Here is a 55,682-nt window from a genome sequence, read left to right on the forward strand (position 1 = left end):
CGTTCAATCTGAGCCATGATCAAACTCTTCAATTTAAGTTTGGTTGCTTCGAAAAGCGGCTCAATGAATTGCTGAATTAACTGCTGCAACTAAAAGTTGCTTTGGTCACTTCATCAGACATTGAAAATCAAAAATTGTTTTTTGATGCTCGATGCTGTGAGTGCCCACACAGATTGCTTGATTCAAATTGTTAAAGAGCGTCACGCTTATCGCGTTGAGGAGGCGCATCTTACGCTCCTCACTTCGAAAGTCAAGCGGTTGTTTTCGCTTTTCTTTCGGCGCCCACTTCCTAAGGAAGCTGGCTCATCAGGTTGGCGTGGTCCGCCGTGCTGGTAGGGGCGCATTATAGGGAGCCGCGCCGGGATGACAAGGGCTATTTTGCGAAAAATAGTCCTTTTTACCGATTTGTGGCTCGAACGCCTACTTATCAAACAAAAAGCCCTGCTTACGCAGGGCTCTGGCCGCTCTGAATGACGTCACTGTTACTTTTTTGACCAAAATTCACGGGCAAAGCCGCGCACCTTGTCCCAGTCGGTGAATTCCAGATCCTTGCTGGTATCCGTGCTGCCCCCGGTGATCTTCATGATCAACTGGATGATGCGGGTCTGCCACCAGTTGTAACGGGAGTACTGCAATGCCCCGGCAAACACCCCCAGAGTTTTGGGCTTCCAGGGAGAGAGGCGCAGAAACTTCTTCATGTAGGCGTTGGTCTGCGGCGTCTGCTTCTCGGGCTTGCGTGCCGTCAGGTTCACGCAGAAGAACGCCGCATTGGCTACTTCCAACTGTTCATGATGTGCGTGTATGAAGCTAAGCAGGCTGGGGTGGAAGTTACCATAGCGAATGGAAGCGCCAATCAACACCTTGGCATACTTGCTGAGGTTGCACATGGGCAGGGTGTGCAGGTCGTGCATCACCACTTCGCATCCTGATATTTCCTCCAGCATGACATCCACGATTTTCCGTGTTTGCCCGTCCCGGGAAGAATAAAGCACCAAAATCTTGTCCATACCAACCTCAACTACGCCAGAATGCAGGAGTAAACAGTACCAGAAGTGTGAAGATTTCCAATCGACCAAACAACATGGCCACGATTAATATCCACTGTGCAGTGGCCGAGATATTGCCGAAGTTGGCCGACACCTCCCCCAGACCCGGCCCCACGTTGGTGAATGCCGCAGCCACGGCGGAGAAGGCCGTCACTTCGTTCAGCCCCGTCATCAGCAGCAACAACATGAAGATGAAGAACAGGATGATGTAGGTGGCAAAGTAGCCCCAGACCGCTTCCACGATCCGTTCCGGTACGGCACGCCGCCCCAGCTTCAAGGTGTAGATGGCCCGCGGATGCACCAGCCGTTTGAGTTCACGCATCCCCTGCAGGAACAGGATCATGAAGCGCATCACCTTGATGCCTCCCCCGGTACTGCCGGCACAACAGCCGATGAAGGCGGAGAACATCAACAGCATGGGCAGAAAGGAGGGCCACTCCGCATAGCTGGTCGTGCTGTAGCCGGTGGTCGTGCCCAGCGACACCGCCTGGAACAGGCCATGGTTGAGCGCCTCCTGCCAGGTGGCGTAATGACCGTGGAACAGCAGAGAGACGAAACAGATCAGCACCAGCACGCACTGGATGCTCAGAAACACTTTGAGCTCGGAGTCCCGCAGATAGCTGCTCACGCGCACCGGCTTATGGGCAAACACCATGAAGTGAAGCGCGAAGTTGACGCTCGCCAGCAACAGGAACACCACTGTGATCAGGTTGATGGCCGGGCTGTCGAAGAAACCGATGCTGGCGTCGTGGGTCGAGAACCCCCCAACCGACAAGGTGGAGAAGGAGTGGCAGATGGCATCGAACAACGTCATCCCCGCCATCCAGTACGCGAGAGCGCAGAGGGAGGTCAGCAACAGATAGATGAACCAGAGCGCCTTGGCCGTCTCGGCGATGCGCGGGGTCACCTTGTTGTCCTTGACGGGCCCCGGGATCTCGGCGCGATAGAGCTGCATGCCCCCGATGCCGAGCAACGGCAGCACGGCCACCGCCAGCACGATGATCCCCATGCCACCGAGCCATTGCAGCAGCTGGCGGTAGAAGAGAAACGCCTTGGGCAGATTGTCCAGCCCGGTCAGCACCGTTGCGCCCGTGGTAGTCAGGCCGGAAAACGACTCGAAAAATGCCTCCGAGACCGACATGTTCGGCACGTCGCTGATGATGAAGGGGACGGCACCCACGCTCCCCAGCACCACCCAGAACAGCACCACGATGAGGAAGCCTTCCTTGGACCTGAGTTCCTTTTTCTGGTGGCGGTTGGGGAACCAGAGCAGGAGGCCGAGCAGGAGGGCTATGACGAAGGAGTTGACGAACTCAGTACCACCGCCATCACGATACCCAAAAGCGACCATCGCGGGCAGCAGCATGGTCGAGCTGAACAGGGCAACCAGCAGACCGACGATACGAATGATGCTCAGAATCTGCATTCCGGCTCCCTCTTCAAACTAAAAGAGCGATGGATTCTAGCCATCTAAGGGACGAAGGGATACCCGACCCTGGGTCCGGTCGGTCAATTCCTGTGCGATACGGGCCCAGAACGCAGACTCCCACGCTACCTGAAGGGTGACGCTGGCACCATAATCGGCCACCAGCAACTGCCCTTGATGGGCAGAGATGAGGGACTCCACGGCCCCCATGTCGGTGTAGTCACACTGGATCACGGAAGAGGTCAGCTGACGCTTGATACAGGTTTCAAGTTGCTTGAGTGCTGCCCCCACACCACCGCCATAGGCCTTAACCAGGCCACCGGTCCCCAGCAGCACTCCACCGTAATAGCGCACCACCACGGCGGCGACTTCACCCAGACCGGCCCCCATCAACTGGGCCAGCATGGGTTTTCCCGCTGTGCCCGAGGGTTCGCCATCATCACTGAAACCATAAACCTGGCTGTCTTGGGGGGCGCCGGCGACAAAAGCCCAGCAGTGATGCCGGGCTCCCGGGTGTTGCTGTTTGATCTCGTCGATCCAGGCCTTGGCAGCCTCGACGGTCGGAGTGTGGGCGATGTAGGTAATGAAGCGGCTCTTCTTGATCTCTTCGCTCACCTCCAACGGGGCTGCCGGTATGGGGTAATCCGTCGCCATCAGAGCCCTGCTTGTCTGGTCAGGTTCTCCACCCCGTTGGCATGCAGCACCACGTTGTCCTCGATGCGAATGCCACCATAGGGACGCAGCGCCTCCACCTTGTTCCAGTTGACCCGTTTGCCCTGCTCACCCTGGCGCAGCGGCTCCAGCAGGCTGTCGATGAAGTAGAGACCCGGCTCTATGGTGAACACCTGGCCCACTTCCATCACCCGGGTGCAGCGCAGATAAGGGAACTGCTCGGGGGCCGCCAGGTGGGTGCCGCGCTCATCCTGCATGAAGCCGCCGACATCGTGTACCTGCAGGCCGAGGAAGTGGCCGAGACCGTGGGGGAAGAAGACATTGGTCACCCCGGTGTGGATCATCTCGTCCACCGACATGTCTACCAGTTCGGTGGCTTGCAGCAGGCGCGCCAGCCTGTGGTGCATCTGCAGGTGCAGCTCGCTGTAGCGGCGGCCCGGCTTGATCTCGTCGACGATCTCCTGTTGCTGTGCATCCAGCGCTGCGATCAGATCGGCGAACTCACCGCGGCGCCAGGCCCAGGTCCGGGTAATGTCGGAGGCATAACCGTGCACGTCCACACCGGCATCGATGAGGAAGGAGTAACGCTCCGCATCCGGCACCCGCTGGGTGGAGAGATGGGTGTAGTGCAGGATGGCCGCATTGCGGTTGATGGCAACAATGTTGCCGTAGGGCGCCTCATTGGCCCCCTGTCCGACCGCCTTCATGTAGGCCAGGTTGATCTCGAACTCGCTCGCCCCCGCCATGAAGGAGTCCTTGGCCGCGATGTGGCCGCGCACGCCGATGCGGTTGGCATCGCGAAGACATTCCAGCTCATAGGGCGTCTTGTAGGCACGGTGGTAGTGCAGGTAGTTGAGGACCGCCTCCGGATTGGGCTGACCCAGTCCCAGCAGCTCGGCCACTTCCAGATGGCCGCCCAGATAGGCCCACTCCTGCTTGTTGGCCGGCAGGTGATCGGCAACCTGCTCCGGGCGAGTCAGGAAGCGAATGTCGAAGAAGTCGACCCAGAAGGCGTTGGGCAACTCCGCCACCTTGTGCCAGAAGTCCACCGGCCGGTAGAACAGCAGCACCGGCTTGCTCACGCCATCCACCAGCAACCAGCAGTGAGGGTTGTCCAGCACCGGCAGCCAGGCCTTGAACTGGGGATTCACCTTGAAGGGATAATCCTGGTCATCGAGGAAGATACGATGAGTCTGGCCGGAGTGGATAGCGAGACCGCCAAGACCCTGTTGTTGCAGGATGTCGCGGGTACGCTGCTGAAGGGTGTCGAGATGCTGGGCAAAAAGTTGGCTGTAACTGCTCATGGCGTCCTGCTCCGGGCGAATGTGACTTCAGCATAACATCAAGCGAATCAAGGCTCGAGCCACCCGGCTTTCGCTTCGTGAGGTAACGCATAGGTTACAGGCTTTTTGTTATGAGGATAAAACAGACAATTAACAAACAAAGAACAATTCAATACACTGCCCACAGACAGTAGATATCAGCCGTCAGGAACGACTCATGCAAAACCTTTGTCTGTGGACACCGGATCAGGACAGGATGCAGCACTCCAACCTCCACCAGTTCATGGCCGAGGTCAATCACTTCCATGGTCTGCAACTGCGCAGCTATGCCGACCTGTATCAATGGTCGGTGGAGAAGACCACCCGCTTCTGGCCCCTGGTGTGGCAGCACTGCGGCGTCAAGGGCGAACTTGGCAACATTGTGGCGGAGAACCGCCAGGAGATGCAGCGCGCCCGCTGGTTCCCCGACAGCCAGCTCAACTTCGCCGAGAACCTGCTGCGCCGTCAGGATGAGAGCCCGGCCATTATCTCCCGCATTGAAGGGGCCCCAAGCCGGACCCTGAGCTGGCATCAGCTGGCAGATCAGGTCGCCCGCCTGGCCCAGTGGCTTCGCAGCCAGGGCATAGGCCGGGGTGATGTGGTCGCAGCCTACCTGCCCAATATCCCGGAAACCGTGGTGGCCATGCTGGCAACCACCAGCCTCGGCGCGATCTGGACCTCCACCAGCCCCGATTTTGGCGAGGCCAGCGTGGTGGAGCGCTTCGGCCAGACCCGTCCCAGGGTGCTGTTCGCGGTGGATGGCTACCGCTACGGCGGCAAGGCCATCGACATTCAGGACAAGGTGGCCAGCGTCGTCGGTCAGCTCGACAGCATAGAGCAGACGGTGCTGATCCCTCTGCTCGGCAACCCGCTGCAGCTTGGTCACGACTGGCAGCAACTGCTGGCAAGCCAGCATGATGCCCAGCTCGCCTTCGAGCCCATGGCCTTCAACGACCCGCTCTATATCCTCTACTCCTCCGGTACCACCGGCAAACCCAAGTGCATCGTGCACGGCATTGGCGGCACCCTGCTGCAACACCTGAAAGAGCACCAGTTGCACTGCGACATCAAGCCGGGGGAGCGCATCTTCTACTTCACCACCTGTGGCTGGATGATGTGGAACTGGCTGGTGAGCGCCCTCGCCTCCGGCGCCACTCTGGTGCTCTACGATGGTTCCCCCTTCTACCCGGATGGCAACGTGTTATGGGATCTCGCACGGGACGAAGAGGTCGCCCTGTTCGGCACCTCGGCCAAGTATCTCGATGCGCTGCACAAGCAGGGTTATGCCCCCATCAAGACCCACGACCTGCCTGCCTTGCGGCTGATCTGCAGCACCGGATCCGTGCTGTCGCCGGAGGGGTTTGACTACGTTTACCAGCAGATAAAGCAGGATGTGCAGCTCAGCTCCATCTCTGGCGGCACCGACATCTGCTCCTGCTTCGTCATCGGCAACCCCTTGAGCCCCGTCTATCGCGGCGAGAGCCAGGGGCGCGGCCTTGGTCTCGCGGTGCAGGTATTCAACGAGGCGGGCCAGCCGGTGCTGGGGGAAAAGGGCGAACTGGTCTGCACCAAGCCTTTCCCGGCCCAGCCCATCTACTTCTGGGGTGACGAGAACGGCGACAAATACCACGCCGCCTACTTCGAGCGGTTCGACAACATCTGGTGCCACGGGGACTGGATCGAGCTGACCCCGACCGGCGGCATTCTGTTCTACGGCCGCTCCGACGCGACCCTCAACCCGGGCGGCGTGCGCATCGGCACCAGCGAGATCTACCGCTATGTAGAGCAGCTGGACGAGGTGGAGGAGAGCATCGTCATCGGCCAGCAATGGAAACAGGACGAGCGAGTGGTGCTGTTCGTCAAGCTCAAGGCGGGCTGCAAGCTGGATGAGCCGCTACGCGAGCGGATCCGCCAGCAAATAAAGCAGCACTGCACCGCCCGTCATGTGCCTGCCCGCATCCTGCAGGTGGATGCCATCCCCCGCACCAAGTCCGGCAAGATAGTAGAGCTGGCGGTGCGGGAAGTGGTGCACAACCGCCCCGTCAACAATACCCACGCCCTCGCCGATCCCGAGGTCTTGAACCAGTATCGCAATCGGCCGGAACTGGCCAGTTGATACCACGCTCATCTCCATCGGAGGCGCCGCAAGGCGCCTCTTTTTGCCCGTTTTGTGATGAAGAGCTTTTACTCGACAACTGTTAAACAAATGTTTTAAATAGGTGTTGAAAATGTCTCCTTTTGGATCAATAGTGAGCCTCGCCCCCTGCTGGGGATAAAGGAGCACCATTCCCCACAGAGTGGGAACAAGGAGACACTCTCATGATCTACCAAGGCGAAACCCTGACGGTCAGCTACCTCGAAGACGGCATTGCCGAACTGAGGTTTGATGCCCCGGGTTCAGTCAACAAGCTGGATCGCGCTACCCTGCTCTCCCTGAGCGAAGCGATCGCCGCATTACAGCAACAAGCCGATTTGAAGGGTCTGATCCTCACCTCCGGCAAAGACGCTTTCATCGTCGGCGCCGACATCACCGAATTCCTGGAACTGTTCGATCTGCCGCAGGAAGATCTGCTCGGCTGGCTGAAGAAGGCCAACGACATCTTCAGCGCCATCGAAGATCTGCCCGTGCCCACCCTCTCCGCCATCAAGGGCCATGCTCTGGGCGGCGGCTGCGAGACCATCCTCTCCACTGACTTCCGTCTGGCCGACACCAGCGCCAAAATCGGCTTACCCGAGACCAAGCTCGGCATCATGCCGGGCTTTGGCGGCACTGTCCGTCTGCCGCGGGTGATCGGTGCCGACAACGCGCTGGAGTGGATCACCACCGGCAAGGATTACCGTGCCGATGACGCCCTCAAGGTGGGCGCCATCGACGCCGTGGTCGCCCCGGACGCGCTGCACTGCGCCGCCGTGCAGATGATCAAGGACGCGGTCAACGGCAAGCTGGACTGGCAGGGCCGCCGCGCCGCCAAGAAGGCCCCGCTGCGCCTCTCCAAACTGGAAGCCATGATGAGCTTCACCACCGCCGCCGGCATGGTTGCCGCCGTGGCGGGCAAACACTATCCGGCCCCCATGGCCGCCGTGAAGACGGTGGAAGCCGCCGCCGGCATGGGCCGTGACGAGGCGCTGGCCGCCGAGGCCGCCACCTTCATCAAACTGGCGAAAACCGACGTGGCCAAGGCGCTGGTCGGTATCTTCCTCAACGATCAGCACATCAAGGCGCTGGCCAAGAAGGCCGCCAAGCAGGCAAACAAGGCCACCGGCCATGCCGCCGTGCTGGGTGCCGGCATCATGGGGGGCGGCATCGCCTACCAGTCTGCCAGCAAGGGCATCCCGGCGGTGATGAAGGACATCAACGAGAAGGCGCTGGCACTTGGCATGAATGAGGCCACCAAGCTGCTCAACGGCCAGCTCGAGCGCGGCCGCATCGACGGCATCAAGATGGGCCAGGTGCTCTCCGCCATCACGCCGACCCTCAGCTATGACAACGTCAAGCATGTGGACGTGGTGGTCGAAGCTGTGGTCGAGAACCCGAAAGTGAAGGCCGCCGTGCTGGGCGAAGTGGAAGGGATCATCGGCGAAGACGCCGTGCTCGCCAGCAACACCTCCACCATCCCCATCTCCCTGCTGGCCAAGGGACTGAAGCGCCCCGAGAATTTCTGCGGCATGCACTTCTTCAACCCGGTGCACCGCATGCCGCTGGTGGAGATCATCCGCGGCGAGCAAACTTCCGATGAAACCATCAACCGCGTGGTGGCCTACGCCGCCGCCATGGGCAAGTCCCCGGTCGTGGTCAACGACTGCCCCGGCTTCTTCGTGAACCGCGTGCTGTTCCCCTACTTCTTCGGCTTCAACAAGCTGGTCGCCGATGGCGCCGACTTCGCCGCCGTCGACAAGGTGATGGAGAAGGAGTTTGGCTGGCCCATGGGCCCCGCCTACCTGCTGGACGTGGTCGGCATCGACACCGGCCACCACGCCGGTGACGTGATGGCGCAGGGTTTCCCGGCACGCATGAGCAAGGAAGGCCGCACCGCCATCGACGTAATGTATGACGCCAGCCGCTTCGGCCAGAAGAACGGCAAGGGTTTCTACGCCTACGAGCAGGACAAGAAGGGCAAGCCGAAGAAGGTGGCCGACGCCGCCAGCTACGAGCTGCTGGCCCCCATCGCCAAGCCGAAGCAGGACTTTGACAAGGAAGCCATCATCGCCCGCATGATGATCCCGATGATCAACGAGGTGGTGCTCTGCCTGGAAGAGGGCATTGTCGCCACACCAGCCGAAGCCGACATCGCGCTGGTCTACGGCCTGGGCTTCCCTCCCTTCCGCGGCGGCGTGTTCCGCTATCTGGACACTATCGGTCTGGATCGCTACGTGGCCATGGCCGACCAGTATGCCGACTTGGGCCCGCTCTACCGCGTCAGCGACCGCTTGCGTGAGATGGCCGCCCAGGGCAACACCTTCTACTGATTGCGGAAAGGAGATCCATTCATGAAAGACGTAGTCATTGTCGACTGTATCCGGACCCCCATGGGCCGGTCCAAGGGCGGCGCCTTCCGCAACGTGCGTGCAGAAGACTTGTCCGCGCACCTGATGAAATCCATCCTGCTGCGCAACCCCAACCTCGACCCGAACGAGATCGAGGATATCTACTGGGGCTGCGTGCAGCAGACCCTGGAACAGGGCTTCAACATTGCCCGCAACGCCGCCTTGCTGGCCGGCATTCCCAAGCAGGTGGGGGCGGTCACCGTCAACCGCCTGTGCGGCTCCTCCATGCAGGCGCTGCACGATGCCTCTCGCGCCATTCAGGTAGGTGATGGGGATATCTTCATCATCGGCGGCGTCGAGCACATGGGCCACGTGCCCATGAGCCACGGGGTGGACTTCCACCCCGGCATGGCCAAGTCGGTGGCGAAAGCCTCCGGCATGATGGGGCTGACCGCCGAGATGCTCGGCAAGCTGCACGGCATCAGCCGATCGCAGCAGGACGAGTTTGCCGCCCGCTCCCACCGCCGTGCCCACGCCGCCACCGTGGAAGGGCGTTTTGCCAAGGAGATCGTCGGGCTGGAAGGGCACGACGCCAGCGGCGCCCGCTTCTTCTACGACTATGACGAGGTGATCCGCCCCGAGACCACGGTCGATACGCTGAGCCAGCTGCGCCCGGTGTTCGACCCGGTCAACGGTACCGTCACCGCCGGCACCTCCTCGGCCCTGTCCGATGGCGCCGCCGCCATGCTGGTGATGAGTGCGGATCGCGCCAAGGCCCTCGGCCTCACGCCCCGCGCCAGGGTGCGCGCCATGGCCATCGCCGGCTGTGACGCCGCCATCATGGGTTACGGCCCGGTGCCGGCCACCCAGAAAGCGCTCAAGCGGGCCGGTCTGACCGTCGGCGACATCGACCTGTTCGAGCTGAACGAGGCGTTTGCCGCCCAGTCCCTCCCCTGCGTGAAGGATCTGGGTCTGCAAGACCTGGTGGACGAGAAGGTGAACCTCAACGGTGGCGCCATCGCCCTGGGTCACCCGCTCGGCTGCTCCGGTGCCCGCATCTCCACCACCCTGATCAACCTGATGGAAGAGAAGGACGCCACCCTAGGAGTCGCCACCATGTGCATCGGCCTGGGTCAGGGCATCGCCACCGTGTTCGAACGGGTGTAAGTGAATCGCCCCTGACTGCTCACCGGTCAGGGACGCCGCCTCGGGGCGGCAACAACAGACAGAAGGCGGCCCTGCTTCCCGGCACAGCGGCCCCATCACGAATACCGGGTCGGCTGTCGAGTCTGTGGAACGCGCCACACGGGGTGCGCTCCTGCCGTCGGAATCTGCGTGTTGGCCGGCCCGTTTGGGTCGGCCTTTTTTATTCTTTTCCCGCGATCGGGGCCAATCCTGAGGCTATATTGCCCATAACTTCACATTAGAGGGGGGGCTTGCTTGCTTTTTACTCCCCCGACAGGTTCAATCTGCACAAAAAAATGGGTGGATGCACATACATATGTCAACGAGCAAACAACTGCTTATCGTCGACGACGATCGGGAGATCCGCGAGCTGCTCAACGAGTACCTGACCCGGGCCGGTTTCGAGGTACTGACCGCGGCTGAAGGGAACGAGATGCGCCAACAACTGGCCCAGCACAGCCCGGACCTCATCATTCTGGACATCATGATGCCCGGCGACGACGGCTTTACCCTCTGCCAGCAGATCCGCCGCGACTCCCAGGTACCCATCATCATGCTCACCGCCGCCTCCGACGAGGCTGACCGGGTGATCGGTCTGGAACTTGGCGCCGACGACTACATCGCCAAGCCGTTCAGCCCGCGCGAACTGCAGGCCCGCATCAAGGCGCTGCTGCGCCGCGCCGAATTCCGCCAGCCGGAGAAAGAGAAGGAACCGAGCCGTCGGCTGCGCTTCGCCGAGTGGACCCTGGACACCCTGAGCCACCAGCTGACCCACGAAGATGGCAGCCTGCTGGATCTCTCCGGCAGTGATGCCCTGCTGCTCGGCATGTTCCTGCAGCAGCCCGGCGTGGTGCTGGACCGGGATACCATCTCGGACGCCACCCGCGGTCGCGAGAGCCTGCCCATGGAGCGCGGCATCGATGTGCAGATCAGCCGCCTGCGCCAGAAGCTGGGTGACAACGGCAAGAGCCCGCGCATCATCAAGACCATTCGCGGCAGCGGCTACATGCTGATCGCCGAAGTCCACGAGATCCCGTAACAGACAGACGCTGCGGCGAGGCCTTGAACGGGCAGAAGAGAGACCCATCACGGGGCAACGGCAAGGCACAGAGGTAAGCACCCCATGCTGATCGACAAGAGACACACGCTGCCATGACGGGGCAGAAGTTCTGGCGGGCCCTGGTGCCCCGCTCCCTGCTGTCGCGGATGCTGCTGCTGTTGCTGCTCGCCATCCTGCTCTCCCAGACCATCCTCACCGGCATCTGGATGCAGCAGATCCAGAAGCGGGAGCTGGAGGGCATGCTCAGCACCACCCGCAACCTGGCGCTGTCGGCGGCTTCCACCGTCAACTTCTTCAAGTCCCTGCCCCTGCAATACCGCCACATTGCCCTGGATCAGCTGCGCAACATGGGGGGCAGCCGCTTCTTCGTCTCCTTGAACGAGGAAGAGATCCACATCAGCGCCATCCCCGACAGCGAGCGCAAGACGCTGGTGCTCAAAGAGGTGCAGGAGGTGCTCAGCCGCAAGCTCTCCGACGCCATGGCGATCAAGGTGGACTTCTCCCGCCCCGAGGAGCTGCACGTCTTCAACAACGACACCCTGCTGGCGGATCTTCCCTCCTCCTGGGCCCGCTACACCCTGTCCCTGGAGCCCATCAATCCGCCGGTGCTGGTGACCCAGATCGAGATAGAACCGGGGGAGTGGCTCTATCTGGCGGCCCTGCTGCCCGCCCCCTACATGACGCTGGATGACACCGTGATGCCAAGCAACCAGGTGCGTTTCATCGCCCTGATGACGGTCTTCCTCTGCTTCTTCACCTTCATGCTGGTGCGCTGGCAGACCCGCCCCCTGCGTCGCCTCGCCAAGGCAGCGGTCAACCTCGGCAAGGACATCGACCAGCCGTCCCTCAAGGAGGAGGGTGCCTCCGAAATCGTGGCGGCGACCCGCGCCTTCAACATCATGCAGCAGCGCATTCGCCGCTTCATCGACGATCGGGAGCGCCTCTTCAGCTCCATCTCCCACGACCTCAAGACCCCCATCACCCGGCTGCGACTGCGGGTCGAACTGCTGGACGACGAGGTGCAGATCGCCAAGTTCAACAAGGACCTGGACGAGCTGGAGCTGATGGTCAAAGGGGCGCTGCAGACGGTCAAAGAGACGGACATTCACGAGAACCTCGAGCAGATCGACGTCAACGCCCTGCTGGAGCAGATGGCGGAGGCCATGAACCTGCACGAGGATCTGCTCACCATCGAGGGCCACTGCAAGTGGCCCTATCGCGGCAAGCTGCTGGCCCTCAAGCGCTGCATCGGCAACCTGGTGGACAACGGCATCAAGTACGGCCAGAAGGTGCGCATCATCATCATGGATGACGAGGAGATGCTGATCCTCTTCATCATGGACGAGGGGCCCGGTCTGCCGGACGATCAGTTCGAGCGCATCTTCGAGCCCTACTACCGCCTCAGCACCGATGCCGCCGGCACCGGGCTGGGCCTTGGCATCGCCCGCAACATAGCCCACGCCCACGGCGGCGACCTGGTGCTGGAAAATCGCCCCCAGGGCGGCCTGCAGGCCACCCTCTCCCTACCAAGGCAGTAATGTATGAAGTGGTTGTCTTTTTCTGTCATCGCCCTGCTCTCCCTGCCCGTCTGCGCCTCCCAGGTGGAGGTATTGCACTGGTGGACCTCCGGCGGCGAGGCCAGGGCCGTGGAAGTGCTCAAGTCCGAGTGGGCCGAACAGGGCAACCAGTGGAACGACTTCGCAGTACAGGGGGGGGGCGGCAAGAGCGCCATGACGGTGCTCAAGAGCCGGGCCCTGGCGGCAAACCCGCCGGAGGCGGCCCACCTCAAGGGGTTCGAGCTGCACGAGTGGGGCAGCCTGGGCTTTCTGCGCGATCTCACCCCCATGGCCGAGCACCTCGGCTGGTACCCTCAGCTGCCCCCCATGGTGCGCGACACACTCAGCCAGAACGGCGCCCTGATGGCGGTCCCCACCGGCATCCACCGGGTCAACTGGCTGTGGCTCAACCGCAAGGTATTCGAGCGACAGGGGCTCAAGCCCCCCACCGACTGGGCTCAGTTCGTGGCGGTGGCGGACAAGCTCAAGGAGCAGGGCATCACCCCCCTCGCCATCGGTAACGAACCCTGGCAGATCGCGGTGCTGTTCGAAACGGTGGCCCTCGGCGAAGGGGGCAAGACCTTCTATCGCAAGGCCTTCCTCGAACAGGACAGCGCCACCCTGACCGGCCCCGACATGGTGCGGGTGCTGACTCGCTTTCAGCAATTGCGCGCCTATGTGCCCGAGAAATACGCCGGCCTGAAATGGCACCAGGCCACCAACCTGCTGGAGAGCGGCGGCGCCGCCATGCAGGTGATGGGGGACTGGGTGAAGGGAGAGTTGAGCGCTGGCAACTACCGCCCCGGCGAGGATATCGAGTGCCTGCCAAGCCCGGGCAGCCAGGGGCTGTTCAGCTACAACCTCGACTCTATCGCCATGTTCAAGCAGCGGGATCCCGCCCAGTTGCAGGCCCAGGGCGAGCTGGCCAGGCTGTTGATGACACCGCGCTTTCAGGAGGAGTTCAACCGGGTGAAGGGCTCCATCCCGGCACTCATCAAGCCGGACATGAGCAAGTTCGATCGCTGCGCCATCCGCTCCTATCAGGACTTCCTCCACGCCGAGCAACAGGATAACCTGCTGCCCAGCATGGCGGAGGGGATGGCGGTGCCCACCAACATGCGCCAGGGGATCATGGATGTGCTGAGCAGCTTCTTCAACGACGCCAGGGCCAACCCCGAGCAGACGGCACAGCAGCTGGAGCGCGCCATGCGCTCGACCCGTTCAGGCGCGGAGCAGAAATGACAAAGGCGGACATCGTCCGCCTTTGAGTGCCGAGAGCCAGGCTCTCAGGAGGGATCGTTCTCGTCCTCATCCTCGTCGTAGTAGTCACTGAGCTCGATCCAGAGCCCCAGCCCTATCATCACCATGGAGCCGAACCAGGTACCGGTATTACCGATCGGGCTGCCCAGCACTATCATGGCGAACGACAAGAACCCCATGCCTGCGTAGGCTTGCAATCTGCCGTAGGAGACCTGCATATTCACACCTCCTTGTTGAATATGGTTCAATTTTTATATTACTCATCGAGCGAAGCCTGGGTAGAGCCGGTTCACATTTTGGTAGCATATGCTGCATAACCGCCCCGTGGTTTGATTATTTTTTCGCCGTGAGTATCATTGCTGGCCGAATTGGTTGAAGGTTGATTATTGATGAGTGCTTTATTCTGCGACGCAACGCACGAGTTGGACGCAATCGGGCTTCGTTGCCCCGAACCCGTGACGATGGCGCGCAAGAAGGTGCGGCTGAAGGTTGATTATTGATGAGTGCTTTATTCTGCGACGCAACACACGAGTTGGACGCAATCGGGCTTCGTTGCCCCGAACCCGTGACGATAGCGCGCAAGAAGGTGCGGCTGAAGGTTGATTATTCATGAGTACTGAATTCTGCAATGCGACCCACGAGCTGGACGCAATCGGGCTTCGTTGCCCCGAACCCGTGATGACGATGGCGCGCAAGATGGTGCGGCTGAAGGTTGATTATTCATGAGTACTGAATTTTGCAATGCGACCCACGAGCTGGACGCAATCGGGCTTCGTTGCCCCGAACCCGTGATGATGGTTCGCAAGAAAGTGCGGCTGATGGCGGATGGGGAGACCCTGCTGGTCAGCGCCGACGACCCCTCCACCACCCGCGACATTCCCAGCTTCTGCCGCTTCATGGACCACACCCTGGTCGCCAGCGAGACAGAGCAGGCCCCCTATCGCTATCTGATCCGCAAGGGTCAATAACCCCGTACCGGAGCAAACATGACAACCATTACCCGTATCGGGACCACCCAGCGCTGGTCTGATGTGGTCATCCACAACGGCACCCTCTACGTGGTGGAAGTGCCCGCCACCGACACCGCCGACATCCACCAGCAGACCCGTGAAGTGCTGGAAAGCCTGCAGCGTCTGCTGGAAGCCAACGGTTCCGGCGTCGACAGGATCCTGATGGCCAACATCTATCTCAAGGACATTGAAGACATCGCCGCCTTCAACGCGCTGTGGGATGCCTGGATCCCGGCAGGCACAGCCCCGGTCCGCGCCTGCGTACAGGCCCGTCTGGCCCACGAAGGCTACAGGGTGGAAGTACAGCTCACTGCCGCTGTCTAAACGAAGCGGGATGCCTGGCTCCCCTGATGCAGACACCGCCCCCGTGCGCGCCTGTGTACAGGCCCGTCTGGCCCACGAAGGCTACAGGGTAGAAGTGCAGCTGACTGCGGCGGTCTAAACAAAGCGGGATGCCTGGCTCCCCTGATGCAGACACCGCCCCCGTTCGTGCCTGCGTGCAGGCCCGTCTCGCCCACGAAGGCTACAAGGTGGAAGTGCAGCTGACTGCGGCTGTCTAAACAAAGCTGGATGCCTGGCTCCCCTGATGCAGACACCGCCCCCGTGCGCGCCTGTGTACAGGCCCGTCTCGCCCACGAAGGCTACAAGGTGGAAGTGCAGCTGACTGCGGCTGTCTAAGAGGCGGTTATCCCCTCATCCCCGACCCTTCTCCCGCAAGGGGAGAAGGGAGCAAAGAACAAGGCGCCACTGCCCACAACGCCGAATAACAAAAGGCCCCGCCATCGCTGGCGGGGCCTTTTTCATGGCATCGAACCGGACCGCTTAGGCGGTCGGGGTCAGGGTGATGGTCACCCGACGGTTCTGGGCCTTGCCTTCGGCGGTGCTGTTGCTGGCCACCGGCTGATCCGGGCCCACACCACTGATGGCGATGCGGCTGCCGGACACGCCCTGGCCGATCAGCTGGGCGGCAACGGCATCGGCGCGATCCCGGGAGAGCTTCATGTTCAGCTCGCGGGAGCCGGTGCTGTCGGTGTGACCGACCACGTTCAGACGGGTCTTGTCGAACTCGGCAACCACCAGGGCCACGCCGGACAGGGTGTTGGCACCGGCGGCTTTCAGCTGGGCGCTGGAGCTGTCGAAGGTGACGTTGTTCGGCATGTTGAGGATCAGCTGATCACCGTTGCGGGTCACGCTGACGCCGGTGCCTTGCAGCTTCTCGCGCAGCTTGGCTTCCTGCACATCCATGTAGTAACCGATACCACCACCCAGGGCCGCACCGGCGGCGACGCCAGTCAGGATGCCCTTTTTGCGGTCGCCCTTGCTGGAGGAGAGCGCCCCCACGGCTGCGCCGGTCGCCGCACCCGCCAACGCGCCCCAGGCGCCCTTGGAGGTCTGGGATTCACCGGTATAGGGGTTGGTGGTACAGCCAGTGATGGCGACGGTCAGGGCAAGTGCAGGAACCAGTTTCTTGAAATGCATGAAAAAACCTCTGAAAAAGAACGACTCTAGCCGATAGCCGCGCATTCTAACCCAGAGAGGCGCCAGAGTGTGACGCGCGCATTGCGAAGATGGGCAGGGGGCAAAACGCCCCCTGCCCCTTGCGACTTACCCGGTGCAGGCCATCTTCGGACGGGCCCGCATCAATATTTGATATCCCGGGCCTTGTCTCGCCCCTCCTGCTTGTTGTCACGATGCTCCTGGCGGCAGTCGGCATTGCCCACCACCCCCTCACGACACGCCTGTTTCGCGTCACGGGACTCCTGACGGGTATCCTGACGCACATCGCGGGCGTCACGGCGCTCCTGGGCCTGCTTGGTGGCCTGTGCAGGCAGGGCGGCCAGCAAGGCGGTGGCGGCAAGCAGCGCCAATACGGACTTCTTCATGATGGCTCCTTCGCCAGACAACCTGAACCGGTCCGGCGTCTTTCAATGATAGGGGAGGGGCAGGATCCCGGTAGCGCCAACTCGGCCCTCGGGGGCGTCGTCTGTGCAGCCTCGGACCTTCTTGCACAGGGCCGGCTTCCCCTCGTGTTTACCCTGACGAGCGACGTCATCCCCAGGGTGCAGCCGATCAGGCCGGGGAAGAGAGGGCAAACGGCGCTCAGTGACACGGGACTCCCTCGTGATGGCGCTCCCGATGGTGAACCCGTGTGACTGTATCCCGGCTGTACCAAGGGGCGAAAAGGCTCCCGGCCCGGCGCAACGGAACATGCTCCCGGGGTCTGGAGTGGTTGCCCCCCAGATGCGGGTTGTCTCATTAGAGCCCATGGCCCCAGAGTGGGTGACATTTCTCACGGAGCCATGACCATGTCGTCCCTTTCCCGCCCCGCGCTGCTCATCATCGACATCCAGGTGGGCCTCCTTCACGGCCCGGAAGCCCCCCATGCCGGGGCCGAGACCCTGGCCAACATCAATCGCTTGGGCCAAGCGGCCCGCAGTGCCGCTCTCCCCGTGCTGGCGGTGCGCCACACGGGCTCAGCCGGCAGCCCCATCGCCGCTGGCAGTCCGTTCTGGCAGCTTGCGCCTGAGCTGGTCGTCGGCGAGGCCGATCGGGTGTTCGACAAGCAGCGCCCCAGCGCTTTCCATGGCACCGGCCTCGATGGCTGGCTGAAAGAGGACGGCGTGCAGACCCTGATCATCACCGGCATGAAGACCCAGTACTGCATCGACACCACCTGCCGGGCGGCGGCAGATCTCGGCTACACCGTGGTGTTGGTGAGCGATGCCCATACCTGCATGGACACGCCGCAACTGACCGCCCCCCAGATCATCGCCCATCACAACGCCACCCTGGCCGGCCCCTTCGTGCGGCTGATGAGCAGCGACGAGGTGTGCGAGGTGCTCGGCCGCCCCCTTGAGCCCTGCTGATTCAGAGCAAAAAAGAAGGGAGGCTTGAGCCTCCCTTCTTCGTGCATTTCCCCTTCACGTCGCCGCTGCTTGCTGGCACTCGGCGTGGCAAGGGCAGGTCACCAGATGATCGTTCACCATGCCCACCGCCTGCATGAAGGCGTAGCAGATGGTGCTGCCGACGAAGGTGAAGCCGCGCTTCTTGAGGGCCTTGGACATGGCATCCGACTCTGGTGAGGTCGCCGGAATGTCGCCGTTGCCCTGACGCTGGTTGACGATGGGGGCGCCGCCCACGAAGCCCCACAGATAATCGACGAAGTCGATGCCTTCCGCCTCCAGCGCCAGATAGGCGCGGGCATTTTTGATGATCGATTGCACCTTGAGCCGGTTGCGGATGATGCCGGTATCCTGCATCAGCCGTTCCACATCCTGCTCGTCGAACTGCACGATGCGCACCGGATCAAAATCCGCATAGGCGCGATGGTAGCTCTCGGTGCGCTTGAGGATGGTGATCCACGACAGCCCCGCCTGTTGACCATCGAGGCAGAGCTTGGCAAACAACTCGCGGGCGTCATACACCGGCCTGCCCCACTGCTTGTCATGGTATTCGATGTATTCCGGGTCTCTGGTCACCCAGGCGCAGCGCAGTTCCATTTCCTCTCCCCTGTTTTTCATCGGCCATCGGCAGGCCGCTTGCGTCGGCGACATCATAGGGCAAGCGGCAACATAGCCCCACTAATCCCCTGTAATTTCGCCTATTATCCGACCATGCCAGACGGTATACTCCCTCGGTTCACATTCAGCAAATCTTGCTCTGATTTCATTTCGCGCGAAAAACACTATGCAAAAATTCGATGTCAAAACCTTTCAGGGCCTGATCCTGCAGTTGCAGGACTATTGGTCCCGCCAGGGCTGTACCATCATTCAGCCGCTGGATATGGAAGTGGGTGCCGGTACCTCCCACCCCATGACCTGCCTGCGCGCCCTGGGCCCGGAGCCCATCGCCTGCGCCTACGTACAACCGTCCCGCCGTCCGACTGACGGCCGCTACGGTGAGAACCCGAACCGCCTGCAGCACTACTACCAGTTCCAGGTGATCATCAAGCCCTCCCCAGACAACATTCAGGAACTCTATCTGGGCTCCCTGAAAGAGTTAGGTCTGGATCCCGAGATCCACGACATCCGCTTCGTGGAAGACAACTGGGAAAACCCGACGCTGGGTGCCTGGGGCCTGGGTTGGGAAGTGTGGCTGAACGGCATGGAAGTGACCCAGTTCACCTACTTCCAGCAGGTTGGCGGCCTCGAGTGCAAGCCGGTCACCGGCGAGATCACCTACGGTCTCGAGCGTCTGGCCATGTACATCCAGGGTGTGGACAGCGTCTACGACCTGGTCTGGTCTGACGGCCCGCTGGGCAAGACCACCTACGGCGACGTGTTCCACCAGAACGAAGTGGAGCAATCCACCTACAACTTCGAACACGCCGACGTGGAGTTCCTGTTCCACTGCTTCGAGCAGTACGAGAAGGAAGCCCAGAATCTGCTGGCACTGGAAAAACCGCTGCCGCTGCCTGCCTACGAGCGCATCCTCAAGGCCGCTCACTCCTTCAACCTGCTGGATGCCCGCAAGGCCATCTCGGTCACCGAGCGTCAGCGCTACATCCTGCGCATTCGCACCCTGACCAAGGCCGTGGCAGAGGCATACTACGCCTCCCGCGAAGCGCTGGGTTTCCCCATGTGTCAGCGCACAGAGAACAAGCAAGGTTAAGGAACGGACATGGCACAACATACATTTCTGGTAGAGATCGGTACTGCTGAGCTGCCGCCCAAAGCCCTGCGCTCCCTGGCCGAAGCCTTTGCCGACAACTTCAAAGCCGAACTGACCAAGGCCGATCTGGCCTTCGGCGACGTCGAGTGGTTTGCTTCACCGCGCCGTCTGGCGCTGAAGGTAAGCGAGCTGGCTGGCGAACAGCCGAGCAAGAGCGTCGAGAAGCGCGGCCCGGCCGTCTCCCAGGCGTTCGATGCCGAAGGCAAGCCGACCAAGGCTGCCGAAGGCTGGGCCCGTGGCAACGGCATCACCGTTGAGCAGGCCGAGCGTCTGGTCACCGACAAGGGCGAGTGGCTGGTTCACACCGCCAAGGTCGAAGGCCGTCCGGCCGTCGATCTGCTGGGCGAACTGGTTAGCCAGGCACTGGCCAAACTGCCGATCCCGAAGATGATGCGCTGGGGCGACAAGACCATCCAGTTCGTGCGTCCGGTCTTCACCGTGACCCTGCTGCTGGATGGGGATCTGGTTCCCGCTCACATTCTGGGTATCGACTCTGCCCGCACCATCCGCGGCCACCGCTTTATGGGCGAGAGCGAGTTCACCATCGACAACGCCAGCCAGTACCCGCAGATCCTGCAGGAGCGCGGCATGGTGATTGCCGACTTTATGGCGCGCAAGGCCAAGATCAAGGCTGACGCCGAAGCGGCCGCTGCCGCCTTCGGTGGCGTAGCCGATCTGGATGACGCCCTGCTGGAAGAAGTCACCGCACTGGTCGAGTGGCCGGTGGTGCTGACCGCCAACTTCGAAGAGAAGTTCCTGGCCGTTCCGGCTGAAGCGCTGGTTCACACCATGAAGGGTGACCAGAAGTACTTCCCGGTCTACGACAAGAACGGCAAGCTGCTGCCGAAGTTCATCTTCGTCACCAACATCGAGTCCAAAGACCCGAGCCAGATCATCAGCGGCAACGAGAAGGTGGTTCGCCCCCGTCTCTCTGACGCCGAGTTCTTCTTCAAGACCGACCTCAAGCAGACCCTGGCCTCCCGCCTGCCGCGCCTTGAAACCGTGCTGTTCCAGCAACAGCTGGGCACCGTCAAGGCCAAGGTCGAGCGCATCGAGACCGTCGCCGGCTTTATCGCCGAGCGTATCGGCGCCGATGTGGCTCAGGCCAAGCGTGCCGGTCTGCTCTCCAAGTGTGATCTGATGACCAACATGGTCGGCGAGTTCACCGACACCCAGGGTGTCATGGGGATGCACTACGCCCGTCACGATGGCGAAGACGAAGCGGTTGCAGTGGCCCTCAACGAGCAGTACATGCCGCGCTTTGCCGGCGATGCCCTGCCGTCCGGTCTGGTTGCCTGCGCCGTCGCGCTGGCCGACAAGTTCGACACCCTGGCCGGTATCTTCGGCATCGGCATGCTGCCCAAGGGTGACAAGGACCCGTTCGCCCTGCGTCGCGCCGCTCTCGGCATTATCCGCATTATTGTGGAGAAAGAGCTCAAACTAGACCTGCATGAAGTGATCTCTAAAGCGCTATCACTTTATGACGGAAAAGTTGAGCAGTGTGCAGACCAAATTCAGACCTTTATTCTTGAACGCTTGCGCCCTTGGTACCAAGGACAGGGGTTCAGCCCTGATGTAATTCAAGCTGTTCTGGCTGGCAGAGGGGTTGATGACGCACATATCGTTATCTATACCAACCTGTTAGATGTAGACCGTCGAATCAAAGCCGTCAGCCACTTCCGCACGCTGGATGCCGCACTGGCACTGGCTGCCGCCAACAAGCGCGTGAGCAACATTCTGGCCAAGGTCGAGGTTCCACTGCCCACAACCGTCAAACCGGAACTGCTGGTCGATGCCGCCGAGAAGGCACTGGCCACCCAGGTTGCCGGACTGCAAGCCGAACTGGCCCCGCTGTTCGCTGCCGGTGACTATCAGGCTGCCCTCACCCGTCTGGCCGCCCTGCGCGAGCCGGTCGACACCTTCTTCAACGAGGTGATGGTGATGGCCGACGACGAAGCCCTCAAGGCCAACCGTCTGGCACTGCTGAACAACCTGCGCAACCTGTTCCTGCAAGTCGCGGATATCTCCCTGCTGCAGTGATTGAGGTTTGTTGGCTAGATCAAAAAACGGCGCCGAAAGGCGCCGTTTTTATAAAACAAACGGAGATGAACAAAAAAACATTTTAACTCCATCTACCCCATATGAAGTTAATAATATCAATCAAACTTTATAATACTAGCTATCTATTGGTCGATAAGTACATTGACTGAGATCAGCAAGTTCTTTCTTCGTACTTTGTGGCGTTGGATTAAAACTGGCCATCATTTTGTCATTTACATATATATCGAAGTTACTTGCAGTGTTAATGACATGGATAAATTGCTCCCATGCAATGTCTCCACTTCTGAACCCAACGCCTTCTGGGATAAGGTATGAATTCCCATCAACAACAATTTCCACTTTATTGTTAGATGATGGAGATAAATCATTTCCATTTCCTAGTCTAAAGCTAGCCGATGTTTTTTCACCTGTTTCTGTATAACCAAGATCACACATAATGGTGAACTCATCCCCTGATTCATTATTAATGTTAAGCGCTAAAAAGCCCTGTCCAAATTCGCCTTTCCATATATTAGGAACTGCATATGCAGGGGAAATAATCAAACTTGCGGTCATTAAAAGCACTGAAAACCGAACCATTACATAGCTCCTTCTAAAATGGTTAACTCTAATAGCTGCAGATGAGGTATCATCTATTGCTATTAAACACGGAAAGACAAAAAGATCAATTATATGATTAAAAAACATTGAACTGACCCACACTAACTCGTAGGTTAAATTAGTAGCCGAGCGTAATATGACGTTTGCGTTGTCGTAATCATGAAAAAGTAAATTCTTGATCAAGAACACATTAAAGCTATATTAGCCTTCCTTTTTACAAAGCCAGCAGTAAAATGTTTTTCTAGCGACTAAAAATACATGCTGCTTAAGTGAAATTAAAAATTAACTAGCGAGGGTTATTTTCATGGCAAGATATTTTGACTTTATCAAGTGATGAATATGAATTTTACAGTTTGGGGGAGTTAAGAGAAATCTGGCAAAAACTTCCTAACCAAGATGCAATAAATGCCGTTGCAGAAGCACATCAATACTATGATTTTCTAAATGATATGATCGTTGGAAGAGTTCAAAGTTGGTCACACCCATTAGCCCAAAGAGAAACTTGGTTCACCCCATCTAAACTAGTATTGTCTGCACGAGCAGGAGCCATTTCCAGTTGTATTTCGGTTGGTTCATCAATTATTGAATGCGCAATGAGATCGCATGCTGAGAATAGAAAAATCAGGTCTTTAATGAAAAAAGACCCCAAACATAGAACCTTCGGCAAAGTTGTTCACTCGTGGAAAAACCATGGTGTTTTCTCAAATGAAATTTCTGGTGTAGTGGCAGATTTAGACCGTCTCCTAGTAAAAAGAAATAACATTCACCTTTACGCAAGTTTTGGTGAGTCATGGGAAGATAAAGTTAATCAGGAGACCCAAATTCTTGATTCAATTGAAAGGCTATTCAACTTCTTCCAAAATCTGGATCCTGTTAATCCGTAATTATTTATTAGCCGGTAGACGTAATTGGATGTTTGCATAAATTAATTATCCAGCCATAACGACCAGCCGCATTTCTCCCTCCGGCTGACCGCTCCTGTTGCACGGCAACAACCACTATCAACACCTCTCGTTCGTCCGATGACGCTGCGCTAATCGAACCTACGGGGCGACGGAGGCCTACGGGGTATGCTGCTTGGTATTGATCGGTCATTGTCGAATCCATCATGGCCCCGACTTTGCCACACAATCCTCTACCCGATACCCGCCAGCTCCAATGAATAACCTCTGCCGGCGAGATATGAGCTGTTATCCTTTGAGGCAATCTCTCGCGACCCCACGCCTTGAAAGGAACGTCATGGACATACCTGCCGCCCCGTCCTCCCCCCTCTGCCAGCAGTGTCATGAGCAGGTGGATCTCGACTTCGATTTCACCATGGCCTTCCAGCCCATCGTCGATTGCAGCCAGCGCACCCTCTTCGGCTACGAGGCGCTGGTGCGGGGGCTCAACAACGAGCCAGCGCAGAGCGTGATTGATCGGGTCAACGACGACAACCGCTACCGCTTCGATCAGCTGTGCCGGATCAAGGCCATCGCGCTGGCCGCCCGCCTCGATATGCGGGGCATGCTGAGCATCAACTTCCTGCCCAATGCGGTCTATCGCCCGGAGCGCTGCATCCGCACCACATTGCAGGCGGCGCGCGAGCATCTCTTTCCCATCGAACAGATCATGTTCGAGTTCACCGAGGTGGAGCAGGTGCAGGACAACCGCCATATTCGCGGCATCGTGGATCACTATCAGGCCCTTGGCTTCAAGACGGCGATCGACGACTTTGGCGCCGGTTACTCGGGCCTGAGCCTGCTGGCCGATTTTCGCCCCGACATCATCAAACTCGATATGCACCTGCTGCGCGGCATCGATCAGGACCCGATCCGTCAGGCCATCGTTCGCCACTGTCTGGCGCTGTTCACGGAGTTGCAGATCACCCCGCTGGCGGAAGGGGTCGAGACCCGCGACGAGATGGCCTGCCTGCGGGAGATGGGCGTCAGCCTGATGCAGGGCTATCTGTTTGCCCGCCCCGGCTTCGAAACCCTGCCCGAAGTGGATTTCGCCAGCCTGTGAGCGACGCTGGCTATCTCCCTTGGTTGGCGTTCATTCGGGCAAGGCGGGACGGGAGGCGGCCCGGAGGGTATCCACGGGCGGGCGGCAGAAAGCGCTGGACCGGGCAACCCCCTGGGCTAGGATAGGACTGTCACCCTTTGCAACCACCGCTCTGACAGGGACACCATGGCGCAGGTTTCAGGATACCGCTTCTTCGCTCTTTCACTGCTCTTGCTGCTGGCCTTCCAGGTATGGGGGGCGCAAGGCAGGGGCAACATCACACTGGTGAGCTCCCTTGAAACCAGGGAGTCCCCCTATGGTCGCTGGCTCGATCTCATCTATCGGGATGCGTTCGCCCGCCTGGGCTATGCATTCCAGTACCAGGGCTACCCCGGGGGACGGGCCCCCCTGCTGGCAGAGCAGGGACAGGTCGATGGCGAGATCCACCGCGCCGCCAGCTACCAGCAGCAGACCCGCACCCTCCAGCGCGTGCCCGAGCCCCATTTCGCCGTCTCCTATCAGGCCTATGCCCACCAGCCCGGGATCCAGCTGCAGGGGTGGCACAGCCTGCAGGGCACCGGTTATCGGGTCGAGTTTCGCCGTGGCGCCAAGCTGCCGGAGATGATGCTGGGCAAGGTGGTGGCACCGGACCGGCTCTTTGCCATCGCCACCGCCGAGCAGGGGATGGGCAAGCTGCTCAAGGGGCGCAGTGACCTCTATGTGGAGCAGACCCTGATTGCCAGCCAGACCCTGGCCGCCCTGACGCGCCAGGACCCGGGCTATGCCGGCATCTACTCCGCCGGGGTGATGGAGCTGGCCGATTCTTACGTCTATCTGCACGAACGGCATCAGGATCTGCTGGCCCCCCTTGCCGGCGTGATCCGGCAAATGAAGCAGGACGGCACGGTAGCGCGCTATGAGCAGCAGGCCATGGCGGCTGAGGGCACCAGCCAGCCATGACGTCCTCTTTTTCCGCAAGCCCTCCCGCGCCCTGACCATGCAGGAGACCCGGGGCGATCAATTCTGTCGCAGAGTCATGGCCGCAGCGGGCACCCTGTTCGTCAACACCACGTTGACAAAAACGCCCCCTGTATCAGGGAACTCGCCATATAAAACCCCATCGACCTTGTGTTCATCTGGCTTGCGGCCAAAAGGCACCATGTCCGTCTGTGCATACCCCAAATCTTGCAACATCCCCCACTCCGACCGCCCCATCATTTCGATGGAGTCGCGTCATCGTTCCGGCATATCTTCCCCTCGAGGCCCGTGCCAGGGCCCGATCACAGGAGCAATAGATAATGAAAAAAGCAGTAACGGCCGCCTTGCTGGCCATGATGATGGCGGCCTCGGTTCAGGCGGCAGACAAGGTGACCACGGTGCCGGTGCACTTCGCCAAAGGCGCGCACAGCGCCAAGGTTGACGGCACCTTCTCCGGTTATGACACCATCAACTACACCCTGGGCGCCAAAGAAGGCCAGACCATGACGGTCGCCATCACCGGCAGCACCAATGCCAACTTCAACGTCTTCGCGCCGGGCGCCATCCCGGGTCAGGCCGAGGCACTGGGCGGCGGCAACGTGGACACAAAATGGCAAGGCACCCTGCCCAAGTCGGGCAAGTACCTGATCCAGGTCTACCAGATGCGCGCCACCGCCCGTAAAGGCGCCAAGGTCCCCCACTCCCTGTCGGTCGGCATTCAGTAACCGACGCCAATATTGCCTGTGTGACAAGCAAGAAGGAGCCCATGAGGCTCCTTCTTTGTCATTGTGTGCTGGCACTGCGACCCGGGTAACGGCTCAGCCCTTGTAGGCGGGCAGCAGGTCCACCATGTTGAGCAGGTGGAAGGCGGCGGTCAGCACGCCGAACAGGATCACCAGGACGATCATGAAGAGGCCGCCGGGGGCGCGGAAACCCTCGCCACCTTCTTCGCGCCGGGCCGCCCGCACCTTCCAGGCCAGCAGGGGCGGGATGATGCAGGTCCACAGGGTCGCCACGGCGCCCGCATAGCCGATGGCCACCAGGAAGCCGAACGGGAACAGCAAGGAGAGCACCAGGGGCGGCAGGAAGGTCACCGCCCAGGACTTGGCGCGGCCACCCCGGCTGTTGTCGAACTTGAACAGATCCGCCAGGTAGTCGAACACCCCGAGCCCCACCCCGATGAAGGAGGAGAGGATGGCCGCCATGGAGAAGGCGTTGAGGGCGCTGGCCACCGCCTTGGACTCGATCACCGAACCGAGAGCCTTGAGCAGGGCATCCACGTTGCCCCCCTCTGCGATCACCGGGCCGAACTCGCTGCGGGGCAGGTTGCCAAAGACGCTCACCAGCCAGATGAGGTAAAACGCGAGCGCGATCAGGGTGCCCCCCAGAATGGCGCGGCTGGCACGGCGCTCTTCACCGTAGTAGGCGCGCATGGAGGAGACCGAATGGTGGTAGCCGAACGAGGTGAGCGCCACCGGCAGCATCACCAGGGCATAGGGGGCGTAGCTCACTTCGCTGCCCACCCGGTCGAGCAGCAGATCGAGGCGCACGTTCATCGACAGGCCCGAGATGCCGAAGGCAAAGCTCAGCCCCATCAGGATCACCAGCAACACCGAGATGCGGTCCACCGCCCGGGTGGAGTGCCACACCAGCAGGGAGAAGGCCAGGGTAAAGAGCACGGACGCCCACTGGCTGCCCATCCCCGTCATGCCGTTGATGATGAGACCGGCCGAGGTGATGTAGGCATAGAGCAGGATGCCGCCGACGAAATAAACGCTGAGATTGTTGAGGGCGTTGACCTTCTCCCCCAGCAGATCCCGGGTCACGGTATCGAAGGAGACGCGCAGGGGATAGCCCCGATAGGACTCCAGCAGCATCCAGCCGGAGACCGTCATCACCACCATGGTCAGTGCCACCGCGAGCATGGACCAGAGGGTCCAGGCGCCCGCCCCCGCACTCGGCAGCCCCAGCATGCCGGCCCCCACACAGACGCCGGCAATGATGCATGCCCCGCCCACCAACGATGGTTTCTGTTCCATTACTCCCCCAAACGGATTGTCGACTGGTCACGGCACACCGCCGTGCTTCTCCTGCGTTCGCCACTGCTGGCGCCGGGGGACTTTACCCTGCATGCCTTCGGGTATCAAATCCGGAGGGGAAATGGGGGGAAACGGGCCGGATCCTGCGCCCCATCCGTGGAATATGTTCGGGATGGGGCCAGGTTCAGCACACCAGGATCAGCCGGTGTAGACGGGCAGCAGACCCGCCATGGCCATCAGGTGGAAGATGGCGGTAAGCACCCCGAAGACGATGACGGCCACCACCATGGGCTGGCCACCGGGGGCCTTGAACCCCGCCTCGTCCGGGGCCAGCTCCCGGGACTTCTTCGCCAGCAGGGCCGGGATGATGCAGGCCCAGACGGTCGCCGCGGCCCCGGCATAGCCGATGGCCACCACGAAGCCGAACGGGAACATCAGGGAGAGCGCCAGGGGGGGCAGGAAGGTCACCGCCCAGGATTTGGCCCGCCCCCGGCGACTGTTGTCGAACCGGAACAGATCCGCCAGATAGTCGAACACCCCGAGCCCCACCCCGATGAAGGAGGAGAGGATGGCCGCCATGGAGAAGAGGTTGATGGCCTGGGAGACCTGCCTGGACTCGATCACCGAGGCCAGCGCCCCCAGCAGCACATCCACGTCACCCCCCTTGGCGATGACGGGGCCGAAGGCGGGACGAGGCAGGTTGCCGAAGATGCTGAGCAGCCACAGCAGATAGAGCGCCAGGGCGATCAGGGTCCCCCCCAGGATCGCCTGCCTGGCTTTCTGCTCCTCGCCGTAATAGGCGCGCATCGATGCCACCGAGTGGTGGTAGCCAAACGAGGTGAGCGCCACCGGCAACATGGCCAGGGCGTAAGGGGCGCGGCCCAGCTCCTCGGCAAAGGAGTTGAACAGCTTGGCGGTGTCGACCTTGCTGGCAAGCCCGGAGACCCCGAACACGAAGCTCAGCACCATAAAAACGATCAGGACGACCGAAATCCTGTCCACCGCCCGGGTCGAATGCCAGACGAACCAGGAGAACACCAGCACGAACAACACCGAGGCCAGCTGGCTATTGATGCCCAGCAGGCCGCCCAGGATGAGACCCGACGAGGTGATGTAGGCATAGAGCAAAATGCCGCCCACGAAATAGACGGTGAGGTTGTTGAAGAGATTGATCCTGCGACCGAGCAGATCCTTGGTCACCGAGTTGAAGGAGGCAGTCAATGCGTAGGGTTTCAGGGCTTCCAGCAGCATCCAGCCTGAAACCGTCATGACGACCATGGTAAGAATGATGGCGAGGGTTGACCAGCTGGTCCAGGCCCCGGCTCCCGCGCTCGGCAGCCCCAGCATGCCGGCACCGACACAGACGCTGGCAATGATGCAGGCCCCTCCAATGACGGACGGTGTTGATGTCATGTGTGTCACTCCAAATCTTTCACAGAGCAGTGAAAAAAAAGGGCACAGAAAAATCTGTGCCCCTGACTCGTTATGCTTCTATCAATTTTTTCTGCGTCTTGCCGGCTGACGAGTCGTTATGCTCGACCTCTTTCAGTCTGGCGGTGAAGTGGCGCAGCACGGCCGGCTCGTAAATGAAGTCCAGCCCCTTCACCCGGTGGGCGTTCTTCTTCACCTCGCCGAAGGCCTCGATGACAAAGTCCATGTGGGTCTGGGTATAGGTGGCACGGGGGATGGTCAGGCGCAGCAGCTCCGCCGGGCAGGGGTGCTGCTTGCCGGTGGCGGGGTCGCGCCCCAGCAGCAGGGAACCTATCTCCACCGCCCGGATGCCGGCGACCTTGTAGAGCTCGCAGGCCAGGGCGTGGGCCGGGAACTGATCCGCCGGGATGTGGGGCAGCAGCTTGCCCGCATCCACGAAGGCCGCATGGCCCCCTGCCTGCTGGCACACCACGCCGATGGCCTCCAGCCCGTCCACCAGGTACTGCACCTGGCCGATGCGATAGGCCAGCCAGTCCTGGCGCATGCCGTCCCGCAGGCCCACCGCCAGGCGCTCCATGGCGCCCCCTTCCAGGCCGCCATAGGTCGGGAAGCCCTCCTGCACCACGCACAGGGTGCGGCACTCGGTGTAGACGTCCAGCATGCTGTCATCCTTGAAGCACAGCAGCCCCCCCATCTGCACCATGGCATCCTTCTTCGCCGACATGGCGAGGCCGTCCGCGTACTTGTAGGACTCTCTGGTGATCTCCTCGATGGTCCAGTTCGCGTAGCCGGGCTCCCGCTGCTGGATGAAGTAGGCGTTCTCGGCGAAGCGGGCGGAGTCCATGATGACGGGGATGTCGTACTTTCTGGCGATCTCGTACACCGCCTTCAGGTTGGCAATGGAGACCGGCTGCCCCCCGGCGGAGTTGCAGGTGATGGTGCTGACGATGTAGGGCACGTTGGCGGGGCCCGCCTCCAGGATGGCCTCTTCCAGCTTCACCAGATCGAAGTTGCCTTTGAAGTCGGCGGTGACCGAGGTATCGAACGCCTCCCTGGTGTAGACGTTCTTCGCCACGCAGCAGTTGATCTGGGTGTGGCCCTGGGTGGTGTCGAAGAAGTAGTTGGAGAGGGCCACCATCTTCTTGCGATCCAGCCCCTTCTCCTGCTCCCGCTTCTTGATGAGCACGGGGATGTAAATCTGCTCGGCGCCGCGCCCCTGGTGAGTGGGGATGGTCAGGGAGTAGCCGAAGATCTCCTGCACCGCCTGTTGCAGGGCATAGTAGCTGCGGCTGCCGCTGTAGGCCTCGTCACCGCGCAGCATGGCGGCCTGCATGTCCTGAGTGATGGCGCCGGTGCCGCTGTCGGTCAGCAGGTCGATGAAGACGTCTTCGCTGTCCAGCAGGAAGGGGTTCATGCCCGCCCGGACAATGGCCTCTTCCCGATAGGCACGGGTGGTGCGCTTGACCGGCTCGATGACACGAATACGGAAGGGTTCGGGCAGATGCTTGAAGTTTTCCATAATATAAACACCCCAGATTTAAATATTCAAAATGAGTCTCTTCCCCCGCCGAAAATAGAATGTCCGGCAGGTGGGAAATATTGGGAAATGGATGCACGACATCGCCTCGCCAGAATAAACAGGCGAAGACAGGTGCAGCTATTTCAGTTCAGGAATGGAGGCGGGCTTGTGGCATGGCAGGCATGCTGCGCCGCCGCGGGGAATTACAGCGGGAAGAAGAACGCGATCTTATGGTCCAGGGTAAACCACTTGGGATAGCTGACCTTGATATTCATGTTGTTGCTCATCCAATTGAAATTAACAACGCCAAATAACAGCACCCATTATGGTGGGGAGCGCTATATGATCAATTGCAATATGAGCAAAGTGGGATGGCGCTAACAATTTGGCGGGGGATTTTTATACAGCTTATTATCGCCAATCCGAAAGATCCTCCCATCATCCACCTTTTGCCCTTTCCCCCCTCAGTGGCTCAGCCAGGGCAGCCGCTGCAACAGCTCGTAGCGGTCAGGGATCGGTGTCTGGCTGACCCAGAGATCCAGCAAGCCATAGGAGAGCAGCGGCAACACCAGCAGCAACAGACAGAGCAGCCCCAGCAGTTGGCGGGGGGCGAGTCGCTGCCCTTGCGTGCCAAGATGCAGGGCATCGGCCCGCTTGGGGCAGGCGGCCACGCAGCTCTGGCAACTGGTGCACTCGAGACTGCGCACCGCGATAAGCTGGTGTACCTGGATGCGCGAGGGGCAGGCCCGGCTGCACTTGTCGCAGTCGTGGCCCAGGCTTCGCAGGCAGCGGGCCGGGTCGCGGCGAATGCGCAATGGGGTCAGCAGGCCGAGCAGGGCGAACCAGGCGCCATAGGGGCAGAGATAGCGACAGAACCCTTGCCGAAAGGTGGCGGTGAGCAGCAGCACCCAGCCAAGGCACAGGCCCGAGATCAGGGTCAGGTTGAAGAAGAAGGCCCCCATCTTCATGTCCGCTGCCTGATGGTAGGGGCTGGCGAGGTAGCCGGACAGGGCGGCGGCGGGTACCGCCAGCAATATGATGAAGAGCAGAAAACCGAGCACCAGAAACTTCTGGCCGCGCAACACGGCATCGAGCCAGCGCGGCGGGGTCCACTCCCCCGGCAACAGGCGCGAGCGCAGGCCGTGCAGCCACTCCCCCACCAGCCCGAGCGGGCAGAACCAGGCGCAGAACGCCCGACCCAGCAGCAGGGCCGACAGGGAGAGCACCAGCACGGTGACGGTGGCCGCCGGGTGATGGGGGTCCGTCAGCCCCTGCCCGAGCCAGGCCCGCAGCCCGAGACCACCGGCGATGGGCAGGAAACCGTCCACCACGTCGGGGCGCACCAGCCAGGGAACCGTCCCCCGTGCCAGCAGCCAGATATAGACCCCATATTGCACCGACACCAGCAACCAGCAGAGCAGCAGCAGATGACGCGCCCACTCCCGCAGCGGCTGACTGCCCAGCTCGTCCAGTGCGGGGAAGGGCTGGATGCGATGAAGCAGGCTGAGACTGCCGACCACCAGCCCCAGGCCAAGCCAGAGGCTGACATCTGCCGCCGCCAGCCAGGCAATGACCAGCACTCCGAGGGAGAGTCGAGATGACCAGCCCGGCCCCGTTTTCAACACCAACAGGACCAGATAGACCAGTCCGGCCACCATGGTCATCGCCTCAATCACGCTCATGCATCCTCCACTGCGTACACCCGATCTGGCGGCAAGGATAACCAACATCTGAGTTGATTATTTTGATCTGCATAGGCACAGGGGGAGATTCGGGCCAGTGCCCCTGCCCGCGATTGAGCCTTATGCCTTGCGGCTGTGGAACAGCGGCTGGTCGGATTCGGCCTGCTCGGCCCAGAAGTGGATGTTGAAGCGGGCATCCTCCGACAACTCGACCCTGTGCCAGTATCGAGGCGGGCTGGTGGCAAACTCCCCGGCCCGGATCACCAGGCTCACCTCAGGCTCTTCGGCCTGCTCATCGGCAAAGCCGTGATAGGTGACGGTGCCCTCCATCACGCAGAGCTGGCCGAACACCCCGGCCGCGGTGTTGTGATGGGTGAGCAGGGCCTGGGGCACATTCTCGCGGGTAAAGAAGGGAGTGGAGCGGCGCACCACCCAGTGAGACGGGATCAGTTGCATGGCCATATCGGTTCTCCTCGAGTGGCCGGGTCGACCCGGCCGGTGCAATGAAAGGGGTTAACGGGGCAGCTGACGCAGCAGCGGGAAGGCGGCGCTCATCTGATCTCCACCCACCACGAAGCCGCACAGATCGCCTGCTTGGTCGCGGGCCTCGGCCACCATGCCGTGGCTGTTCCAGCGGCACTGCCAGGCGAGATCCTCGCCCCGGGTGCGACCGGCCAGTTGCAGCGGGTAGCGCGGCGTCTTCACCTTCACCAGCATGGGCGGCAGGGTCAGCGGGGTCGGTGTGCCGAGCAGGGTGCGCGCCAGCGCATTGGCCCCCAGCACGATGGGTTGCAGGAAGGGGAGCAACTGACCTTGCCACTGCACGCAATCCCCCAGGGCGAAGATGTGGGGATCGCTGGTCTGCAGCCGATCATCGACCAGGATGCCGCGCTCCACTGCCAGCCCGGCCCCCCGGGCCAGGGCCAGATTCGGCCGCAGGCCGATCGCGGCGATCACCAGATCCTGCTCGCTGACGCGCCCGTCACTCAGGGTGACGCGCCAGCCATCCCCCGGCTGGGCATCTATCCTGGCGAGACCTGTCCCGAACTGCAGGCTGACCCCCTGGCTGCGCAGCGCCTGTTGCAGCGGCTGGGTCAGAGTGGCGGGCAGCAGGGCGCTTAAGGGGCTGTCGGCCAGATCCACCAGCGTCACCTCTTTTCCTGCGCTCGCCATGTCCATCGCCAGCTCGCAGCCGATGAGCCCCGCCCCCAGCACCAGGATGCGGCGGGCCTGGCGCAGTTGCGCCTCGATGGCGGCGAACTCCTGCTGGCTGTTGAGGGTGACCAGGGATTCGCTGCCCGGCAGATCGGGGCGCGCCGCGCTCGCCCCGGTGGCCAGCACCAGCTGGCCGTAGGGGAATTCCCCTCGTTCGGTCAGCACCAACCGCCGGGCAGGGTCGATGCCATGCACCGGGCAGTGGGGCAGCAGCGCGATGCGCTGCTGCTCGGCAAAATCGCTGCCGCTCTGGCGGGTCATAGCCGCGGCAGGGCAGCCCCGACTCACCACGTGGCTCAAGTCGGGCTTGTTGTACTCGTCACCGCTGTCGGCGGTGATGAGGCGGATGGGCTGCTCGGCATCCAGCTTGCGCAGGCTCTTGACCAGCTGCTGGGCAGCGAAGCCGCTGCCGATCACCACTATCTCCCGGCTGATGCCAGCGTCAGTTTGAATTGCCGCGCTCATACACAGGCCTCCACGGAGCAGGGTTCGAATACCTCCTTGCCGATGCCGCAGCCGGGGCAAAGGAAACTGTCCGGCACCTGGGCCCAGGGGGTGCCCGGCGCCACCAGCTGATCCGGCTCGCCCTGGGCCGGGTCATAGACCCACTGGCAGACGGTGCAGAGCATGGCCTGGTCATCGTCCCATTCGGCGGCGGCCGCTGCGGCTTGCGGCTCAACAGCAGGCATCGCGGGGACGGGCGTCACGGTTACCTGGGTTGTGGTGATCGGGCGGGGTGCGTCCAGCGGGTGCAACGCCCACTGACGGGCGAGCTGGCGGCCATGCTCGCGGCATTCGGCCAGCGCCGAACCATCCGGGCGCCACTTGGCCTTGAGGGAGATGCTGATGTCAAAGCCTGCGTCCATCAATCGGGTCTGGATCCGGTCCACCGCACCGCCGGTCCAGCCGTAGCTGCCGAAGGCCGAGGCACGCTTGTTGCGAAAACGCAGACCGGTGATCTCCTCGAGCATGCCCGCCACCTTGGGCATCATGACGTTGTTCATGGTGGAGGAGCCCACCAGTATCCCCTTGGAGCGGAACACCTGGGTCAGGATCTCGTTCTTGTCGTGGCGGGCCACGTTGTAGATCTTCACCGCCACGCCCGGGTCCACCTCGTGGATGCCCTGGGCGATGGCGTCGGCCATCATGCGGGTGTTGTTGGACATGGAGTCGTAGAACAAGGTGATGCGGTCTTCCTGATAGTGGTCGGCCCACTCCAGGTATTTCAGGATGATCTGGGTGGGGTCCTCGCGCCAGACGATGCCGTGGGAGGTGGCCACCATGCTCACTGGCAGGTTGAAGCCCAGCACCTCCTTGATCTTGGCGGTCACCAGGGGGCTGAAGGGGGTGAGGATGTTGGCGTAGTAGCGCTGGCACTGCTCCATCAGCTCGCTCTGATCCACCTCGTCGTTGAACAGGTGTTCGTCGCAGTAGTGCTGGCCGAAGGCGTCGTTGGAGAAGAGCACCGCGTCCTCGGTCATGTAGGTCATCATGCTGTCGGGCCAGTGCAGCATGGGGGTCTCGATGAACACCAGCTGCTTGCCGTTGCCGATGTCCAGGCTGTCACCGGTCTTTACCGGGTGGAAGTTCCACTCCGGGTGGTGATGATGGCCGGTGATGGAGTCGATGGCGTTGTGGGTGCAGTAGATGGGGGTGCCGGGAATGCGGGTCATCAGCTCGGTCAGGGCGCCGGCGTGATCCTCCTCGGCGTGGTTGATCACCACGTAGTCGATGGCGGCGAGATCGATCTCGGCCGCCAGGTTCTGCACGAACTCCCGGCTGAACTTGTGATCGACGGTGTCGATCAGCACGTTTTTCCCTTCGCGGATGAGGTAGCTGTTGTAGCTGGTGCCCTTGTGGGTCTTGTACTCGGTGCCGTGGAAGTCGCGTACCTCCCAGTCCCGTTGGCCGACCCAGTGGATGTTGTTCTTGACGTGAATGCTCATCAGGAGTTCCTCGAATGCAATAGTGTATGTTCGACTGAACCAGCTATTGCAGCGGACGTGCCAAATTGTAAACCATTGTTTTTAATGGCTTCGCATATCACTCGTTGTCATTAAGACACCACACCTTTATAGTCAAAATCACAAACATACTGTCATTTGGACAATTATCGTGATCTCGACCGACAGCCTGGCGCGCATCGCCCTCGACCTGCAACTCGGCATCTCCCATCAGGACCGCTTCCACCGCCTGATCCAGAGCGTGCGCAGCCTGCTGAACTCGGATGCCTCGGCCCTGCTGCGCTACGAGGGGGGCCAGTTCATCCCGCTGGCCATCGACGGCCTGATGCAGGACGTGCTGGGGCGCCGCTTCGCCGTCAAGGATCACCCGCGCCTCGAGGCCATCGCCCGCGCCGGGGATGTGGTGCGCTTCCCTGCCGACAGCGCCCTGCCCGACCCCTATGACGGCCTGCTGCCGGATCACGACGACTTCAAGGTACACGCCTGCGTCGGCCTGCCGCTCTTCTCGGATCAGGCGCTGATCGGCGCCCTGACCATAGACGGCATGAACCCGACCCAGTTCGACGGCATCAGCGACGAGGAGCTGCGGCTGGTGGGGGCTCTGGCCGCCGCCGCCCTCGACAACGCCCTGCTGCTGGAGCGGCTCGCCCGCCAGAGCAGCGAACCCCTCGCTCCCTCCACCCAGAATGGGCCGGGCCAGCCCGAGATGATTGGCCGCTCCCCCGCCATGGCCCGGTTGCGCCACGAGATAGACGTGGTGGCAAGCTCCGAGCTGAATGTGCTGATTTTGGGGGAGACCGGGGTCGGCAAGGAGCTGATCGCCAAGGCGGTGCATGGCGGCTCGCCCCGCGCCCATGCCCCCCTGGTCTACCTCAACTGCGCCGCCCTGCCCGAATCCGTGGCCGAGAGCGAGCTGTTCGGCCACGTGAAGGGGGCCTTCACCGGCGCCATCCACAATCGGGCGGGCAAGTTCGAGCTCGCGGACAAGGGCACTCTGTTTCTCGACGAGATAGGGGAGCTCTCCCTGGCGCTGCAGGCCAAGCTGCTGCGGGTGCTGCAATACGGCGATCTGCAGCGGATCGGTGACGACACCCCGCTCAAGGTGAATGTGCGCATCCTGGCGGCCACCAACCGGGATCTGAAACAGGCGGTGGTCGAGGGGCAGTTTCGGGCCGACCTCTACCACCGGCTGAGCGTCTTCCCGATCCACGCCCCGGCACTGCGGGAACGTCCGGGCGACATTCCCCTGCTGGCCGGTTACTTTTGCGAGCGCTGCCGGCTCGGCCTGGGGCTGGAGCAGCTGCGTATCCAGCCACAGGCGCTGCAACTGCTCGAGCGCCACGACTGGCCCGGCAACGTGCGGGAGCTGGAGCACGCCATCCACCGCGCCGCCGTGCTGGCCAGGGCCGAACAGGGCAGCCCCTCGCCGACCCTGAAACCCCACCACTTCAACCTGGGACCGACGGGCTCATCCCTTCCCGCCGACACCGTCAGCCAGCCCGCCTCTCCGGCCATTGCCGGCCTGGGCCTGCGCGCCGCCACCGATCTGTTCCAGCGCCAGCTCATCGAGCAGACCCTGACGGCCCATGACGGCAACTGGGCCGCCACCGCCCGGGCGCTGGATCTGGACGGCGGCAACCTGCACCGCCTCGCCAGGCGGCTCGGCCTCAAGGCCTGACGCCCCAGATACGAGAGGGGCCCAAAAACAGAAACCCCCTCGCTGGCGAGGGGGTTTCTTGTTCATGGCACCCGTGGCGCCGTCAGCGCAGGGACTTGACCGAGCGGCGGACAATGAGCTCGGGCTGCACCGTCATGGACTCCACTTCCAGCTCCTTGTTGCGGATCCGGCTCACCAGTTGCTGCACCGCCAGCAGACCGAGCTCGGCCTTGGGGTGGCGGATGGTGGTGAGCGGCGGGCTGGAGAAGCGCGCCATCTCCACGTCGTCATAGCCGATCATGGAGATATCGTCCGGCACCTTGACCCCGGCCTCCCAGGCGGCGCAGATGGCACCGATGGCCATGGGATCGTCGAAGGCAAAGACCGCGGTCGGGCGAGGGGTGAGGGCCAGGATGCGCTGCATGGCATCGAAGCCGCTCTGGCTCTCGTAGTCCCCTTCGAAGATCTGCTCTTCTTTCAGGGTCATCCCCTGTTCAGCCAAGGCATCGCGCACCCCGTCCAGCCGTTGCTGGGTAGTCGGCTTGGCGAGATGGCCGGTGATGCAGACGATGTTGGTGTGGCCCTGCTCCAGCAGATGACGCACCGCCAGACGCGCGCCGATGCGGGCGTTGTCGTTGATCACGTTGGCGAAATCGCACTCGTTGCCCCAGTCCAGCACCACTTGCGGCACGTTTTTGTGGATACGCAGCATGTCCCTGAACTGGGTGTCGATATCGGTCCCCAGCACCAGCAGACCGTCGACCCGCTTCTCCATCAGCATGCGCAGATAGTGCTGCTGGCGTGGCGGCTGGTTCTCGGTGTTGCACAGGATCAGGCTGTAACCCTGCTCGAAGCAGTAGGCTTCCACCCCCTGTACCACTTCCGCGAAGAAGGGGTTGGCACTGGTGGTCACCAGCATGCCAATGGTCTTGGTCGAATTGATCTTGAGACTGCGCGCCACCGAGTTGGGCGCGTAGTTCAGCTCTGCCACCGCCTCAAGCACTTTCTGGGTTGCGTCTTCGCTGACCCGACGGGTGTGATTGAGTACATGTGAGACGGTGGAGATGGATACGCCTGCGCGCGAGGCGACATCCTTGATAGTTGCCATCTCTGTCTCCTGAATAACAAAGGCGGAACAGTAGCAGATTTCCCGAATAAAGGCTTGGTTTTAACGGGCGCTGCCAGTGAATTATCAATGCTGGCTAATCTATGCGGTCATTTCTTTTTGCGCAAACGGATTTTGGTCAAAATGAGAGCGGACGCAGAATGAAATATCGTCAGTTTTTTACTCTGGAAATTGTCACCATGACAATTTGTTATCTGTATGTTGCACCATCGCGGCGACATTAAACTCCAATAAACAGCAATAAACTGCGTGTTAGTTTCACAAAACCCCTCTCGCGCCTGCTCCGGTTAGTATCTTTAACATCTTGTTATTGCCCGGCGAGGAATGATAGAACCTTATCTATCGCCGGGCTGGCGGGACACAGGCTCGGAATGACGTGCATAAAATGAAACAATTCACTGATTAAGGGACGAATCAATGCATAACTTCAGCAAAATGGCAGTCAGAGCAGCGGTTTCTTTGGCTCTGTTTGGATCAGTTTCCATGGCCAATGCGGCCGACACCATCAAGATCGGCATCGCCGGCCCCCTGACCGGCCCGGTCGCCCAGTACGGTGACATGCAGTTCACCGGCGGCAAGATGGCGGTCGAGCAGATCAACAAGGCGGGCGGCATCAAGGGCAAGCAGATCGAAGCCGTCATCTATGACGATGCCTGCGATCCCAAGCAGGCCGTGGCCATCGCCAACAAGGTGATCAACGACGGCGTCAAGTTCGTGGTCGGCCACCTCTGCTCCGACAACACCCTGCCCGCCTCCGACATCTATGAAGATGAAGGGGTCCTGATGGTCACCCCCGCCTCCACCAACCCCAAGATCACCGAGCGCGGTTACCAGCTGACCCTGCGTACCATCGGTCTGGACAGCGACCAGGGCCCGACCGCTGCCAAGTACATCATCGAGCAGGTCAAACCCCAGCGCGTGGCCGTCATCCACGACAAGAAACAGTACGGTGAAGGCATCGCCTCCAGCGTGAAAGCCGCGCTGGACAAGGCCGGCGTCAAGGTCGTTGCCTATGAGGGCATCACCGCAGGCGACAAGGACTTCTCCGCCCTGATCGCCAAGCTGCAGAAAGAGAACGTCGACTTCGTCTACTACGGCGGCTACCACCCCGAGCTGGGTCTGATCCTGCGCCAGGCTGGCGAGAAGGGTCTGAAGGCCAAGTTCATGGGTCCGGAAGGCGTGGGCAACAAGGACATCTCCGCCATCGGCGGCCCGGCTTCCGAAGGCCTGCTGGTGACCCTGCCAAACAAATATGACTTGGTGCCGGCCAACGCCCCCATCGTAGAAGCGTTCAAGGCCAAGGGTCAGGACTCCTCCGGTCCGTTCGTGTGGACCACCTACGCCGCCATGCAGGCCCTGGCGGCCGGTATCGCCAAGGCGGGCGAGGATGATCCGGCTGCCGTCGCTGCCGCCATCAAGGCCGCACCGATCGACACCGTGATGGGCCCCCTGACCTGGGCACCGAACGGTGACCTGAAAGGCTTCGAATTCGGTGTCTTCCAGTGGCACGCCGACGGTACCTCCACTCAACTCAAATAATCTGCCGGTCGGGGTGACGTGAGTCACCCCTCCTTTCTTTGCGGGCAAGTACACAGGGAACGCGGTATGTCCGAACACCTTCTTTATCTGGTTCAGCAGTTGCTGAACGGATTGACCATAGGCAGCACCTATGCGTTGATCGCCATCGGCTACACCATGGTCTACGGCATCATCGGCATGATCAACTTCGCCCACGGCGAGGTCTACATGATCGGCTCCTATGTCGCCTTCATGGTGATGGCCGGGCTCATGATGATGGGCATCGACAGCACCGTGCTGCTGCTGGGGGGCGCCTTCCTGGTCAGCATCATCATCACCGGCAGCTATGGCTGGTCCATAGAACGGGTGGCCTATCGTCCACTGCGGGGCGGCAACCGCCTGATCCCCCTCATCTCAGCCATCGGCATGTCGATCTTCCTGCAGAACATGATGCGGATGGCCCAGGGCTCGCGTGACATCGCCATGCCCACTCTGATCTCCGGGGGCTGGACCCTCGGCGGCGAGGATGGCTTCCAGGCCAGCCTCTCCTACATGCAGCTCATCATCTTCGTGGTGACCTTCGTCACCATGCTGGCGTTGACCCAGTTCATCGGCCGCTCCCGCATGGGGCGTGCCTGCCGAGCCTGTTCCGAAGACATCAAGATGGCCAACCTGTTAGGGATAGACACCCACGTGGTCATCTCCATCACCTTCGTGCTGGGGGCCGCCCTGGCCGCCGTCGCGGGGGTGCTGCTCGGCATGTACTACGGTGTCATCAACCCCTATCTCGGCTTCATGGCGGGCTTGAAGGCCTTCACCGCCGCGGTATTGGGCGGCATCGGCAGCATTCCCGGCGCCGTGCTGGGCGGCCTGCTGCTCGGCGTGGTGGAAGCGCTCACCGCGGGCTATCTCAGCACCGAGTACAAGGATGTGATGGCGTTCGCCCTGCTCATCTTCGTGTTGCTCTTCATGCCCACCGGCATCCTGGGTCGTCCGGAGGTCGAGAAGGTATGAAAAACCAATCTATGCATGCCCTCGTGCTGCTGTTCATGACCATCACTGGCATTCTCGGCCGTCCGGAAGTGGAGAAAGTCTGATGAAACGTCAATTTATCCATGCCTGCATCGCCAGCCTGGTGCTGCTGGTGCTCTCCTTCTGGCTGCTCGGCTTCAAGCTGGAGACCGATGGCTCCCGCCTGCTGGTGGTGAGCCGCCTCGATGTATCGCTGGCCTGGCTGCTGGGGGGCGCCACCATCGTCTTCTGGTTCCAGATGCTGCGCGGCCAGATAAGCCGGCTGTTCCAGGCCTCCATCAGCGGCTTCTCCGTCGGCTTCACCAAGCTGGTGCTGCCAAGCCCCGAAGAGGCCCCCAAGCTCTATAACCTCACCGCCGTGCTGGTGCTGCTGTTTGCGGTGAGCTGGCCCTTCATGGCCTCTCGCGGCGCCATCGATCTGGCCACCCTCACCCTGATTTACATCATGCTGGGGCTGGGACTGAACGTGGTGGTGGGCCTCGCCGGTCTGCTCGACCTCGGCTACGTCGGCTTCTATGCGGTCGGCGCCTACAGCTACGCCCTGCTCAACACCTACTTCGGTCTGAGCTTCTGGGAGTGTCTGCCCATCGCCGGTCTGCTGGCGGCCACCTTCGGCTTCCTGCTCGGGTTCCCGGTGCTGCGGCTGCGGGGGGACTACCTGGCCATCGTCACCCTGGGCTTTGGCGAGATCATCCGCATCCTGCTCAACAACATGACCACCCTGACCGGCGGTCCGAACGGGATCTCCGGCATTCCGAAACCGACCCTGGGGGGGCTCGAGTTCAACCGCACCGTCAAGGATGGGGGCTTTGGCACCTTCCACGACTTCTTCGGCATCGCCTACAACGCCAACCACAAGGTGATCTTCCTCTACCTGATGGCCCTGGTGCTGGTAGTGGCGACCCTGTTCGTCATCAACCGCCTGCTGCGCATGCCGCTCGGCCGTGCCTGGGAGGCGCTGCGGGAAGACGAGATCGCTTGCAAGTCCCTGGGGCTCAACCCCACCATCATCAAGCTGACCGCCTTCACCATAGGCGCCTGCTTCGCGGGTTTTGCCGGCAGCTTCTTCGCCTCGCGCCAGGGCTTCATCAGCCCGGAATCCTTCGTCTTCATCGAGTCGGCCATCGTCCTTGCGATTGTGGTGCTGGGAGGCATGGGATCCCAGATCGGGGTCGTGCTGGCGGCCATCGTGATGACGGTGCTGCCGGAGCTCGCCCGCGAGTTCAACGAATATCGCATGCTGATGTTCGGTCTCTTGATGGTATTCATGATGATCTGGCGGCCGCAGGGACTGCTGCCCATGAGTCGACCCCATATGGAGCTGCGTAAATGAGCAACAATCAACCATTGTTGGATGTCTCAGATCTGTCGATGCGCTTTGGCGGCCTGCTCGCAGTCAACGGCGTCAAGCTGGATGTGGAAAAGGGGGAGGTGATCTCCATCATCGGCCCCAACGGGGCGGGCAAGACCACCATCTTCAACTGCCTGACCGGCTTCTATCGCCCGAGTGGCGGTGTCATTCGCTACAAGGGTGAGGAGATCCAGGGGTTGCCCGGCCACCTCATCGCCCGCAAGGGCATAGTGCGGACTTTCCAGCACGTGCGCCTGTTCAAGGAGATGACGGCGGTGGAAAACCTGCTGGTGGCCCAGCACAGGCATCTCAATACCGGCTTCATCGCCGGCCTGTTCAAGACCCCCTCCTTCCGCCGCGCCGAGAAAGAGGGGCTGGAGCAGTCCGCCTTCTGGCTGGAGAAGGTGGGCCTCAAGGATCTCGCCAACCGCGCCGCGGGCAACCTGGCTTACGGCCAGCAGCGCCGCCTCGAGATCGCCCGCTGCATGGCGACCCGGCCCGAACTGCTGATGCTCGATGAACCGGCCGCAGGTCTCAATCCCAAGGAGACCGACGAGCTCAACGAGCTCATCTCCAACCTGCGAGACGAGTTCGGGGTCTCGGTGCTGCTGATCGAGCACGATATGAAGCTGGTGATGGAGATCTCCAACCGCATCTTCGTGGTCAACCAGGGCACCCCGCTGGCCCACGGCAAACCGGACGAAATCCGCAGCAATCCGGCGGTGATCAAGGCCTATCTGGGCGAGTCGTAAGGACAAAAAGATGTTAGAACTTCGCAACGTATCGACCCACTACGGCAAAATTCAGGCGCTGCACGACGTCAGCGTCGAGGTGAAAGAGGGGGAAATCGTCACCCTGATCGGCGCCAACGGCGCCGGCAAGACCACTCTGCTGATGACCCTGTGTGGCGAGCCCAAGCCCAGCAGCGGTTCCATCTGGTTCGAGGGGGAGCAGATAGACTCTCTCACCACCGCCCGCATCATGCGCAAGGACATCGCCGTGGTGCCGGAGGGGCGCCGCATCTTCGCCCGCCTCACGGTGGAGGAGAACCTGCTGATGGGGGCCTTCTTCGTCGACAAGGCGGAGCAGCGCGGCCTGCTGGATCAGATATTTACCTTGTTCCCCCGCCTGCACGAGCGGCTGGAGCAGCGGGCAGGCACCATGTCCGGCGGCGAGCAGCAGATGCTGGCCATCGGCCGCGCCCTGATGAGCAAGCCGCGCCTGCTGCTGCTGGATGAACCCTCCCTGGGACTCGCGCCCATCGTCATCCAGCAGATCTTCGACACCATAGAGCAACTGCGCCAGAAGGGGATGACCATCTTCCTGGTGGAGCAGAACGCGAACCAGGCGCTCAAGCTGGCGGATCGCGGCTATGTGCTGGAGAACGGCCGGGTGGTGCTGCAAGACACGGGAGAGGCCCTGCTGGCCAACCCCGCCGTCCGCCAGGCCTATCTCGGCGGCTGAGGATGCAGCAACCATCGTCACCCTTCCCCTGCCGCGCTCCCCGAGCCCGGCAGGGGAACAGCCCCCCGCCGAGGAGCACATTGTGAGCCGTGCGCGGGCGACGCAGGATCAGCACCACTTCTGGCACGATCCCGCCCTGCCCTTCATCGAGGCGCGGGCGGTGCAGGATGGCCGGCGCGTCTGCTATGACAAGCACAGCCACCCCCACTTCTCCATCGGTGCCATCACCGGCGGCCACAGCCACTACCTCAACCAGCGCAGCCTGCAAGAGGTCGGCCGCGGCAGCCTGGTGCTGATGAACCCGGAAGAGGTGCACGCCTGCAATCCCGTCGCTGACCAGCCCTGGTCCTATCTGATGTTCTACATCGACAACCTCTGGTTGCAGCGCCAGCAGGAGGAGGCCGGGCTCGGCAACGCGTTTCGCCCCTTCGACATGACCGCAAGCCGGGATCCCCTGCTCTACCAGGGGCTCTGCCGGCTTCATCGGCAACTGGTGGCGGAGCCGGATCCCCTGGCTCGCGAAGTGGCCTGCCACCTCTTCAGCCGCCAGCTTCTGGCCAGGCTCACCCCGGCCAAGTGGGATGACCGCCCTCCCCGGCACCTGCAGCAAGCCGCCGAGCTGATGCAGGACGAGAGTGCCTGCGCCCTCACCCTGGCACAGCTGAGTGCGGTGGCCGGGCTTACCCCTTCCTACTTCGTGCGTACCTTCAGCCGCCACTACGGCATGACGCCCCACGCCTACCTGCTCGATCAGCGCATTCGCCACGCCCGCACCCTGCTGCGCCAGGGGCAGCCCCTGGCGGAAGTGGCCCTTGCCAGCGGTTTTGCCGATCAGGCCCACTTCCAGCGCCAGTTCAAACGCCGGGTGGCCGCCACCCCGGGCCAGTACAGAGCGCAGCTCGCCCCTCAGGACGAGCGCACCAGATAGGCGGCGCTGAGCAGCAGCAAGAGCGCCATGGCCCGATTGAACCAGCGCAACCGGCGGGGAGAGACCAGCCACCCCTGCAATCGGCTGCCCGCATAGGCCCAGCAGGCGATGGAGCCGAGGCAGATCACCAGATAGATGCCGGTAAAGAGGGCGATCTGGCTCATGCCGCCCGCGATCCCATAGGCTCCCATCCCCATGCTGGCGGCGAGCCAGGCCTTGGGATTGAGCCACTGCATCAAGGCCCCGTACCAGAAAGCGGGGGGTACGCCCTCCACTTCCTCCACCTCGCCGCTGTCCACCAGCAACTGCCAGGCCATCCAGCCGAGAAAGAGCACGCCGCCCCAGTGAATGGCCCCCAGCGCCACAGGCCAGCGGGACAGGGCGCCGCCAAGACCCAGCCCCATCAGCAGGAGCAGCAGGATGAAGCCGAGGGTGGCCCCCACCACGTGGCGCAGGCTGGCCGTGAAACCGTACCGGGCGCCGGTGCCAAGGGCGACCAGATTGACCGGCCCCGGGGAGATGGACATGGCCAGGGCAAACCCGGCCATGGATAACAGCAGACTGAATTCCATGGATGATGCTCGTTCAATTGAGGGAAGCCCGAGCCTACCCGGCCCGGGCGGCCCGATATTGAAGAAAATTGCGATCCCCTGGATGCCGCCCCCATTGCACACTTAGCGCAAACCGCCGCTTGCGGTAAACTGCCCTTCAACCCTCCATTTTCAGGACATCTCAATGGACCAGTTTGCCCATATCAGCGCCCATGATGCCCACCAGAAGCTGAGCGCAGGCGAAGCCCGTCTCGTGGACATTCGCGATCCCCAATCCTTCGAGACGGCCCACGCGGTCGGCGCCTTCCACCTCACCAACGGCACCCTGGTTCGCTTTATGAACGAGGTGGACTTCGATACCCCCGTCATCGTGATGTGCTATCACGGCAACAGCAGCCAGGGGGCGGCCCAGTACCTGCTGCAACAGGGCTATGACGAGGTCTATAGCCTGGATGGCGGTTTCGAGGCCTGGCGCAGGGAGTTCCCCATCCAGGCGGGGGACGCATGACAGAGGCGGGTCGCTCCTCCTCGACCGGCATGATCCAACTGCTGGTGCTGGGCGACGCCCGCATGGCCCAGGCGCTGGTGGATTATCTCGCTACCCTGGGCATTCCGTGCGAGCTGACCCAGTCCGAGCTCGGCGTCTCGGTCTGGCTGGCGGACGAACGGCGCCTCGCCCAGGCCCAGCAGGAGGTCAAACGCTTCCTGAGCGAACCCAATCATCCCCGCTACATGGAGGCCTCCTGGCAATCCGGCCATGCCGATGCCCGGATCGACTACAGCAAGGGGATGACGGATCCGGTCACCGACTTCCTCCACCAGGCGGGCCCTCTGACCCTGGTGGTCATCATCGCCTGCCTGGCCATCTACGCTCTGGATGCCATCGGCCTGCCCATCTTCGACGAGCTCGCCTTCCACCCCACCCTGGCCCAGTTCACCGACTGGCAGGCCTGGCGCTACGTCACTCCGGCCTTCATCCACTTCTCGGTGCTGCACCTGGTGTTCAACCTGTTGTGGTGGTGGTATCTCGGTGGTCAGATCGAGCAGCGCCTTGGCAGCGGCAAGCTGTTCATCCTGCTCATCGTCGGGGCTGCCCTGCCCAATATCGCCGAGTTCTTTGCCAGCGGCCCGCGCTTTGGCGGCCTCTCCGGGGTGGTCTATGCCCTGCTCGGCTACAGCTGGCTGCGAACCAGGCTGCAACCGGATTGCGGCCTCGCCATGCCGCCAGCCCTGATGGGCTTCATGCTGGTCTGGCTGGTGCTCGGCTTCCTGGACATGCTCGGCACCCCCACCGCCAACATGGCCCATTTGGTCGGCCTGCTGGTCGGTCTTGCCCAAGGCTGGCTGGACAGGCACCACAGGCCGGGGTGAGGCCTGGTTGCCGGCAACTGCTCGGCAACCAAAGCGACCACCAACATAGCTCACCTGGCGGGCCTGCTGGTCGGCCTTGCCCAAGGCTGGCTGGACAGACACCACAGGCCGGGGTGACGCCTGGTTCCGGCAACGGCTCGGCAACCATAGCGACCACCAACATAGCTCACCGGCGGGCCTGCTGGTCGGCCTTGCCCAGGGCTGGCTGGACAGACACCACAGGCCGGGGTGAGGCCTGGTTGCCGGCAACGGCTCGGCAACCAAAGCGACCACCAACATGGCTCACCTGGCGGGCCTGCTGATCGGTCTTGCCCAAGGCTGGCTGGACAGGCGCCACAGGCCAGCCTGAGCCGATTTGCCATAAAAAAACGCCGCCCCAAGGGGCGGCGTTTTTATTGGTCGGCCGGCTTACTGCTTGAGCAGGCTGCCGTCGGTCACCTTGACCGCGGTACCGCCGCTTGCGAAGAAGCTGCCGAACTGGGTCTGCATCTCGGTGGTGACGGCGCCGGTCGGATCGAAGTTCTCGTCCGGTGCCAGCAGCGAGCTGTGACCCCCGGCCACGAAGCGGGCCGCTCTGTGGTTGGCGGCGCCGGTGGCGGTCAGCGGTTGCAGGGCCAGGACCTTGAACAGCGGCTCTGTGCCACCCAGGGGGGCGGTGGCGATGCTGTTCGGGATCACTCGATCCGACAGGCTCAGGGCGCCGTCGCCGACGATTTCGGTGGCAAACAGCGGGAAGTCCGCCGCGATACCGCTCCCCAGGTTGATGGGGTCTGCCGAATCCAGCACCGACTGCGCCGCGAAGCTGTAGCTCTGCAGGGTGCTGGCCGCCGTGGCCTGGGTGGCCGCATCCTGGCTCGGCAGGAACTCGTTGACGAAGCAGGTCGGCACCGCCGTCTTGCAGTTCGGGGCGTAGGCGGTGAAGGCTGCCTTCAGGGCCGCACTGCCAGCGGTCAGCACGCTCATCTGGATGGTCGGGCCGAAAGTCGGCGAGTTCAGCAACAGCGGCGCTATGCCGCCACCCGGCATGGCCAGGCCGCCAGTGTCGAACTTGAACAGGGCGTCTGCCGTCGGGTTGCCAACAGACTGGTTGGCCACCGCCAGCAGGTTGGCCCCCGCGATGGCACCCAGAGAGTGACCCAGGAAGTGTACCTTGAGGCTGCCAGCAGTGCCGATAGCCCCCTTGGCATTTGCCAGCCCCACCGCCAGACGCAGGCCCAGCAGATCCGCCACGCTCTGTTTCAGGTTGTCGCGGGCCACGGTCAGGTAGCTCAGGTTCAGGTAGGGGGTCGGGTTGTCGGAGGTGGTCACCGAGTCCATGCTGCCGGTCAGGGCGAAGCCGCGTTCACCGTGCAACGGATGATCGATCACCACCACGGCCACGTTCTTGCTCGCCTGGGCACCGGCACCAATCTGGCCAAGGGCCAGGGCGTAGGCGTTCTCCTTCACGGAGGTGACGCCGTGCTGATAGATGATCACGTCGGTGATGTTCGCCAGCGGTGCGGCGGCGAAGATCCGCATCGGGACGGACTGCACCTCTTCCAATGCCGGCAGCGGGTTGAAGCGCCCGATATTCATCTCGGGATCCAGCGCCTTGCCGCCGGAGGTGAGGGTCACCCCGATCAACTTGCTCGCCTCCGCCAGCAGCTCGGCCTGGCGGCTCGGATCGGCGATGAGTTCGCCCAGCAGGGCCGGATCCACACCCGCCCCCACCAGGCCGCCGATCACTTCGGCATCCTGGGCCTTCAGGGCGTTCGCGATGGCGTAGAGGCTGGGGATGGCACCGTGCCAGGACTGGGTCTTCGCCTTGTCCCAGGAGCCGGCGGTGGCCGGGGAGGAGAGGAAGTAGGGCAGCTTGACGGTGCCGCTGTAGACGGTGGTGCCCAAGGCCAGATTGTGGAGTGGAGTGCCGTCACCAAAAGCGGCGGCAATCGCATCCTTCTGCTCCTGGGGCAGGAAGTTCTCGGCGTCCAGCTGGGTCAGGAAGGGGCTGCCGCCGCTCACCGACAGGGTATAGGTGCCAGGCAGGCTGGTATTGCCCAGGGCGTCCTGCTTCCACAGAGCGGCGGCGTCCAGGGTCGGGCTCTTGAGCACGGATGCGGCCGCCCCTTTCACCGCCACCAGCACGTCGGCGCCGGACTGGGTACCGAACCAGTCGGAGAAGATCACGTGATCGCTGGTGATGCCGGTGGCAGCCTTGAACAGCCCTTCCTGCAGCGCAATCAGGCCGCTGATGGTCTGCTCCTGGGCGTTGCTGCCGGTGCTGGTCTTGTAGTTGCTGTAGTCGCTCCCCGGTCGCAGGGGGGCACCCGTGCTGTCTTTGAGGGTATCGGTCGCCACTATCATGTAGTAGGAAGAGGGGTTGAGCGGCTTGAGCGGCACCAGATTCAGCTTGCCGGTCGTCTCAGCCACCACGAAGTCCACTCCGTAGGTCAGCACCTTTTTCACGCCGCTCGGACGCAGGGCCGCACTGTCAAACTCCAGCTCCATCAGGTAGAGGGGTGCCACGGAGGCTGCGAATTCAGCAGCGGCCGGCGCCTTGACCTGGATGCCGGAGGCCGTCACCGGCACTATCTGGATCGCCTGGGTAGTCGACCAGCCATCCAGGGTGGAGAGGGCGGACACCGGGTTGGAGAGATCCGCCGTTTCCGTGGAGAATTTCAGGGTACCGTCGGTCGCACGGGCTGCCAGGGCGCTGGGTCGGACTGCATTGGAGCCGCTCAGCAGATAATCGAGATAGCTTGAGGTATCGCCTGTGTTGTCGTCACTGCCACCACAACCGCTCAGCAGCGCACTGACGACGGCCGCGTAAATTAGCTTTTTCTTCATATCCTTATCTCTTTTATGTTGTTATCCATGATGAGCCTGACGGGGTAGGGTTCAAACCCGACCGAATCATATTAACAGCAACGCAACAATTAATAAGCCTCTGGTCAGTCATCTGATCTGATTTTTTTGTGTACACCATCAAGGAATTGGAATTGATTCCCGGTGTCACAGGGTAGCAGCCAGGGTGCATCAACCAGACCCGACCAGAGCCCGATGGGATCCATGGCGCAAAAAGCCGCCCCGATCTCGGCAAAGGGGACGATTTGTCGGTAGAATGGCGCCATTGCTTAAGGAGACCCCCATGATCGACCCGAAAAAACTGGAAGAGATCGCCAAACAGATACACAACGCCCTGCCCCCCGGCATTCGCAGCATGGGTGAAGAGGTGGAGAAAAAGACCCGTCAGGTCTTGCAGGCCCAGCTCAACAAGCTGGATCTGGTGAGCCGCGAGGAGTTCGACGTGCAGACCAAGGTGCTGCTGCGCACCCGGGAGAAGCTGACCGCCCTCGAGGCCAAGCTGGCCCAGCTCGAGCAGCAGCTCGCTGCCAAGGGCGAATGATCCGGCGTGACCCGCCGTAGATAGCACAAACCCCAGCCAGGCTGGGGTTTGTCGTTTTTATGGGGACAACGAGTTTCTCATCCCCCCTTCTCTCGCAAGACGATAAGGGGGCAGATCGACGCTCTGCGGTTGGCCGTGGTCAGATAAACTCGTAGGCATCGCCGAAGATGCGCTCGGGCTCGGCGCCCAGCACCTTGAACTCTTCCCGCGCGGCACCGGCCATCTCGAAGCGGCCCGCCACATAGATGTCGTAGTCATGCAGGCTGACGAAGTCATCCATGATGGCCTTGTGCACCAGCCCGGTCCTGCCGGTCCAGTCGCTCTCGGGCTCCTGCACCACGGGAATGAAGGTCAGCGGCGCATAGTCGCGCTCCCACTGCTGCATCTGCTCCAGCTCGTAGAGCCAGTGCGCCTGGCGTACCCCCCAGTAGAGGAACACCGGACGCTTGCTGCCGCTGCCGATCAGGTATTCCAGGATGGCGCGGGCATAGGAGAAGCCGGTGCCTCCCGCCATCAGGATCAGCGGTCGGGGGGATTCGTCGCGCAGGAACGCCTTGCCGGCGGCCAGCTCGACCTCGATCTCTCCCTGCTCGCGCATGCGGGCCAGCACCTGACCGGCATAGGCATTCTCGGGAGTGGCACCGATCTGCAGCTCCAGCACGCCGGAGCGGGTCGGCGAGTTGGCGATGGAGAAGGGGCGCTTGTCCGAATCGCTCATCACCACCAGCAGATACTGGCCCGGCTTGAAGCTCACCTCCTGCTGCGGCGCCAGCGCCACGTGCCAGATGGTGTCGACATATTCGCGCAGTTCCTCTACGCGGCACTTGATACGTTGCATTCTTGTCCTTGTGAGGGGCCTGCCCGGCCCGCTTCGCTCATGGTTTCACTGTTTTTATGGCGACCAGTTGGTGGTCAGGTCCGTCGAGCATACCCAATTCGGCACGGCAATACCGCACTTTTGCGTCACAATGGCCGCGCCGCATCGGGGATCCCTCAGTCGAGGATCTTCAGCTCGTCCCAGATGGCATCGATCTTCTGCTTTACCGCCTCGTCCTGGACGATGGGCTGACCCCACTCCCGGTTGCTCTCCCCCGGCCACTTGTTGGTGGCATCCAGCCCCATCTTGGAGCCGAGCCCGGAGACCGGCGAGGCGAAGTCCAGGTAGTCGATGGGGGTGTGCTCGATCAGGGTGGTGTCCCGAGCCGGGTCCATCCGGGTGGTGATGGCCCAGATCACGTCCTTCCAGTCGCGGGCGTTGATGTCGTCATCGCAGACGATCACGAACTTGGTGTACATGAACTGGCGCAGGAAGGACCAGACTCCCAGCATCACCCGCTTGGCGTGGCCAGGGTAACGCTTCTTGATGGTCACCACCGCCATCCGGTAGGAGCACCCCTCCGGCGGCAGGTAGAAATCCACTATCTCGGGGAACTGCTTCTGCAACAGCGGCACGAACACCTCGTTGAGCGCCACCCCGAGCACCGCCGGCTCATCGGGCGGACGGCCGGTGTAGGTGCTGTGGTAGATGGCATCCCGGCGCATGGTCATGTGGGTGATGGTGAAGACCGGGAACTCGTCCACTTCGTTGTAGTAGCCGGTGTGATCGCCGTAAGGCCCTTCGGGGGCCATCTCCCCCGGCTCCAGATAGCCTTCCAGCACGATCTCGGCGCTGGCGGGCACTTCCAGATCGCAGCTCAGCGCCTTCACCACCTCGGTACGGCTACCCCGCAGCAGACCGGCAAAGGCGTATTCGGAGAGGCTGTCCGGCACCGGCGTCACCGCGCCCAGGATGGTCGCCGGATCGGCGCCCAGCGCCACCGCCACCGGGAAGCGTTCGCCCGGGTGGGCCTCCTGCCACTCGCGAAAATCGATGGCGCCACCCCGGTGATCCAGCCAGCGCATGATCAGCTTGTTCTTGCCGATCTTTTGCTGGCGATAGATGCCGAGGTTCTGTCGCTTCTTGTAGGGACCGCGGGTGATGGTCAGACCCCAGGTGACCAGGGGCGCCACATCCCCGGGCCAGCAGTGCTGGATGGGGATCTGATCCAGATCCACCGCGTCCCCTTCCAGCACCACCTGCTGACAGGGGGCCGAAGAGAGCCGCTTGGTCGGCATGTTGAGCACCTGCTTGAAGATGGGCAGCTTCTCCATCAGCTCCTTGAGCCCGCGAGGCGGCTCCGGCTCTTTCAGGTAGGAGAGCCAGGTCCCCACCTGGCGCAGGGCGCTGACGTTGGGCTGGCCCATGCCCATGGCAACCCGGTCCGGCGTACCGAACAGGTTGGTCAACACCGGCATGGTGTAGCCCTTGGGATTTTCAAACAGCAGGGCAGGCCCGCCCGCCCGCAGGGTGCGGTCGCTGATCTCGGTCATCTCCAGATAGGGGTCTATCTCGTGACTGATGCGCCTGAGCTGTCCGTTTTGTTCCAACTGCGCGATAAAATCACGCAAGTCCTTGTATTTCATGCAAGTACCCCAGCGGGATCAGGTGGTCCCGCATTATAACCCTGGCGGCGTATCCGGTGTACCCGTATCGAACCTCATGACGGACGAGGCGTGTCGCCGCTCCTGAAGCGTCAGCCGGTTTGCCAATTGACCCAGGAGCCTGGGCTCGTCCATCTGCAACAACAGGCCGGCCACCAGCCCGCCATACTGGTGCTTGCCGAGTTCGGCCAGGAGGAACTGCTGGGCCCCGTCCGGCAAGGGGGAGAGGCGGCTGAGCTGGTGCAGGGCGGGGACCATCAGGCGGCTGTTCTGGCTGGCGGCGATCAGCAGATCGCTCGCCTCCTGCCCTGAATAAAAGCGGGAAATGGTGTGCAGTGCAGTCAGGCTATCGTGATCCACTGGCTGACGCCACAGCTTGAGGTAGAGTGCCGTCTCCCCGGTCTGTTCGATGAAGTCCAGCAGCAACTGGTTGTCCGGCAGGAAGAGATTGAGGGCGGCAAGCCGCTGCGCCTCCCGACGCAGCACGGATACCGGCTGCCGATCGAGCACCGCCAGCAGGGCCTGCTGCTGCTGTGCCAGCTCGGGATTGCGGCTGTAGTAGACCTGCTTGAAGTCGAAGCGATCCTGCTCCAGCAACTGGCGATAGTTGTCCTGCCAAGCCAGCTGCTGCCAGTGGCTCAGCACCAGCCGGGCCTCGGCGGGGAAGTCATAGGCGGGTAGCTGCACCAGGAAACCGTCCACCTTCCCTTCCACCAGCCATTGTGGCGCCTTGGCCGCTTGTGCCCGCACCCAGGCCAGCAGCGCCGGGCTCGGTGCGCCCGATGACTTGAGCTCACCCAGCAACTGGAACAACAGGAACTCCCGCTGCCCCATCGACAGGGTCTCGAGCAACGAGTCCATGGCATCAAACTGCCCGAGCGCCATGCGGCCGTCCAGGTACGCCCGATGCCCCTCCAGTCCCTCGTCCGCCACCAGGGGAGCCTGCAATTGCGGCGGGGAATCGGCATGCACCGGGGCCGCCAGCCACAACCAACCCATCCATATGAACAACACCAGCTTCATGACGTCCCTTTCCTTGTGACATCGAGGCTTCATACTACTAAGCCAGCCGTGAAATAGATAAACAAAAACCGCGACCTGGGCCGCGGTTTTGTCATTGAAGAGGCTGTTACTTCTGTTGACGCTTCATGGAGTCGAAAAACTCGTCGTTGGTCTTGGTCGCAGCCAGCTTGTCGATGAGGAACTCGATGCTGTCGATCTCGCCCATGGGGTGAATGATCTTGCGCAGGATCCACATCTTCTGCAGCTCGTCCGGTGCGGTCAGCAGCTCTTCCTTGCGGGTGCCGGAGCGGGTGATGTCGATGGCCGGGTAGACGCGCTTCTCGGCAATCTTGCGCGAGAGGTGCAGTTCCATGTTGCCGGTACCCTTGAACTCTTCGTAGATGACTTCATCCATCTTGGAGCCGGTATCGATCAGCGCGGTGGCGATGATGGTCAGGCTGCCGCCCTCTTCGACGTTGCGCGCCGCACCGAAGAAACGCTTCGGACGGTGCAGGGCGTTGGCGTCCACACCACCGGTCAGCACCTTGCCGGAAGACGGGATGACGGTGTTGTAGGCGCGGGCCAGACGGGTGATGGAGTCCAGCAGGATCACCACGTCCTTCTTGTGCTCGACCAGACGCTTGGCCTTCTCGATCACCATTTCGGCGACCTGGACGTGACGGGAGGCCGGCTCGTCGAAGGTGGAGGCGATCACTTCGCCCTTCACCATCCGCTGCATCTCGGTCACTTCTTCCGGACGCTCGTCAATCAGCAGCACGATCAGCTCACAATCCGGGTGGTTGTAGGCGATGCTCTGGGCGATGTTCTGCAGCAGCATGGTCTTACCGGCCTTGGGCGGTGCAACGATGAGACCGCGCTGGCCCTTGCCGATCGGGGATGCCAGATCCAGTACACGGGCGGTGATGTCCTCGGTGGAACCGTTGCCACGCTCCATGCGCAGACGCTCGTTGGCGTGCAGGGGAGTGAGGTTTTCAAACAGGATCTTGTTGCGGGAGTTTTCCGGACGGTCGTAGTTGACGTCGTTGACCTTGAGCAGGGCGAAATAGCGCTCGCCCTCTTTCGGCGGCCGGATCTTGCCGGAAATGGTATCGCCGGTACGCAGGTTGAAGCGGCGGATCTGGCTCGGGGAGACATAGATGTCATCCGGACCAGCGAGATAAGAGCCGTCTGCACTGCGCAGGAAACCGAAACCGTCGGTCAGGATTTCCAGCACACCGTCGCCAAAGATATCCTCGCCGCCCTTGGCGTGCGCCTTGAGGATTGCAAAGATAATGTCTTTCTTGTGCGCCCGAGCCAGATTTTCCAACCCCATGGATTCGCCAAGCTGGACCAGCTCGGACACAGGAGTGTTCTTAAGTTCAGTCAGATTCATAGTGGTGAAAGTCTGTAAGCAAGGATTGAAATGAGGAGACAGTCTGCTGGATTGATGCTGATCGGATTTGACTTGCCAGGCTGGTAGTTAAGCAAAGAGTCAGGCAAAAAGGTTAGCAAACGAGCGATAAACTAGCACCAATCAGGGTGAGCGTCTAGGTGATAAAACACAAGGAGCGCATTATTGCAATGCGCTCCTTCTTGATTATTACAGGTTGCCGTCCAGGAACTCTTTCAGTTGGGTCTTGGACAGGGCGCCGACCTTGGTCGCTGCCACTTCACCATTCTTGAACAGCAGCAGGGTCGGGATACCACGAATGCCGTACTTGGGCGGAGTGTCGGCGTTATGATCGATGTTCAATTTCGCCACGGTCACGCGACCTTCATATTCCTGAGCAACTTCGTTCAGGATCGGGGCAATCATCTTGCACGGTCCACACCATTCGGCCCAGAAATCGACCAGAACAGGGCTGTCGGCGTTGATTACATCGGCCTCGAAGCTGGCATCGCTCAGCTGAACAATCTTGTCACTCATCTCCAACTCCAGTCAGTAATTAAGGCTTTATTGATGGTTCAACAAAGGCAATAGTTGCCCTATTTGAAATGATCCTGTTTATTATTGCAAGCCTAACCTGATAACCTACCGCCATGAGCAAAACACATCTAACGACCGAAAAATTCGCCCAAATGGGCCTCGAACCCGAAGTTCTGGCTGGTCTGGAATCAAAGGGATTTCACTATTGTACGCCCATCCAGGCACTGTCCCTTCCCCTGCTGGTTGAAGGTCATGACCTCGCCGGTCAGGCTCAGACGGGGACCGGCAAAACCCTGGCTTTCCTGGCGGCGACATTCAACTATTTGCTGACCCATCCGCTGACCAGGCCGCGCCTCATCAACCAGCCCCGCGCCATCATCATGGCCCCGACCCGGGAGCTGGCGGTCCAGATCTACAACGATGCAGAGAGCATGTCAGCCTCTACCGGGCTCAAGCTCGGTCTCGCCTATGGTGGCGAAGGCTACGACAAGCAGCTGGCCGTGCTGGAACAGGGCGTCGACATCCTGATCGGCACCACGGGTCGCATCATCGACTACTTCAAGTCCAAGGTCATCGATCTCGGCAACATCCAGGTCGTGGTACTGGACGAAGCGGATCGCATGTTCGATCTCGGCTTCATCAAGGACATCCGCTTCCTGTTCCGCCGCATGCCGCCCGCCACCGAGCGTCTGAGCATGCTGTTCTCCGCCACCCTCTCCCTGCG

53 protein-coding genes and 4 pseudogenes (1 of these 57 running past the window's edge) are annotated in these 55,682 nt (G+C 61.7%); 31 read left to right on the forward strand and 26 right to left on the reverse strand.

The annotated features are described in order from the left end of the window. Positions 1 to 482 precede the first annotated feature (482 nt). Genes hemG through pepQ form a run of 4 tightly spaced genes read right to left on the reverse strand, consistent with a single transcriptional unit; the run spans position 483 to position 4,448 of the window. The gene (gene hemG, locus AB5Y70_RS07135; protein WP_029313439.1) at positions 483 to 1,007 is read right to left on the reverse strand and encodes a menaquinone-dependent protoporphyrinogen IX dehydrogenase; all 525 of its coding nucleotides are present in this window, start codon (positions 1,005 to 1,007) and stop codon (positions 483 to 485) included. Positions 1,008 to 1,014: 7 nt separating this feature from the next. After that, a complete protein-coding gene (locus AB5Y70_RS07140) occupies positions 1,015 to 2,472 on the reverse strand; it encodes a TrkH family potassium uptake protein (protein WP_048209300.1) in 1,458 nt (485 codons plus the stop codon). A 36-nt stretch (positions 2,473 to 2,508) separates the two neighbouring features. Beyond that, positions 2,509 to 3,126, reverse strand: coding sequence for a YigZ family protein (locus AB5Y70_RS07145; protein ID WP_049636382.1), 618 nt, complete (start codon positions 3,124 to 3,126; stop codon positions 2,509 to 2,511). Further along, positions 3,126 to 4,448, reverse strand: a complete 1,323-nt coding sequence (gene pepQ, locus AB5Y70_RS07150; RefSeq protein ID WP_043156014.1) for a Xaa-Pro dipeptidase — start codon at positions 4,446 to 4,448, stop codon at positions 3,126 to 3,128. The genes AB5Y70_RS07145 and pepQ overlap by 1 nt, the downstream gene beginning before the upstream one ends. 196 nt (positions 4,449 to 4,644) lie before the next feature. Between pepQ and AB5Y70_RS07155 the strand changes: the two genes are divergently transcribed. From AB5Y70_RS07155 to AB5Y70_RS07180, 6 genes are all read left to right on the forward strand, one after another. Further along, positions 4,645 to 6,582, forward strand: coding sequence for an acetoacetate--CoA ligase (locus AB5Y70_RS07155; RefSeq protein WP_049636381.1), 1,938 nt, complete (start codon positions 4,645 to 4,647; stop codon positions 6,580 to 6,582). A 203-nt stretch (positions 6,583 to 6,785) separates the two neighbouring features. After that, on the forward strand, positions 6,786 to 8,933 hold the full coding sequence (gene fadB, locus AB5Y70_RS07160) for a fatty acid oxidation complex subunit alpha FadB (RefSeq protein ID WP_049636380.1): 2,148 nt from the start codon (positions 6,786 to 6,788) through the stop codon (positions 8,931 to 8,933). Beyond that, entirely contained in the window at positions 8,934 to 10,118 is a 1,185-nt protein-coding gene (gene fadA, locus AB5Y70_RS07165) for an acetyl-CoA C-acyltransferase FadA (protein ID WP_199252926.1), read from the forward strand. A 334-nt stretch (positions 10,119 to 10,452) separates the two neighbouring features. After that, a complete protein-coding gene (locus AB5Y70_RS07170; RefSeq protein ID WP_010672413.1) occupies positions 10,453 to 11,175 on the forward strand; it encodes a response regulator in 723 nt (240 codons plus the stop codon). A 113-nt stretch (positions 11,176 to 11,288) separates the two neighbouring features. Beyond that, positions 11,289 to 12,734: an ATP-binding protein gene (locus AB5Y70_RS07175; RefSeq protein WP_010672412.1), complete on the forward strand. Its 1,446-nt coding sequence runs from the start codon at positions 11,289 to 11,291 to the stop codon at positions 12,732 to 12,734. A 3-nt stretch (positions 12,735 to 12,737) separates the two neighbouring features. Next, complete coding sequence (locus AB5Y70_RS07180) at positions 12,738 to 13,994, forward strand: ABC transporter substrate-binding protein (protein WP_039041362.1); 1,257 nt, start codon at positions 12,738 to 12,740, stop codon at positions 13,992 to 13,994. Positions 13,995 to 14,038: 44 nt separating this feature from the next. Here the strand turns inward: AB5Y70_RS07180 and AB5Y70_RS07185 are convergent, their stop codons facing one another. Next, positions 14,039 to 14,230 (reverse strand): hypothetical protein, encoded by a 192-nt coding sequence (locus AB5Y70_RS07185; protein WP_010672410.1) that lies wholly within the window; start codon positions 14,228 to 14,230, stop codon positions 14,039 to 14,041. A gap of 171 nt (positions 14,231 to 14,401) precedes the next feature. Between AB5Y70_RS07185 and AB5Y70_RS07190 the strand changes: the two are divergent. The 7 genes and pseudogenes from AB5Y70_RS07190 to AB5Y70_RS07220 all read left to right on the forward strand — a co-directional run. Further along, a pseudogene (locus AB5Y70_RS07190) lies at positions 14,402 to 14,497 on the forward strand (sulfurtransferase TusA); the annotation flags it as partial. A 14-nt stretch (positions 14,498 to 14,511) separates the two neighbouring features. After that, positions 14,512 to 14,607, forward strand: a pseudogene (locus AB5Y70_RS07195) (sulfurtransferase TusA); the annotation flags it as partial. 127 nt (positions 14,608 to 14,734) lie between these two features. Then, a complete protein-coding gene (gene tusA / locus AB5Y70_RS07200; RefSeq protein ID WP_041214136.1) occupies positions 14,735 to 14,980 on the forward strand; it encodes a sulfurtransferase TusA in 246 nt (81 codons plus the stop codon). Positions 14,981 to 14,998: 18 nt separating this feature from the next. Next, entirely contained in the window at positions 14,999 to 15,346 is a 348-nt protein-coding gene (locus AB5Y70_RS07205; protein WP_049636378.1) for a RidA family protein, read from the forward strand. A gap of 28 nt (positions 15,347 to 15,374) precedes the next feature. Beyond that, positions 15,375 to 15,464, forward strand: a pseudogene (locus AB5Y70_RS07210) (endoribonuclease L-PSP); the annotation flags it as partial. 28 nt (positions 15,465 to 15,492) lie between these two features. Then, a pseudogene (locus AB5Y70_RS07215) lies at positions 15,493 to 15,582 on the forward strand (endoribonuclease L-PSP); the annotation flags it as partial. Positions 15,583 to 15,592: 10 nt separating this feature from the next. Continuing rightward, positions 15,593 to 15,700, forward strand: coding sequence for an endoribonuclease L-PSP (locus AB5Y70_RS07220; RefSeq protein WP_010672406.1), 108 nt, complete (start codon positions 15,593 to 15,595; stop codon positions 15,698 to 15,700). Positions 15,701 to 15,844: 144 nt separating this feature from the next. On the opposite strand, the gene AB5Y70_RS07225 is transcribed toward AB5Y70_RS07220, so the two are convergent. Continuing rightward, positions 15,845 to 16,501, reverse strand: a complete 657-nt coding sequence (locus AB5Y70_RS07225) for an OmpA family lipoprotein (protein ID WP_010672405.1) — start codon at positions 16,499 to 16,501, stop codon at positions 15,845 to 15,847. Positions 16,502 to 16,662: 161 nt separating this feature from the next. Continuing rightward, positions 16,663 to 16,905, reverse strand: coding sequence for a hypothetical protein (locus AB5Y70_RS07230; protein ID WP_043156027.1), 243 nt, complete (start codon positions 16,903 to 16,905; stop codon positions 16,663 to 16,665). A 423-nt stretch (positions 16,906 to 17,328) separates the two neighbouring features. Between AB5Y70_RS07230 and AB5Y70_RS07235 the strand changes: the two genes are divergently transcribed. Then, positions 17,329 to 17,889, forward strand: coding sequence for a cysteine hydrolase family protein (locus tag AB5Y70_RS07235; RefSeq protein ID WP_080988601.1), 561 nt, complete (start codon positions 17,329 to 17,331; stop codon positions 17,887 to 17,889). A gap of 54 nt (positions 17,890 to 17,943) precedes the next feature. On the opposite strand, the gene AB5Y70_RS07240 is transcribed toward AB5Y70_RS07235, so the two are convergent. Next, positions 17,944 to 18,522, reverse strand: coding sequence for a DNA-3-methyladenine glycosylase I (locus tag AB5Y70_RS07240; RefSeq protein ID WP_041214140.1), 579 nt, complete (start codon positions 18,520 to 18,522; stop codon positions 17,944 to 17,946). A 187-nt stretch (positions 18,523 to 18,709) separates the two neighbouring features. On the opposite strand from AB5Y70_RS07240, the gene glyQ reads away from it, so the two are divergent. Both glyQ and glyS read left to right on the forward strand, forming a co-directional pair. Next, positions 18,710 to 19,633, forward strand: a complete 924-nt coding sequence (gene glyQ, locus AB5Y70_RS07245; RefSeq protein WP_042017395.1) for a glycine--tRNA ligase subunit alpha — start codon at positions 18,710 to 18,712, stop codon at positions 19,631 to 19,633. Between the two features lie 9 nt (positions 19,634 to 19,642). Beyond that, positions 19,643 to 21,733, forward strand: a complete 2,091-nt coding sequence (gene glyS, locus AB5Y70_RS07250; RefSeq protein WP_049636375.1) for a glycine--tRNA ligase subunit beta — start codon at positions 19,643 to 19,645, stop codon at positions 21,731 to 21,733. Positions 21,734 to 21,868: 135 nt separating this feature from the next. Here glyS and AB5Y70_RS07255 read toward each other — a convergent pair whose 3' ends face one another. Beyond that, positions 21,869 to 22,333 (reverse strand): hypothetical protein, encoded by a 465-nt coding sequence (locus AB5Y70_RS07255; RefSeq protein ID WP_125117531.1) that lies wholly within the window; start codon positions 22,331 to 22,333, stop codon positions 21,869 to 21,871. A gap of 338 nt (positions 22,334 to 22,671) precedes the next feature. On the opposite strand from AB5Y70_RS07255, the gene AB5Y70_RS07260 reads away from it, so the two are divergent. The 3 genes from AB5Y70_RS07260 (at position 22,672) to AB5Y70_RS07270 (ending at position 25,297) form a co-directional block, all read left to right on the forward strand. After that, positions 22,672 to 23,238 carry a hypothetical protein gene (locus tag AB5Y70_RS07260; RefSeq protein WP_125117532.1) on the forward strand — a complete coding sequence of 189 codons (567 nt, stop codon included), beginning with the start codon at positions 22,672 to 22,674 and terminating at the stop codon, positions 23,236 to 23,238. Between the two features lie 355 nt (positions 23,239 to 23,593). Then, positions 23,594 to 24,358: an EAL domain-containing protein gene (locus tag AB5Y70_RS07265; protein ID WP_049636374.1), complete on the forward strand. Its 765-nt coding sequence runs from the start codon at positions 23,594 to 23,596 to the stop codon at positions 24,356 to 24,358. Between the two features lie 165 nt (positions 24,359 to 24,523). Next, entirely contained in the window at positions 24,524 to 25,297 is a 774-nt protein-coding gene (locus AB5Y70_RS07270) for a hypothetical protein (RefSeq protein WP_049636373.1), read from the forward strand. A gap of 57 nt (positions 25,298 to 25,354) precedes the next feature. Here AB5Y70_RS07270 and AB5Y70_RS07275 read toward each other — a convergent pair whose 3' ends face one another. Continuing rightward, positions 25,355 to 25,531, reverse strand: a complete 177-nt coding sequence (locus tag AB5Y70_RS07275; RefSeq protein ID WP_154670450.1) for a hypothetical protein — start codon at positions 25,529 to 25,531, stop codon at positions 25,355 to 25,357. 104 nt (positions 25,532 to 25,635) lie between these two features. On the opposite strand from AB5Y70_RS07275, the gene AB5Y70_RS07280 reads away from it, so the two are divergent. Then, positions 25,636 to 26,040, forward strand: a complete 405-nt coding sequence (locus AB5Y70_RS07280) for a hypothetical protein (RefSeq protein WP_010672394.1) — start codon at positions 25,636 to 25,638, stop codon at positions 26,038 to 26,040. Between the two features lie 93 nt (positions 26,041 to 26,133). On the opposite strand, the gene AB5Y70_RS07285 is transcribed toward AB5Y70_RS07280, so the two are convergent. The 8 genes from AB5Y70_RS07285 to norV all read right to left on the reverse strand — a co-directional run bounded on the left by AB5Y70_RS07285 (position 26,134) and on the right by norV (position 35,147). Then, positions 26,134 to 27,354 (reverse strand): aromatic amino acid transporter, encoded by a 1,221-nt coding sequence (locus AB5Y70_RS07285; RefSeq protein WP_049636371.1) that lies wholly within the window; start codon positions 27,352 to 27,354, stop codon positions 26,134 to 26,136. Between the two features lie 198 nt (positions 27,355 to 27,552). Next, entirely contained in the window at positions 27,553 to 28,767 is a 1,215-nt protein-coding gene (locus AB5Y70_RS07290) for an aromatic amino acid transporter (RefSeq protein ID WP_045522579.1), read from the reverse strand. Positions 28,768 to 28,837: 70 nt separating this feature from the next. Further along, positions 28,838 to 30,304 carry a tryptophanase gene (tnaA, locus tag AB5Y70_RS07295; RefSeq protein ID WP_049636370.1) on the reverse strand — a complete coding sequence of 489 codons (1,467 nt, stop codon included), beginning with the start codon at positions 30,302 to 30,304 and terminating at the stop codon, positions 28,838 to 28,840. Positions 30,305 to 30,507: 203 nt separating this feature from the next. Then, a complete protein-coding gene (tnaC, locus tag AB5Y70_RS07300) occupies positions 30,508 to 30,591 on the reverse strand; it encodes a tryptophanase leader peptide (protein ID WP_069652909.1) in 84 nt (27 codons plus the stop codon). A gap of 177 nt (positions 30,592 to 30,768) precedes the next feature. After that, positions 30,769 to 31,986 carry a 4Fe-4S binding protein gene (locus AB5Y70_RS07305; protein WP_102948970.1) on the reverse strand — a complete coding sequence of 406 codons (1,218 nt, stop codon included), beginning with the start codon at positions 31,984 to 31,986 and terminating at the stop codon, positions 30,769 to 30,771. A 120-nt stretch (positions 31,987 to 32,106) separates the two neighbouring features. Next, on the reverse strand, positions 32,107 to 32,448 hold the full coding sequence (locus AB5Y70_RS07310; RefSeq protein WP_049636368.1) for a DUF1971 domain-containing protein: 342 nt from the start codon (positions 32,446 to 32,448) through the stop codon (positions 32,107 to 32,109). A gap of 51 nt (positions 32,449 to 32,499) precedes the next feature. After that, positions 32,500 to 33,666 carry an NADH:flavorubredoxin reductase NorW gene (gene norW, locus AB5Y70_RS07315; RefSeq protein ID WP_049636367.1) on the reverse strand — a complete coding sequence of 389 codons (1,167 nt, stop codon included), beginning with the start codon at positions 33,664 to 33,666 and terminating at the stop codon, positions 32,500 to 32,502. Then, positions 33,663 to 35,147 (reverse strand): anaerobic nitric oxide reductase flavorubredoxin, encoded by a 1,485-nt coding sequence (gene norV / locus AB5Y70_RS07320; protein WP_049636366.1) that lies wholly within the window; start codon positions 35,145 to 35,147, stop codon positions 33,663 to 33,665. Before norV ends, norW begins: the two co-directional genes overlap by 4 nt. A gap of 169 nt (positions 35,148 to 35,316) precedes the next feature. Between norV and norR the strand changes: the two genes are divergently transcribed. Continuing rightward, the gene (norR, locus tag AB5Y70_RS07325; RefSeq protein ID WP_049636365.1) at positions 35,317 to 36,843 is read left to right on the forward strand and encodes a nitric oxide reductase transcriptional regulator NorR; all 1,527 of its coding nucleotides are present in this window, start codon (positions 35,317 to 35,319) and stop codon (positions 36,841 to 36,843) included. 82 nt (positions 36,844 to 36,925) lie between these two features. Here norR and AB5Y70_RS07330 read toward each other — a convergent pair whose 3' ends face one another. Next, the gene (locus AB5Y70_RS07330) at positions 36,926 to 37,930 is read right to left on the reverse strand and encodes a substrate-binding domain-containing protein (protein ID WP_010672385.1); all 1,005 of its coding nucleotides are present in this window, start codon (positions 37,928 to 37,930) and stop codon (positions 36,926 to 36,928) included. A 435-nt stretch (positions 37,931 to 38,365) separates the two neighbouring features. Here AB5Y70_RS07330 and AB5Y70_RS07335 point away from each other — a divergent pair, with 435 nt between their 5' ends. From AB5Y70_RS07335 to AB5Y70_RS07360, 6 genes are all read left to right on the forward strand, one after another. Next, positions 38,366 to 39,487 carry a branched-chain amino acid ABC transporter substrate-binding protein gene (locus tag AB5Y70_RS07335; RefSeq protein ID WP_039041003.1) on the forward strand — a complete coding sequence of 374 codons (1,122 nt, stop codon included), beginning with the start codon at positions 38,366 to 38,368 and terminating at the stop codon, positions 39,485 to 39,487. Between the two features lie 66 nt (positions 39,488 to 39,553). Beyond that, complete coding sequence (gene livH, locus AB5Y70_RS07340; RefSeq protein ID WP_010672383.1) at positions 39,554 to 40,480, forward strand: high-affinity branched-chain amino acid ABC transporter permease LivH; 927 nt, start codon at positions 39,554 to 39,556, stop codon at positions 40,478 to 40,480. Positions 40,481 to 40,562: 82 nt separating this feature from the next. Then, on the forward strand, positions 40,563 to 41,831 hold the full coding sequence (locus AB5Y70_RS07345; RefSeq protein WP_039041002.1) for a high-affinity branched-chain amino acid ABC transporter permease LivM: 1,269 nt from the start codon (positions 40,563 to 40,565) through the stop codon (positions 41,829 to 41,831). Then, on the forward strand, positions 41,828 to 42,601 hold the full coding sequence (gene livG, locus AB5Y70_RS07350) for a high-affinity branched-chain amino acid ABC transporter ATP-binding protein LivG (protein WP_010672381.1): 774 nt from the start codon (positions 41,828 to 41,830) through the stop codon (positions 42,599 to 42,601). The genes AB5Y70_RS07345 and livG overlap by 4 nt, the downstream gene beginning before the upstream one ends. 10 nt (positions 42,602 to 42,611) lie before the next feature. Beyond that, a complete protein-coding gene (locus AB5Y70_RS07355; protein ID WP_010672380.1) occupies positions 42,612 to 43,313 on the forward strand; it encodes an ABC transporter ATP-binding protein in 702 nt (233 codons plus the stop codon). Positions 43,314 to 43,395: 82 nt separating this feature from the next. Beyond that, positions 43,396 to 44,241, forward strand: coding sequence for an AraC family transcriptional regulator (locus tag AB5Y70_RS07360; RefSeq protein ID WP_049636364.1), 846 nt, complete (start codon positions 43,396 to 43,398; stop codon positions 44,239 to 44,241). On the opposite strand, the gene AB5Y70_RS07365 is transcribed toward AB5Y70_RS07360, so the two are convergent. Then, positions 44,220 to 44,813 (reverse strand): LysE family translocator, encoded by a 594-nt coding sequence (locus AB5Y70_RS07365; protein ID WP_010672378.1) that lies wholly within the window; start codon positions 44,811 to 44,813, stop codon positions 44,220 to 44,222. The genes AB5Y70_RS07360 and AB5Y70_RS07365 overlap by 22 nt on opposite strands. 163 nt (positions 44,814 to 44,976) lie before the next feature. Between AB5Y70_RS07365 and glpE the strand changes: the two genes are divergently transcribed. Continuing rightward, positions 44,977 to 45,300 carry a thiosulfate sulfurtransferase GlpE gene (gene glpE, locus AB5Y70_RS07370; protein ID WP_005307320.1) on the forward strand — a complete coding sequence of 108 codons (324 nt, stop codon included), beginning with the start codon at positions 44,977 to 44,979 and terminating at the stop codon, positions 45,298 to 45,300. Positions 45,301 to 45,329: 29 nt separating this feature from the next. Next, positions 45,330 to 46,163, forward strand: coding sequence for a rhomboid family intramembrane serine protease GlpG (glpG, locus tag AB5Y70_RS07375; protein ID WP_049636383.1), 834 nt, complete (start codon positions 45,330 to 45,332; stop codon positions 46,161 to 46,163). 408 nt (positions 46,164 to 46,571) lie between these two features. Here glpG and AB5Y70_RS07380 read toward each other — a convergent pair whose 3' ends face one another. Next, positions 46,572 to 48,989 (reverse strand): VolA/Pla-1 family phospholipase, encoded by a 2,418-nt coding sequence (locus AB5Y70_RS07380; protein WP_042864705.1) that lies wholly within the window; start codon positions 48,987 to 48,989, stop codon positions 46,572 to 46,574. 301 nt (positions 48,990 to 49,290) lie between these two features. On the opposite strand from AB5Y70_RS07380, the gene AB5Y70_RS07385 reads away from it, so the two are divergent. Further along, positions 49,291 to 49,548, forward strand: coding sequence for an accessory factor UbiK family protein (locus AB5Y70_RS07385; protein ID WP_010672374.1), 258 nt, complete (start codon positions 49,291 to 49,293; stop codon positions 49,546 to 49,548). 139 nt (positions 49,549 to 49,687) lie between these two features. On the opposite strand, the gene fre is transcribed toward AB5Y70_RS07385, so the two are convergent. From fre to trxA, 5 genes are all read right to left on the reverse strand, one after another. After that, positions 49,688 to 50,386, reverse strand: coding sequence for an NAD(P)H-flavin reductase (fre, locus tag AB5Y70_RS07390; RefSeq protein ID WP_010672373.1), 699 nt, complete (start codon positions 50,384 to 50,386; stop codon positions 49,688 to 49,690). Between the two features lie 155 nt (positions 50,387 to 50,541). Further along, a complete protein-coding gene (gene ubiD, locus AB5Y70_RS07395; protein ID WP_049636363.1) occupies positions 50,542 to 52,011 on the reverse strand; it encodes a 4-hydroxy-3-polyprenylbenzoate decarboxylase in 1,470 nt (489 codons plus the stop codon). Between the two features lie 33 nt (positions 52,012 to 52,044). Further along, on the reverse strand, positions 52,045 to 53,052 hold the full coding sequence (locus tag AB5Y70_RS07400) for a hypothetical protein (RefSeq protein WP_368175979.1): 1,008 nt from the start codon (positions 53,050 to 53,052) through the stop codon (positions 52,045 to 52,047). Between the two features lie 106 nt (positions 53,053 to 53,158). Then, positions 53,159 to 54,424 (reverse strand): transcription termination factor Rho, encoded by a 1,266-nt coding sequence (rho, locus tag AB5Y70_RS07405; RefSeq protein WP_010672370.1) that lies wholly within the window; start codon positions 54,422 to 54,424, stop codon positions 53,159 to 53,161. 207 nt (positions 54,425 to 54,631) lie between these two features. After that, positions 54,632 to 54,958: a thioredoxin TrxA gene (trxA, locus tag AB5Y70_RS07410; protein WP_010672369.1), complete on the reverse strand. Its 327-nt coding sequence runs from the start codon at positions 54,956 to 54,958 to the stop codon at positions 54,632 to 54,634. Between the two features lie 113 nt (positions 54,959 to 55,071). On the opposite strand from trxA, the gene rhlB reads away from it, so the two are divergent. Beyond that, on the forward strand, positions 55,072 to 55,682 hold the beginning of the coding sequence (gene rhlB / locus AB5Y70_RS07415; protein WP_049636361.1) for an ATP-dependent RNA helicase RhlB. The gene runs 679 nt beyond the window's last position; 611 of the gene's 1,290 nt are visible here — the first part of the coding sequence; it begins with the start codon at positions 55,072 to 55,074; the stop codon falls past the right edge of the window.

It is taken from the genome of Aeromonas sp. s1(2024) (assembly GCF_040908005.1).
GTDB classification, from domain to species: Bacteria; Pseudomonadota; Gammaproteobacteria; order Enterobacterales; family Aeromonadaceae; genus Aeromonas; species Aeromonas caviae.

Bases quoted from the DNA above. Each gene is read 5' to 3' on its own strand.
- hemG (WP_029313439.1), bottom strand. From the start codon at position 1,007: ATGGACAAGATTTTGGTGCTTTATTCTTCCCGGGACGGGCAAACACGG.
- AB5Y70_RS07140 (WP_048209300.1), bottom strand. From the start codon at position 2,472: ATGCAGATTCTGAGCATCATTCGTATCGTCGGTCTGCTGGTTGCCCTG.
- AB5Y70_RS07145 (WP_049636382.1), bottom strand. From the start codon at position 3,126: ATGGCGACGGATTACCCCATACCGGCAGCCCCGTTGGAGGTGAGCGAA.
- pepQ (WP_043156014.1), bottom strand. From the start codon at position 4,448: ATGAGCAGTTACAGCCAACTTTTTGCCCAGCATCTCGACACCCTTCAG.
- AB5Y70_RS07155 (WP_049636381.1), top strand. From the start codon at position 4,645: ATGCAAAACCTTTGTCTGTGGACACCGGATCAGGACAGGATGCAGCAC.
- fadB (WP_049636380.1), top strand. From the start codon at position 6,786: ATGATCTACCAAGGCGAAACCCTGACGGTCAGCTACCTCGAAGACGGC.
- AB5Y70_RS07170 (WP_010672413.1), top strand. From the start codon at position 10,453: ATGTCAACGAGCAAACAACTGCTTATCGTCGACGACGATCGGGAGATC.
- AB5Y70_RS07175 (WP_010672412.1), top strand. From the start codon at position 11,289: ATGACGGGGCAGAAGTTCTGGCGGGCCCTGGTGCCCCGCTCCCTGCTG.
- AB5Y70_RS07180 (WP_039041362.1), top strand. From the start codon at position 12,738: ATGAAGTGGTTGTCTTTTTCTGTCATCGCCCTGCTCTCCCTGCCCGTC.
- AB5Y70_RS07185 (WP_010672410.1), bottom strand. From the start codon at position 14,230: ATGCAGGTCTCCTACGGCAGATTGCAAGCCTACGCAGGCATGGGGTTC.
- tusA (WP_041214136.1), top strand. From the start codon at position 14,735: ATGAGTACTGAATTTTGCAATGCGACCCACGAGCTGGACGCAATCGGG.
- AB5Y70_RS07205 (WP_049636378.1), top strand. From the start codon at position 14,999: ATGACAACCATTACCCGTATCGGGACCACCCAGCGCTGGTCTGATGTG.
- AB5Y70_RS07220 (WP_010672406.1), top strand. From the start codon at position 15,593: ATGCCTGGCTCCCCTGATGCAGACACCGCCCCCGTGCGCGCCTGTGTA.
- AB5Y70_RS07225 (WP_010672405.1), bottom strand. From the start codon at position 16,501: ATGCATTTCAAGAAACTGGTTCCTGCACTTGCCCTGACCGTCGCCATC.
- AB5Y70_RS07230 (WP_043156027.1), bottom strand. From the start codon at position 16,905: ATGAAGAAGTCCGTATTGGCGCTGCTTGCCGCCACCGCCTTGCTGGCC.
- AB5Y70_RS07235 (WP_080988601.1), top strand. From the start codon at position 17,329: ATGTCGTCCCTTTCCCGCCCCGCGCTGCTCATCATCGACATCCAGGTG.
- AB5Y70_RS07240 (WP_041214140.1), bottom strand. From the start codon at position 18,522: ATGGAACTGCGCTGCGCCTGGGTGACCAGAGACCCGGAATACATCGAA.
- glyQ (WP_042017395.1), top strand. From the start codon at position 18,710: ATGCAAAAATTCGATGTCAAAACCTTTCAGGGCCTGATCCTGCAGTTG.
- glyS (WP_049636375.1), top strand. From the start codon at position 19,643: ATGGCACAACATACATTTCTGGTAGAGATCGGTACTGCTGAGCTGCCG.
- AB5Y70_RS07255 (WP_125117531.1), bottom strand. From the start codon at position 22,333: ATGGTTCGGTTTTCAGTGCTTTTAATGACCGCAAGTTTGATTATTTCC.
- AB5Y70_RS07265 (WP_049636374.1), top strand. From the start codon at position 23,594: ATGGACATACCTGCCGCCCCGTCCTCCCCCCTCTGCCAGCAGTGTCAT.
- AB5Y70_RS07270 (WP_049636373.1), top strand. From the start codon at position 24,524: ATGGCGCAGGTTTCAGGATACCGCTTCTTCGCTCTTTCACTGCTCTTG.
- AB5Y70_RS07275 (WP_154670450.1), bottom strand. From the start codon at position 25,531: ATGTTGCAAGATTTGGGGTATGCACAGACGGACATGGTGCCTTTTGGC.
- AB5Y70_RS07280 (WP_010672394.1), top strand. From the start codon at position 25,636: ATGAAAAAAGCAGTAACGGCCGCCTTGCTGGCCATGATGATGGCGGCC.
- AB5Y70_RS07285 (WP_049636371.1), bottom strand. From the start codon at position 27,354: ATGGAACAGAAACCATCGTTGGTGGGCGGGGCATGCATCATTGCCGGC.
- AB5Y70_RS07290 (WP_045522579.1), bottom strand. From the start codon at position 28,767: ATGACATCAACACCGTCCGTCATTGGAGGGGCCTGCATCATTGCCAGC.
- tnaA (WP_049636370.1), bottom strand. From the start codon at position 30,304: ATGGAAAACTTCAAGCATCTGCCCGAACCCTTCCGTATTCGTGTCATC.
- tnaC (WP_069652909.1), bottom strand. From the start codon at position 30,591: ATGAGCAACAACATGAATATCAAGGTCAGCTATCCCAAGTGGTTTACC.
- AB5Y70_RS07305 (WP_102948970.1), bottom strand. From the start codon at position 31,986: ATGAGCGTGATTGAGGCGATGACCATGGTGGCCGGACTGGTCTATCTG.
- AB5Y70_RS07310 (WP_049636368.1), bottom strand. From the start codon at position 32,448: ATGGCCATGCAACTGATCCCGTCTCACTGGGTGGTGCGCCGCTCCACT.
- norW (WP_049636367.1), bottom strand. From the start codon at position 33,666: ATGAGCGCGGCAATTCAAACTGACGCTGGCATCAGCCGGGAGATAGTG.
- norV (WP_049636366.1), bottom strand. From the start codon at position 35,147: ATGAGCATTCACGTCAAGAACAACATCCACTGGGTCGGCCAACGGGAC.
- AB5Y70_RS07330 (WP_010672385.1), bottom strand. From the start codon at position 37,930: ATGGCAACTATCAAGGATGTCGCCTCGCGCGCAGGCGTATCCATCTCC.
- AB5Y70_RS07335 (WP_039041003.1), top strand. From the start codon at position 38,366: ATGCATAACTTCAGCAAAATGGCAGTCAGAGCAGCGGTTTCTTTGGCT.
- livH (WP_010672383.1), top strand. From the start codon at position 39,554: ATGTCCGAACACCTTCTTTATCTGGTTCAGCAGTTGCTGAACGGATTG.
- AB5Y70_RS07345 (WP_039041002.1), top strand. From the start codon at position 40,563: ATGAAACGTCAATTTATCCATGCCTGCATCGCCAGCCTGGTGCTGCTG.
- livG (WP_010672381.1), top strand. From the start codon at position 41,828: ATGAGCAACAATCAACCATTGTTGGATGTCTCAGATCTGTCGATGCGC.
- AB5Y70_RS07355 (WP_010672380.1), top strand. From the start codon at position 42,612: ATGTTAGAACTTCGCAACGTATCGACCCACTACGGCAAAATTCAGGCG.
- AB5Y70_RS07365 (WP_010672378.1), bottom strand. From the start codon at position 44,813: ATGGAATTCAGTCTGCTGTTATCCATGGCCGGGTTTGCCCTGGCCATG.
- glpE (WP_005307320.1), top strand. From the start codon at position 44,977: ATGGACCAGTTTGCCCATATCAGCGCCCATGATGCCCACCAGAAGCTG.
- glpG (WP_049636383.1), top strand. From the start codon at position 45,330: ATGATCCAACTGCTGGTGCTGGGCGACGCCCGCATGGCCCAGGCGCTG.
- AB5Y70_RS07380 (WP_042864705.1), bottom strand. From the start codon at position 48,989: ATGAAGAAAAAGCTAATTTACGCGGCCGTCGTCAGTGCGCTGCTGAGC.
- AB5Y70_RS07385 (WP_010672374.1), top strand. From the start codon at position 49,291: ATGATCGACCCGAAAAAACTGGAAGAGATCGCCAAACAGATACACAAC.
- fre (WP_010672373.1), bottom strand. From the start codon at position 50,386: ATGCAACGTATCAAGTGCCGCGTAGAGGAACTGCGCGAATATGTCGAC.
- ubiD (WP_049636363.1), bottom strand. From the start codon at position 52,011: ATGAAATACAAGGACTTGCGTGATTTTATCGCGCAGTTGGAACAAAAC.
- AB5Y70_RS07400 (WP_368175979.1), bottom strand. From the start codon at position 53,052: ATGAAGCTGGTGTTGTTCATATGGATGGGTTGGTTGTGGCTGGCGGCC.
- rho (WP_010672370.1), bottom strand. From the start codon at position 54,424: ATGAATCTGACTGAACTTAAGAACACTCCTGTGTCCGAGCTGGTCCAG.
- trxA (WP_010672369.1), bottom strand. From the start codon at position 54,958: ATGAGTGACAAGATTGTTCAGCTGAGCGATGCCAGCTTCGAGGCCGAT.